The following is a 47,383-nucleotide window of genomic DNA, read 5'->3' as shown; positions in this document are numbered from 1 at the left end:
GAAGCGCGGCCGGGCCGCCTCGGCGATCGCCGCGTCCCAGGCCGCCGTCACCTCGGCGGCGAGCGCGGAGCCGTCGGTCGCCGGGCGCGGCGCGGGGGCGGGGAGCTCACCGGCCCACGCCGGCTCCGCGCCGATCGCGTACGGCTCGAGCGTCTCCACCGGCGCGTCCGCCTGGGCGGAGACGAGCCTGCCGGTGATCCACTCGGGATCCGGCGCGCCCGCGACCGGCAGGACGAGCAGGTCGCGCGCGCGGGTCGCGGCCACGTAGACGAGGCGCAGCCGCTCGGCGTCGAGGTAGCGCTTCTCGCGGCCGGCCACCTCGCCGCCCTCCGGCTCCTCCCACTCGAGCCCGTCGAGCGCGACCGCCCAGGCCTCGCCGGTCCGGTCCACCACGAACGGCGCGCGCACGTCGCGGGCGGCCAGGTTCGCGCACGCGTCCCAGAGGGCGACCACCGGGAACTCGAGCCCCTTGGCCTGGTGGACGGTGAGGATCTGCACCGCGTCGGTCCCGACCGGCCGCGGCGGATCGAGCTGGACCGCGTCGTCCACCCACGCGCGCAGCCGCGCGGTGGCCGCGTCGTAGTCGAGCCCCTCGGCGGCGACCGCCTCGAGCACGAGGCAGAGCTCGCGGAGCGCGTCGAGCCGCTGCGCGCCGTTCGGTCCGAGCGCGGCGGCCCGGCCGAACGCGGTCCGCTCCAGCAGGTCGCGGGCGGTCGCCCCCGGCGGGCGATCGAGCCGGGTCCGGCGGAGCTCGCGCACGACCTCCTGCGCCGCGCGCGCGCGGAGCACGCCCGGGTCCGTGGACGCGGGGTCGGCGGCGCGTGCGCGGGCGAGGTCGTCGTGGTCCACCGCGAAGAACGGCGGCCGCAGCAGCGCCGCCTGCGCGATCCCGTCGTCGCGATCCGCGAGCGCCCGCAGGCCGAGCAGGAACTGCTGGTGGAGCGGATCCGCGAGGAACAGCGTCCCGCCGCGCGCGGCGTACGGCACGCCCAGCCGGTCCAGCTCCGGGAACAGGAGCGGCAGGTTGACGGTGGCGGTGACGAGCACGGCGACGTCGCCGTAGCCGGCGGGCCGGGGCGCGCCCGTCGCCGGGTCCACGATGGTCCGCTGCTTCCCCTCGACCATCCACCGGAGCCACGCCGCGAGCGCCTTCGCCTCGGTGGCCCGGAGCTCGGGCTTCTTGCCGGACTCCGCCGCGAGCGGCAGGACCTGGACGGCGCAGGGCGCGCCGCCCTCGCGCCCCGCGAGCAGCGGCTCGTTCGCCACCGTCCCGGCCTCCGGGTCGAACACCGGCGCGTCCCCGGCGGCCTTCCCGAGCACGCCGTCGAACGTCCCGTTCAGCCACCGCACCAGCGCCGGCTCGCAGCGGAAGTTGGCCTTCAGCTTGGCGACCACGTGGGGCCCGCGCTCGACGATGGCCCGCACCGCCGCGTACACGCCGATGTCGGCGCGCCGGAAGCGGTAGATCGACTGCTTGGGATCGCCCACGATGGTGAGCTTGCCCGGCACGAGCCGGACGGCGCGCCAGTCCTCGGCGACGGCGCCCTGCTCGCAGAGGTACAGGACCACCTCGGCCTGGAGCGGGTCGGTGTCCTGGAACTCGTCCACCATGACGTGGTCGAACAGCGCCTGGTACTCCGAGCGCACCGCGCGATCCCGCTGCAGAAGGTCGCGCAGCTCGAGCAGCAGGTCGAGCTGGTCCACAGCGCGGTGGCGCGCCTTCACGCGCTCGTACATGGCCACCACCGCGGGCGCCGCGGCGACGAGCCGGCGCGCGAGCCAGCGGGCGAACGGGCGGAGCAGGTCGTCGCGGAGCGCGCCCTCGCGGAGCGCCTTCTTGCCGTCGTCGCCGAGGAACGCCTTGTAGAGCGCCCAGCCCGCGCGGTCGTCCGGGAAGTCCGCCTTCATCGCGAGCTTCCGGGGCGGCGTGCACCGCAGCAGCTCCTTCAGGACGAGGACCGGGTCCTCCTCGCCGCGGATCCGCTCGATCCGCCGCCGCGTGGCGGCGACCCACCGCGAGCCCGCGCCGTCGCCGCTCGAGTCCGCGGCGTACCCCAGGAGCTCGTCGGCCAGCTCGCGGAACTTCGCCAGGTCCGGCCTGCGCGCCGCCGGGACGACCGGCGGGACGTCGCGCGTGCGCACCAGCGATTCGATGAGACAGTCGAGCCCCGGGACGACGCCGTGGTCGTGCACGCGCCGCTCGGCGCGGACGCCCGCGCGCAGCGCGTCGACGAACGCCGACTGCGCCGCCGCCGCGACCTCCGGGTCGAGCCCGGGGAGCTCGTCCGCGAGCGTGCCCGCCTCGACCGCGTGCAGGAACGCCGCGAACGCCTCGTCCACCAGCGGCGCGTCGTCCTCCACGATGTCGTACGACGGGGAGAGCCGCGCCTCCACCGGCCGGAGGCGCAGGAGCCGATCGGCGAACGAGTGGATGGTGCCCACGTGCGCGGTGTCGAGCGCGGAGAGCGCGCCGGCGAGGCGCCGGCGCCGGAGCTCCGTCAGGTCGGCGCGCGCGAGCGCGCGCAGGAGCGCCTCGCGGATGCGGAGCCGCAGCTCGCCGGCCGCCTTGCGCGTGAACGTGACCGCCGCGATGCGCCCGAGCGGGAGCGCGGGCCCGTCGTCCTCGGGCGCGACCCGCTCCACCAGGCGCGCCACGAGCAGGGTGGTCTTGCCGGTCCCGGCGCCGGCGTCGGCGATGACGTTCTCGTCGCGCGCGTGGATGGCCCGGTCGCGGTCGACCTGGTCCGGGGCGGGCTTCCGCGGGCTCATTCCTCGTCCCCCTCGTCCAGCTTCAGCGCGCGGAAGCGCGCGAGCGGCCCGTCCTCGACGTCCGCGAGCGCCTCGCGGGCGCGCCGGGTCGCGCCGCTGCCGCAGACCACGTGGAACGGGCAGTAGGTGCAGTCGTCCTCGTCGGCGCTGGGCGGGAACGACCGCGCCGCGAGGAGGTGCGCCGCCGTCGCGAGCCACTCCGCCGTCGCCTGGTCGAGCGCGGCCGCGTCCGCGCGAAACGCGCGCTCCTCGACCTCGCCCCGGCCGCTCGCGTACGCGTAGGCGCCCTGGACCTTCGCGGGCGTCTTCCAGGCGTTCGCGAGCTTCCGCGCCGCGAGCTGGTACAGGCCGAGCTGCACGTCGCGGAGCGGCGTGGGGCCGGTCTCGCTCCCGGCGCGCGGGTGCGCCTTGCCGGACTTGAGGTCGCGCACCAGCGTCACCCCGTCCTCGACGTCCACGCGGTCGATGTAGCCGTGGACGTGCAGCGTCTCGCCGTCCGCGTCCACCGAGAGCGGCGCCCCGGGGGTGCCGAACGCGAGCTCGACGCCGACGAAGCGGCGCGGGCCGCCCTCCCAGTCGTATGCCAGGAACACGCGGAGCGCGTCGTGCAGCCGCTCGCGCTCCTTCAGCCGGACGCCCTCGCCGACGAGCGGGACCTCGGAGAGGAGCGCGTCGAACGCGCGATCCGCCACCGCGCGCGCACGCGCCTGCCACCCGTCGATCGTTCCCTCGCGGCGCGAGAACGCCGCCCCGTGCTCCCGGTAGAACAGCTCGACCACGCGGTGGAGCAGGCTCCCGAACGAGAGCGGGTCGAGCTCGCGGAGCGAGGGCGCGCCGGCCGGCTCGTCCCAGCCGAGGATGCGGCGCATGAGGAACAGGCGCGGGCACTGCAGGAGCTGACCGAGCGCGGAGGCGGAGATGGGACGCTCGGGGGCGATACCCGGGACCGGCGGGAACGGTCCGCCGCGGCCGAACACGCCATCGGAGGGGCCGAGCGGGCCGGTGGGCGCGCGCAGCGTGGCGAGGCGCGCGAGGTCCACCACGGGCGCGCCGGTCCACTCCGGCGGGAGCGCCGGGGCGGTGCGGGCGACGCGGTCGAGCCAGCTCGCGTCCGAGATCGGCTGCGCGTCGCGGAAGCGCGCGGCGGCGCGCGCCGCGGGACGGAATGCGTCGCGGCGGAGGGCGGCGCCGTCCGGGACCGCCTCGGCGGGCTCGCCGGTCCCGGCGTGTGGGCGCGCGAGCGCGGCCGCGGCGTCGATGAAGATGGCGCCCGGCTCGCGCTCGGTGCGGGCGAGATCGACCCGCGGGGCGGAGAGCGCGACCGCGTCGCGGGCGCCCTGCACCGCGGCCACGAGCGCGTGCACCTGGGCGGCCACCCGATCCTCGGCGCGCCGGAGGACGCGGTCGGGCGCGCCGCGCTCGAGCTGCTCGCGGAAGGCGCCCGGCACGACCGGGTCCTCGCGCGGCTGCGACGGGAGCACCCCCTCGCAGAGCCCGACGATCCGCACCGCGCCGAACGCCAGCCCCGCCGCACCGGCCACGGTGCCGACGTACACGGCGGGCTCGCCGAACCGGCCGTGCGCGACGCGCAGGCCGAGCAGGTGATCCTCGACGACCTGCAGGGCGTCGTCGCCCGAGAGCGCCTTGCCGAGGCTGCCCGCGCACGCCGGCGCGATGGCCTCCACGAGCCGCGCCGGGAGCGTCGCGCCCTCGCCCGGCGCGAGCAGCCAGCGCGCGAGGAAGCCCCCGAGCACGTCCGCGATCGCCGCGAGCGGCGCGCCGCCGACGACGGCTCGGGCGACGCCCACGAGCGCGTCGAGCGCGGGCCGGATCGCGCGCAGGCTCCGGAGCGTGCGCTCGAGCCGCCAGCGCTCCCGCTCCGCGGAGTCGTCGTCCGCGTGCACCTGCCCGAGCGCCGCCTCCAGCTCGCCGGCCCGGACCGCGGCCCGCTCCGACCAGGCGAGCGCGCCGGCAGGGTGGGCCGGGTTGCCGCCGACGATGCCCAGGCCGAACGCGAGCTCCATCCCCTCGCCGTGGGTGAGATGCGTGCGGTCGCCGTCCGCGACGCCCTCGAGCCGGAGCGCGGCCAGCACCGGCGCCAGCGTCTCGGCGGAGAGGTGCGAGCGGAGCGCGCGCACGACCGCGAGGATGCGGGCGCCCGCCGCGGTCGAGATGGCCGGCAGGCCGCCCGCGACGAACACCGGGAGCGACCCGCCGCCGAGCGGCAGCCGCGCGAGCCGGTCGGCCACGAGCCCCGCGAGCGGATCCTGGGCGGGCACGAGGACCGCGACCTCCTCGAGCGGCCGCCGCGCCTCCAGCACCTGGCGCGCGACCCACAGCGCGGTCGCCTCCAGCTCCGCCTCCACGCCCGCGTGCTCCTCGAGGTCCACCGTGCCGTCCGGCCCGCCGCTGCGCGGGCGCGCCGGATCCGCGAGCACCGCCGCGTCCGCGAGCAGGTAGGTCGCGAGGAGGTCGCGCTCGGTCAGCTCCTCCGCTCGGGGAATGCCCCGGTCCTCCGCTCGTGGTGAGCCCGTCGAACCACGAGCGGACGCGTGGTCCTGGTCTTCCCCCGCTCGTGGTGAGCCTGTCGAACCACGAGCAGCCGCGGGGTTTCGGTCTTCCTCCGCTCGTGGTGAGCCTGTCGAACCACGAGCGGCCGCGGGGTTCCGGTCTACCTCCGCTCGTGGTGAGCCTGTCGAACCACGAGCGGCGAGCGCCGCCCGCACCTCGGCTCCGTACAGCCGCTCCACTCTCTCGAGGTGCCGGGCCGAGATCGGCCGGACCGCCTGGACCGCGAGCCTGACGTCCGGGATCGCCGCCACGAACCGCGCCTCGACCGCATCCTCGTGCCCGGTCGCGAGCGCGAGCGTCGGCCCGTGGAAGAACGGCCACGTCGCCGGGTCGCGGGCGAGCAGCGCCGCGGCCTCGCAGAAGATCCGGGCGGAGGAGAAGGAGGTGCCCGCGCACTCCTCCACGCGCGCCCAGAGCCGCGCGAGGTCGCGCGCTGCGGCCGGCTCGGCCGGGACGGTCCGCCGGGCCCAGGCCCGCAGCCTCGAGGTCCCCGATGGCGCTCGCGAAGGCCTCGTCCCAGCCGCGCGTCATGCGGAGCAACTCGAGGTCGAAGTGCTCGAGCGGCAGGTCCTCCTGGAACAGCGCGAGCAGCCGCGCGCGGCGCAGGCCGTCCTCGCCCCGCGTGAACGCGACGCCCGCCGACTGGAGGACCTCCAGCGCGGCGGTGAGCGGTCCGAGGAACCGCGTCCCCCCGAGCGCCTCGCGGCGCCCCGTCCGCGCCAGCTCCCGCCGGATCGCGTGCGCGTGGCGCTCGCCCGGGACGAGGACCGTGCGCGCCGGCAGCGGGCCCGCCGCCGGGAGCGCGACGACCGCGTCCGCCCACTCGCCCAGCGTGTCGATGACGGTGACGTTCACGCGCGCCTCTGAGACCGATCGTACGTCCGGGGACCGACACGCGGGGCCGGCGGGCCCAGCGAGAAGGACACCCTAGCAGCCGGGCGGACAGGGCCGGTTGATCCCGGACGTCGCGTGAACGCGGCACGCACGCTTCGTCGCGCGCAGCAGCCGCGTGCCAGGCCAGCCGGCCGGCGCGCCCCCCGCTCGCTCGGGGGCCCGTCCACCGCCCGGCGGCGGCTCCGCCCGCGCCCCCTTAGATCCGCGGGCGTGCTCGACACGTTCCACCCCGTCGTCCGCGCCTGGTTCGCCAGCCGGTTCGGCGACCCCACCCAGCCGCAGGCGCTCGCCTGGCCCGAGATCGCCGCCGGCCGCGACGTGCTCGTCTCCGCGCCCACCGGCTCCGGCAAGACGCTCGCCGCGTTTCTCTCCGCGATCGACGGGCTCCTCCAGGACGGGCTCGCGGGCCGCCTCGAGGACGCGACCCGCGTCGTCTACGTCTCGCCGCTCCGCGCGCTCGGGAACGACATCGCCCGGAACCTCCAGGCGCCGCTCGCCGAGATCCGCGCCGCCGCGCTCGCGGCCGGCCTCGCGCCGCCGGAGCTGCGGGTCGCCGTCCGCACCGGCGACACCACCGCGTCCGCGCGCCGCAGCCTGCTCTTGCGCCCGCCGCACCTTCTCGTCACCACCCCCGAGTCGCTCTACCTCCTCCTCACCGGCGAGCGCGGCCGCGAGACGCTCGCCGGCGTCGAGACCGTGATCGTGGACGAGATCCACGCGCTCGCCGGCGACAAGCGGGGCGCGCACCTCGCGCTCTCGCTCGAGCGGCTCGAGGCCCTGGCCGGGCGACGGCCGCAGCGCCTCGGCCTCTCCGCCACCGTGGAGCCCGTCGCGGAGGTGGCGCGGTTCCTGGTCGGCGCCGCGCGCGTCTCGCGCACCGGCCGGCCGCGCTGCGCCGTCGTCGAGGTCGGCCGGCGGCGCGCCTTCGACCTCGCCATCGAGGTGCCCCGCGACGAGCTGTCGTCGGTCGCGTCGAAGGAGCTGTGGGCCGAGACCTACGACCGCGTGGCCGACATCGTCCGCGCGCACCGCTCCACGCTCGTCTTCGTCGGGACCCGCCGGCTCGCCGAGCGGGCCGCGCACGCGCTCGCCGAGCGGCTCGGCGAGGGCGAGGTGGCCGCGCACCATGGCAGCCTGTCCCGCACGCGCCGCCTCGCGACCGAGGAGCGGCTCAAGGCCGGGGCGCTGAAGGCGGTGGTCGCGACCGCCTCGCTCGAGCTCGGCATCGACGTGGGCGAGGTGGACGTGGTGGTGCAGCTCGGCTCGCCCGGCGCGCTCGCCACCGGGCTCCAGCGCATCGGCCGCGCCGCGCACGTGAAGGGCGGGACGCCAAAGGGGCGGCTGTTCCCCATGAGCCGCGACGAGCTGGTCGAGTGCGCCGCGCTCGTCCGCGGCCTGCGCCGCGCGCGCCTCGAGCCCGTCGCCGTCCGCGACGCGCCGCTCGACGTGCTCGCGCAGCAGGTCGTCGCCGAGGCCGCCTGCGGCGCCATCCACGAGGACCGGCTGTTCGAGCTGTGCCGCCGCGCCTGGCCCTACCGCGCGCTCGCGCGGGAGGCGTTCGACGACGTGGTGCGGATGCTCTCCGAGGGCATCGCCACCTCCCGCGGCCGCGCCTCGGCGCTCCTCCACCGCGACGGCGTGAACCATCGGGTGAGCGGCCGGCGCGGCGCGCGCATCGCCGCGCTCACCGGCGGCGGGACCATCCCCGACACCGCGCAGTACGCGGTGGTCGCCGAGCCCGAGGGCGCCGTGGTCGGGCAGGTGGACGAGGACTTCGCGGTCGAGAGCATCGCCGGCGACATCTTCCTGCTCGGGACCACCTCGTGGCGCATCCGCCGCGTCGAGGCCGGCGTCGTGCGCGTCGAGGACGCCCACGGGGCGCCGCCCGGCGTGCCGTTCTGGAACGGTGAGGCGCCCGGGCGCAGCGGGGCGCTGTCGGCCGAGGTCTCCGCGCTGCGCGAGGAGCTCGAGACTCGGCTCGCCGACCCCGCCGCCGCGGCCGCGTGGCTCGAGGCCGAGGCCGCGCTCCCCACCGCGGGCGCGCGGCAGGTGGTGGAGTACCTCGCCGCCGGCCGCGCCGCGCTCGGCGCCCTGCCCACGCAGCACACGCTCGTCGCCGAGCGCTTCTTCGACGAGGCCGGCGGGATGCAGCTCGTCATCCACGCGCCGTTCGGCGCCCGCACCAACCGCGCCCTCGGGCTCGCGCTCCGCAAGCGCTTCTGCCGGACCTTCGACTTCGAGCTGCAGGCCGCCGCCACCGACGAGGGCGTGCTCCTCTCGCTCGGCCCCCAGCACGCGTTCCCGCTCGAGTCGATCTTCGCGTACGTGACGCCCGGGACCGTGGACGAGGTGCTCACCCAGGCCGTCCTCCAGGCGCCCATGTTCGGCGTGCGCTGGCGCTGGAACGCCACGCGCGCGCTCGCCATCCCGCGCCTGTTCAAGGGCAAGCGCATGCCCCCGCCCATCGCGCGGATGCGCGCCGACGATCTCCTCTCCGCCGTGTTCCCCGCGCAGACCGCCTGCCAGGACAACGCGCCCGGCGGGCCGATCGAGGTGCCCGACCACCCGCTCGTCCGAGAGACGCTCCGCGACTGCCTCGGCGAGGCCATGGACGCCGGTGCCCTCCGCGCCGTCCTCGAGCGGATCGCCGCCGGCGAGCTCCGGCTCGTCGCCGTGGACACCCCCGAGCCCTCGCCGCTCGCGCACGAGCTGTTGAACGCGCGGCCCTGGGCCTACCTCGACGACGCGCCGCTCGAGGAGCGCCGGGCCCGCGCGGTCGCGGTGCGCCGCGCGCTCCCGCCCGCCGAGGCGAGCGCCATCGGCGCGCTCGACGCCGCAGCCATCGAGGAGGTCGCCTCGCAGGTCTGGCCGTCGCCGCGCGATGCGGACGAAGTGCACGACGCGCTGCTCGACCTGGTGATGGTGCCCGAAGGCGAGAGCGCCGCGTGGAGGCCGTGGCTCGAGGCGCTGGCCGCCGCCGGGCGGGCGCAGACGGTGACGGACGGTGAACGGACGTGGTGGGTCGCCACCGAGCGGACGGGATCGCTCCCGTCCTCCATGGGACCGCTCACCCTGACCTCATCCGACCCGCTCACCCTGAGCGTAGGCCGCGAAGCGGCCGGAGTCGAAGGGCGAGCGGCCGCGTTCGAACCCCCGCTCGTCCTGAGCCCCGTCGAAGGACGAGCGGTGCCGCCGCCCCCGCTCCCCACAGAGCGCATCCCCGACGATCCCATCCTCGCCCTCGTCCGCGGGTGGATCACCCACCTCGGCCCCGTCACCGCGGAGAGCCTCGCCCACCGCATCGGCCTCCCGCCCGCCGAGGCCGCCGCCGCGCTCGCCGGCCTCGAGGCCCAGGGCCAGGTGCTCCGCGGCACGTTCCTCCCCGAGGTCCCCGCGACCCCCGACGCGCCCCACTGGTGCGAGCGCGGCGTCCTCGCCCGCATCCACCGGCTCACGCTCGGCCGGCTGCGTCGCGAGATCGAGCCCGTCAGCGCCGCCGTGTTCCTGCGGTTCCTTGCGCGCTGGCAGCACGCCGCGCCCGGCACCCGGCTCCACGGCACGCGCGGCCTGCTTGAGGTGATCGGCCAGCTCCAGGGCTTCCACGCCGCCGCCGGCGCCTGGGAGCGCGACCTGTTGCCCGCGCGCGTGGAAGGCTACGAGCCCCGCCTGCTCGACGCGCTGTGCATGTCCGGCGAGGTCGCCTGGGGCCGGCTGCACGTCGCGCCGCCGCAGGACGGCCTGCCCCCGCGCCGCCGCGGCGCGCCCACCCGCTCCGCGCCCGTGACGCTCGCCGTGCGCGAGGACCTGCCCTGGCTGCTCGACGGCATCGCGGCCAGCACCGAGCCGCCACCCCTCGGGACGATCGCGACCGAAGTGGTCGAGGCGCTCGCCCGTCGAGGCGCGTCGTTCGTCGGCGAGCTCGCCCAGGTCGTCCGCACCGACGCCGGCGAGACCGAGGAGGCGCTCTGGGAGCTCGTGTCCGGCGGGCGCGTCACCTGCGACGGCTTCGCCGGCCTCCGGACCCTGATCGCGCCACCGCCCGGACACCGCCCCCGCCCCGCCGCGGCCGGCGGACGGTGGGCGCTCCTGCGCGCCGGTCCGCCCACGACCGGCCCCGACCCCGAGTCGCTTCCCGAGCCCACGCTCGAGCAGCTCGCCCGCCAGTACCTCCGCCGCTACGGCGTCGTGTTCCGCGACCTCCTCGCCCGCGAGGCGCGCCCCCCGCCCTGGCGCGACCTCGTCCGCGTGTACCGCACGCTCGAGGCCCGCGGCGAGATCCGCGGCGGGCGGTTCGTGGCGGGCTTCACCGGCGAGCAGTTCGCGGCCGCGGAGGCGGTGGAGGCCCTGCGCGCCACGCGGCGCGAGGCGGCCGACGACGGCCCGCTGGAGGTCTCCTCCGCCGACCCGCTCAACCTCGCCGGCATCCTGACGCCCGGGCCACGCGTCCCCGCCGCGGCTGGCGGGCGGGTGGTGGTCGGGGGAACCGTCACCGTGACCGGCCCCGATCCCCGGCGAGCGTCCTCGGCCTGACCTGCGCGCGCGGCGGGACAGCCACTGGCGCGTCGCACCGCCGCGTCAGGGTTTCACGTCGAGCGCGCCTCCGTTCCCGCCTTGCCGAGCAACAGGTCCTACAGGCCGGCGGGGACGCGCTTTCGCATCGCCTCTCGAGGCCAGCAGCTTCAGTCGGGTGCGGTCGCGCCGCCACGCTCGCCGGTAGGAGGCCTCGCAGCGCGACCGCGGCCCTCACATCCCTGCGACGACGTCAGAGAGCTGCATCACGGTGTCGAAGCCGACCCGCTGAGCCTTGGTCATCCGCTCCGTCATTGCAGAGACGGCAGCCTTGCTGAGCTCGGCCCACTGCGGCTCGCTCATGACGTAGAGCTCACCCCCGTAGTGCAGGTGCGGCGTCCGCATGCCGCCGCGGGTCGGATCCCACATCAGCACCCGCGCAGCGGCCCCGGCAGCCACGCCGGTCTCCGCGCCGATCGTGCGCTGCTGGGGATCGGTCTGCACCTTCGTCAGTTCCTTGAGGTGCGTCTGGACGAAGCGCTCCACGAGCGCCACGTGTGAGATCCAGAAGTCCCTTCGTCCACCGTTCTTCAACTCGAGCATGTGAAGTGAGTCCATGCGTACGCTCCGTTCGACATTACGACCGATGCGAGCACGACCGACCACCTTCCTGAACGCTCCTGGCCACCCCCTTTCCGCCCAGATGCTCCGTGAACGTCGGCCCGAGCTCGGACTCCAGCTTCTCGACGACGTCGGCCGCGATTGCGAGGAGCGTCCGCTCCGAGGCGCAAAGGAATGGACCGACGCGGTTGTAGTGACCGGTCATGAAGTAGTTCGAACAGCCGCACCAGTTGACGCAGTAGGCCCGTACACCGCACGCTTCGCACTCGGCGTTGAGGGACGGTCCCGGCGCGTGGTGATTCCGGAGGGGGCCGAGCTGCACGAGCTCGCCCATGACGCCGATCGCGTGCTCCTCGTGCCTGCCCGACACGAGCCGCTCACAGGGGAACACGCGCCCGGATGGATCGAACGCGAACTCGCCCGTCCCCATCCTGCATCGCTCGAGCGGTTGATAGCCTCCACGCAGCATCACGGTGATCTTGCCGTCGATCAGGCTGATGAAGTGCGGCCTGCCCTCGCGATAGAACCGCATGTAGCGATCCGCGAGCGCTCGATAGACCGCCGGAACGCGCTCGACGTCCCGCTCGGTCCATCTCGCAGAGAAGTCCGGGTTCAGATACATCTGCCGGACGCCGAGGGACGAGAGGTGGTCGACGACCTCGGGAAGGCTCGCGAGCGTCGCCGGTCCGTACACCGCGTTCACGGGAACGCGCTCGAGCTCGGCCAGGGCCGCCCGGATGCCTCGCTCCACGGCCGCCGAGCTCCCGTGACCATCGGGAAAGCGGCGAAACAGGTCGTGGACCGCGGGCGGTCCGTCGCAGCTCACCGTGATTCCGACGTGGTGCTCCCGGAGGAAGCGGGCGACCGCGCGCGTGAGCAGGGTGCCATTCGTCACGACGGACAGCTTCACCCGCCTGGCGTCGTAGCTCGGGTGACTCTCCACGTAGCGAGTGATCGCCTCGAGCGATCGGAACTCGAGGAGGGGCTCCCCGCCGAAGAAGCCGATGTCGATGTCCTCGGACCCCGGCGTGTTCCGGAACGCGAGATCGACGATCCGAGTGGCCACGTCGAACGGCATCGCCTCGTCGGTCTTGCCCACGTAGCAGTACTCGCAGGCGAGGTTGCATCGCCGCGTGACGAAGAGCGTGTATTTCGTGGCCGCCTCCAGGAGGCTGGTACTGAACGCAGAGTACAGAGCACGATTCGTGATGTGACCGGGGCTCCTGGAGTTCACTCCAAGGAATTAGGACGGGGCGGTGCGTTTGCCGTCGCGTCGCCCGGGCGGCAGGTTCCCGATCCGGCTCCGCCGCGGCCCTGAACAAGCGGCCCGCCTGTCGAGCGGCTGGTCCGACCCCCACGACGAAGGCGGGAAGCCGCGCGGAGGTCAATCTCCGCTTGAACCCCACGCTGGCGACCCGCGCCGGCATTGCGCCGCTCCACGCCCCCCAGCACGGGGAGGTCGGCGCCAGCTCGTCGGCGCCAGTCACGGAGGAGAACCATGGAATCGACGCATGCGGTCGGGACGCCGGAGTCGAGGGTGGAGCCGTCGCTCGAGGCCTCACTCCGCAAGTTCAACGATGCGTTCAACCGGTTCGACGCGAAGGAGGTCGCGTCCTGCTGGGTCGAGGGCGGGACGGTGATCTCGCCCATGGGCGAGATCGGGCGCGGGCGGTCCGGGGTCGAGACGACGTACCGCCACGACTGCGAGTCCCTGCTCCAGGGCACGACCTCGAGGTTCTCGATCCAGTCGGTGAGGCAGCTGGGAGGCGACCTCGCGTTCCTGGACCTCGATCACGAGATCCAGAACGCCAGGCTGCCGAGCGGAGGGAAGGGCACCTTGAAGGTGCACGTCGCGATCCTCGCGCAGCGGAGCGGGAGCGGCTGGCAGTGGGTGGACGCGCGCCCGTACCTGTTCGCTTCGCCGCCGCCCTCGGTTCACTGAGCCGGTCGCTCGAGGCGCCGCCGTCGCCCCCGTCCGACGGGCGGCGGCGGCCGGGCCGGGGCAGCTAAGCCACGCCCAAGCGGACCTTCAGTCGCTCGATGGTGTGCTTCCACTTCTCCGAGGTCGGCCGCGCAACGGTGTTCTGATTGCCGAAGAACCCAGGCTCACGGATCGCCTCTGACTCCGGGACCGTCTTCAGCCAGTTCACTCGAACGACATACTCAGCGTTATCGGGCTCCTCCTTGGAGCTCTTCATCTGCACGGACGCACCAGTCACCGTCAGCAGCGGGACACGGCGGCCAGCGTCGTCCTTCACCATGAACTCTTCGCAGGGGACCACGGTCTCCTCGACCTTGCCGACCCCCACGTAGCCGGTCCCAGGGATGTTCACCCAGAGGCGCGCGCCCGGCTGAAGCATGTGAAGGGTATTGCTGTACCAGCGGCCGCCGCCGCCGGAGAAGTAGCCGTATTTCACGGCGTCAGCCCAGTTCCGATAGCCGAAGGAGCCGTAGTACTCGCCGTTCCATTCCTCGGGCTCAGGCGAATCAGCGGCGGACTCCGCTTCCACCGTGAACGGATCCTGGAGCCAGGCGCGAGCCATGTATTCGCGGTCCCGATCCCTGAAAACTCGGAAGAACACCGCGTTGATGTTCACCCGATGATGCTGAAGCAGATACGAAACCACTCGTTCGGTGGTCGGATCGAGCGACGACGCCACGATGACGAGTTGATGGGACTCGTTGAGCTCCTCGGGCATCTCCCTGACGCGGAACTTCTCTCGAAAGGCCTGATCCAGCGAAATGCGCGCCGAGGCTCGAGCGGGATTTGCCTTCTGGAATTCGTCGAAGATGTGAGCGATGTCATCCGGCTTGAGGGTCTTGGCCCACGCGCCGTATTCGAGCACCTGGGCCACGATGTCACGGGGTGTCTTGTCGCGCTTCAACTCGAGGACCACCAGGTTGCCCTGACTGTCGAGCGCGAGGAGATCAATCCTGGTTCCGAACGCGGTTCGAACCTGCCGCCCGACCAGGAGCCAGTCCGGGTTCGCGATCGAGATGTCGTCAGCCAGGATGTCTTCTAGCCGAGACTCGAAATCCAGTTGGTGCAGCGCAAGCTGGGCGGTTCCACCGTCGATTCTCCACACCCCGAGTTCCAGCGGCATTGATCCTCCCTGTCATGTGAGGATGCCACAGCGACGCCGTCAGTGAAAACGCGAGACGGCGGTATTCGTCGTCGCAGGGTCATGAGGTTACGCACCGAGCAGACACATTCGCCGCGTCCGTACTCCGGTCCACCTGCACGGTTCGTGCTAGCCTCGAGGGGCGATGCCAAAGCGCCTCCCCGCCGGCCTCTACGACCTGCTCCTCAGCACCGCAGGCACCGAGGCGCTCTCGAGCATCCCCGGCTCCGAGCGCTCCATCCGCCAGCCGCTGGACGCCGCCGCCGCCCACGAGCGCCTCGCCCGCTACTTTGCGGCCGAGCTCGAGCGGACGCTGAGGGCGCTCCCGAAGGACGGTGGGCCGGCGAAGCAGGCCGAGGTCGTCAACGCGCTCCTCGACGTCCTCCGCACGAAGGTGGATCCGGGCGCGCTCGAGGGGACCTCGCTCGTCGTCCCGCCCGAGCTCCTCCTAGCTATCCACCCACCCCCCGCGCCGCCCCCGCGGCCCACGGTCCCGCTCGCCGTCTCGACGCTCCTCACCCACGCCCGGAACGAGCCCCGCCTCGGCGCCGAGATCGCGGCCGAGATCGAGAGCGCGGACTCGGTCGACATGCTCGTCTCCTTCATCAAGTGGCACGGCTGGCGCCGGCTCCGGCCCGCGTTCGAGGGGTTCGCGCGGGCGGGGAAGAAGCTGCGGGTCCTCACGACCACGTACATGGGCGCAACGGACCGGGAGGCGCTCGACGCGATCGCACGCCTGCCCGGCGCGGAGGTCCGCGTCTCGTTCGACGCGCGCCGAACGCGGCTGCACGCGAAGGCGTGGCTGTTCCAGCGGGCGACCGGGTTCAGCTCGGTGTACGTCGGGTCGGCGAACGTCTCGTCCGCAGCGCTCTCCGACGGGATCGAGTGGAACCTGAAGGCGAGCGAGGTCGAGTCCCGCGCCATCGTCGAGAAGTTCCGCGGCGCGTTCGCGTCGCTGTGGGAGGACGGCGAGTTCGAGCCGTACCACCCGGACCACGCCGACGCGGTGCGCCGGCTGACGGCGGCGCTGTCGTCGGAGCGAGGGGAGCGCGGGGAGCGGCGAGCCGACACGTCCTTCTACTTCGACCTGCGCCCGTACGAATACCAGCGGGCCATCCTGGAGAAGCTGCGGGTCGAGCGGGAGGAGCACGGCCGCTGGAAGAACCTGGTCGTCGCCGCGACCGGCACCGGCAAGACCATGATCGCCGCGTTCGACTACGCGGCCCAGGTGAAGGACGGCGTCCGGCCGAGGCTCCTCTTCGTCGCGCACCGCGAGGAGATCCTTGAGCAGGCGCTGCACGCGTTCCGCAACGTCCTGCGCGACCACAGCTTCGGGGAGCTGCTCAAGGGCGGCTCGACCCCGGCCTCGTACGAGCACGTCTTCGCCACCATCCAGAGCCTCGATCGCAAGGACCTCCCCGCGGCGCTCGGACGCGACTACTGGCACACCGTCATCGTGGACGAGTTCCACCACGCGGCGGCGAAGACGTACGGGCGGCTGCTCGAGGCGGTGGCGCCGAAGATCCTGCTCGGCCTGACCGCGACCCCGGAGCGCGCCGACGGCCTCGACGTCCTCGGCTGGTTCGACCACCACGTCGCCGCGGACATCCGGCTGTGGCACGCGCTGGAGAAGCAGCTCCTCGCGCCGTTCGAGTACTACGGCATCGCCGACGGCGTCTCGCTCGAGGGGGTGGAGTGGCGGCGGGGCGGCTACGACCTCGGCGGCCTCGACAAGGTCTACACCGGCAACGACGAGCGCGCCCGCCTCGTAATCTCCAAGCTGAGGGAGCTCCACGGTCGCCCCGAGCAGGCGCGCGGCCTCGGATTCTGCGTCTCGGTCGCGCACGCCGAGTTCATGGCCCGGCGGTTCACCGAGGCCGGGATCCCGTCGCTCGTGATCCACGGCGCGACCGACGCCGGTGAGCGCGACGAGGCGCCGCGCAAGCTCGAGCGCGGCAAGGTCGCGTTCCTGTTCACCTGCGACCTCTACAACGAGGGCGTCGACCTGCCGTTCGTCGACACGCTGCTCCTCTTGCGGCCCACCGAGAGCGCGACGCTCTTCCTGCAGCAGCTCGGGCGCGGCCTGCGCCTCCACCCCGGGAAGGCGCAGGCCCTAGTCCTCGACTTCATCGGCCAGCAGCGCGCGGAGTACCGGTTCGACCGCAAGCTCACCGCGATGACCGGGATCCCCCGCGGCCACCTCCCGCGCGCCGTCCAGGGAGGGTTCCCGACGTTGCCCTCCGGATGTCACCTGCAGCTCGAGCGCGTCGCGCGGGGGATCGTGCTCGACAATTTGAAGCAGGCGATCCGGGGCGGCCGGACCCGGCTCGCGCAGGAGCTGAAGGCGCTCGCGCGGGAGCGGCCCCGGATCACGCTGTCCGAGTTCCTGGAGGCGACCGGCCGAGAGGTGGAGGACGTCTACTCGAGCAGCGTCCAGGGCTGGACGTCCCTGCGCTGCGCCGCCGGGCTCTTGCCCGCCGAGGGATCGGAGCTGGAGGAGCGCACCTCCAGGCGGATGGGGAACCTCGTCCACGTCGACGAGCCGGAGCGGCTGCGGCTGTACCGGCGACTCGCGCTCGAGCCAACCGCGACCGGCGAGCTCGACGAGCGGGCTCGAAGGCGCCTCCTGATGCTCGCGCTCCGGCTCTTCGACGGTCCGGCTTCGTCGACCGAGGCGCTGCTCGCGCCCTTGCTCGCGAGCGCGCCCCTCCGCGAGGAGCTGGCCCAGCTCTGCGACGTGCTCGACGAGCGGGTCGCGGTCGGCTCCCGCGTGGCGGATGTCCCTCCCGAGTGGCCGCTCGCCGTGCACCGCACGTACGCAAGGGACGAGGTGTTCGCGGCGGTCGGGAAGTCCACCGTCGAGAAGCGCGTCTTCTCGATGGAGGGCGTGCACCGGATGACCGACCGAAAGGTGCAGCTCTTCTTCGTCACCATCGACAAGTCCACGAGCGGCCGGTTCTCGCCCACGACCTCGTACGAGGACTACGCCATCTCGCCGACGCTGTTTCACTGGCAATCGCAGAGCACGACCAGCGAGACCTCGCCGACCGGCCAGGCCTACATCGACGGGCATCGGCAGGGCTGGCGCTTCTATTTGTTCGCGCGGCCCACCGTGCACGACCAGTTCACGTTCCTCGGGCCCGTTCGCTACCGCTCACACCAGGGGAGCCGGCCTATGAGCATCACCTGGGAGCTCGAGGTGCCGATCCCGCCGGCGTTCCTGGAGGCGTATGCGACGTTGCGGGCGGGATAGGAGGGGGGCACGGGCGGGTCTTCGCGGTGCGGGACACCTTCCGCCGGACGGGAATCCTCGACCTGCGCGGCTTCGAGTTCTACAGAAGCGGTGAGCTGTGCCCGATGTGCGTCCGCCGAAGGGCCGCACTACCTCTCGGGCTACGCTCGTAAAGTGCGCGCGGCATCCCCGCATGGACGTTGTGGCCGGACCAGCAGCGGTGATCGAGAGCGCCGCGTGAACGGCCGCCTGAAGCACAACAACTTAGCCGGCGAGGGCACGGATGACTGCCTCGAACAACTCGACCGGAGTCGTTGCGACGGCTGCTGCCCCCGCACGCCGTGCGTCTTGCGCCGCATCCGACTTCGCGCTCAGCGTGTATAGGATGTAGGGTCGCTCGAAGCCGATCTTGCGTAGTTCCTCGAGCAGCACCACGCCAGCGCGCTCGCTTTCTGGGCGACCGAGGTCCGAGATAACCGCGTCGAAGGAACGTTCTCGCACCCGGTGGACAGCGTCGCCGGTGGACTTGCTGATTACGAAGGACAGCCCAATCGCCTGGAGTGCCTTCCGCTCGTACGCGTTGTTCTCCGGGCGATCGTCGACCCAGAGAATCTGCGCGCCAGAGAGGCGTCCGAGGCGTGCGTTCGAGAATGTGCGATTCACGATGCCGGCGATCTGGCCGACCTCGCTCCCCTCTTTCGCTCCGGCGGCTCCCAGATAACCGGCCGCCTCAAGTTTGGACTTCAGTTCGAGCTCAAGGCCGCCGCCCTTGACCGTGACGTTACGGGTGCTAAGCACCTCCGCGATAACGTCGCGAAGGCGCCAGAAGATTACGAGCACCACCGTCGGCCAGACGAGCTTCTCGAACAGACCTAGTGCGAGCTTCACGCATTCAAGGACCGTTGACGACATCGCTCTGGGTGCGTAACCCCTGGTGTACGCAGCGTCAATAAAGATGGAACGTGTACCTCACTTCAGGTACGTGGGCGCTGCGAAGCAAGTCCGAACCGGCGAACTCCACGACGGTGCTGTACTCTGAAGCGGTGCGCGGCTACATCGCCACCACCGACCATGACTGGTTCACGTTCCTGCGAGCGCGTCAGCCGCTCGAGGAGGTGAACTTCTGGCAGCCATCCGCCCACGGCTTCAATGCGCCCCCTGGGACGCCATTCTTCTTCAAGCTGAAGGCGCCGCACAACGCGATCGGTGGCTTCGGGATCTTCGCCCGGTACGAGGCGGCGACTCCGCGTCTTGCCTGGGACGCCTTCGGGGAGAAGAACGGGGCGGCGACGTTCGATGCGATGGCGAGGCGGGTCGGTCGGTACGCCCGCGATACAGGCGGCCCGGCGCACCGGATCGGCTGCATCATGGTCGCGACCCCGTGGTTCTTCGCCGACGGCGACTGGGTCGAACAGCCTCGCGACTGGCGGCCGAACATCGTCTCAGGCGCCGGATACGACCTCCAGCTAGGCGAGGGCCGCCGCATCTGGGAGGCCTGCCGCGAGCGCGCCGCTCGGATGGCTCCGGTGCCGGCGGTCGTGTACGCGAGCGAGCCCGTTGCCGAACGCTTCGGTCAGCCGCAGCTGGTTCGACCACGACTCGGCCAGGGAACGTTCCGGGTGGCCGTGACCGGTGCCTACGGCGGCGCGTGCGCCGTGAGCGGCGAGCACTCGCTGCCCGTCCTCGAGGCTGCCCACATCCGGCCGTACGGGGCCGAGGGGTCGCACGACGTCCGCAACGGACTGCTGCTTCGCGCCGATATCCACCGGCTGTTCGACACCGGCTACGTAACCGTGACGCCGGACCATCGGTTCGTGGTGAGCCGCCGACTCGCCGAGGAGTGGGAGAACGGCAAGGCGTACTACTCGATGGAGGGGCGCACCATCAAGCTGCCGCCGCGTGTGGCCGATCGACCGGATCCGGAGCTGCTCCGCTGGCACAACGATAACGTGTTCGAGCAGGGCGCCGCGTGATCGCGGCTCCGAGGCAGCGGTGGGCATGAACGTCGAGACGGTGACCACGAGCGACCGGTCGCTACTCCATGCGGTCCGGGCGACGCTGGACGGCGCGGAGGAAGCGTTCCTCTGCGTCGCATTCGTCCAGGAGAAGGGACTGCACCTCCTCCAGAAGGAGCTGGAGGGGCTGCGCGCTCGTGGCGCACGCTCGCGGCTTCTCGTCACGACCACCTTCCAGACGACGAGTCCATCGGCGCTCTCGATGGCGAGCGGGCTCGGACTCGACGTTCGCGTGTTGAATCCAGGCTCAGGCCGGACGTTCCACCCGAAGCTGTACCTCGGGTCGAACCGCGTCGATGCACGGGCGGTCGTGGGCTCCGCGAACCTGACCGGCGGCCTCGCCACGAACCTCGAGGCCGCCGTGGCGCTGCGTGGGGTGCGCGAGGACGTCCCGCTCGCGCGGGCGTGGGACTGGGCGGAGGCGCTCTGGTGGGACGACCGCGTCGAGCGGTGGACGCTGCAGGCCGCTGAGCGCGTCGAGGAGCCGTTCGAGCCGGAGCTCTACCGGGCGCTCCGCGTCGAGGTGCAGCGGTCACCCGTGTTCCTGACGCTCGGCCCCCGTCCTCGCAAGAATCGGGTCGTGGAGCTCACGCCGGTCGAGGTCCACGTCGAGACGGAGCGGTCTCGCAGCCGCACCGGCGGCGCCGAGCCCATCCCGGCATGGATGCTCAACCTCGCCTGGGATCGCCTTCGCACCCACGGCACGTTGTTCGAGCGCGCTGAGTGCGTCGGTTCTTCAGCGGCCGCGCCGAGCAGGCGCAGTGGGCGCTCACAATGCCGCTATGCTGTGGCAGCCCGTGAGTTGTTCGCAGTCTCGATTTGTTCTTGGACCACGCGCCGAAACTCCATCGGACCTGCGATCCGTTTGAATGGCGTTCTAGTGCTGCCGGTACCGATGACAGTGATCGTCCCGTATCCGAACAGGCGCCCCAAGAGGCCCTGCTCCACCGTTACGCCCTCGACCTTCGCGAGCAGGGTTTCAAGTGATACTCGTCGAATAAAACCCACCTTGATCATCACGCGCTTGTTGGTCACCCCGAATTCAGAGGTCTTGACGGCAATCAGCGCGGAGACTCCGCTCAAAATGGCAAGCGGGAGGAAGAACACGCTCGCGGGGTTCTCCGCACCCATGGTCGTCGCGAAGAGACACAGCCATGCGATCGGCCATCCAAATATGATCGGATGGAGTTTGGCGCGGTAGATCACGACCTCGCCAGCCATGAGGTTCTGGTCTTCGATGTATGCCATGCCCCCCCCGAGACCGCGCTGGCATTAAAATCAAAGAGCAGCGCGGCGATAGACCGCAGGTTCGTTTCGAATACCACGCACGCAGGCCACACGGATAGTCCCGCCATCGTGGTGCGCGTGCGCTCGGTCGTCACGGCCGTCAACCCTTCCGCCTCCGCCTCCGCCTCTGCCGCGGCTGCGCTCTTCGAGCGCATCACCTCCCCGCGATCGTCCTTCATCGCGAGGAGAGTCAAGCACAAGTCGTGAAGTGCTCGATGCCGAACGACGTCGCCGGAAAGTCCGGGGCCCGTACACGTTGTCACGCACCAGGATCAGTGGCGCTAGAAGCCAGTGGTGGAAGCCCTACGTCGAGAGGCGTCCTGATACCGAGAGGATCTGAACCTCTGACCTTCGGATTCGTAGATGTCCCAGGTGGGATCGGTAGGCGGGCGGATCAACAGGCGTTTTCAGGAAATCCAGGACGTTGCGGGCGCGGTCGAGGTCACGGGGGGTACGCGAGTGAACGCCGGTGCACGCAATCATGGAGGAGATCTGGAGGAGATGTGCTCTCGGTGAACGCGCGCTCTACCGCTTAACCGGTCATTGCGGCAGGCTGATCCCAGCCCTAAACGCGCGGCGTGGCCCGCTCACCCTTCGCCGGCGCGAGCGGTCCGGGATGGCTGCCGAACCGTAGCTACGCGGCACGACGCGTCCGGCGCGAGCGTTCAATGCAACTGTTCCACCGTGTCCAGAGCGCCACCAGTGCGGGGTTTGTGCACTCAGACATTGCAGCACGCCAGGTACCGGCAGGCCCCCGCCTGCGAGCAAGCTCCGCGCAGAGCACGGCCCCGATGTTCTTGAACGCCAGTGGAACGCGAGCGAAGCCGAGGGCGCGCAGCATCTGCTCTGGCGACGAGCGCCCTGCGATTACATCGTCCGCCAGCCCTGTGACGAGACGCACGGCAGCCTGCGTCGTGCGGTACGGAACAGCGAGCGTGTCAGAATTCACGGGCGCAGACGCCGTGCGCTGCGGCGTGACGGCGACTCGGAAGTCGCTTTCGTAAACGTGGAGGCTGTCACTCAATTGGGCGTACCCCCCGACATCTAGATCGAGCCACCCTGCGAGAACCTCCTGGATGCTCGTAAACTGGACGAGGTTGTACGGCAACCCGCGGAACACGTCGTTGCTCCTAACCACCTGCGTGAATTCCACGCGGTGATTCCGGACCTTCACCATCGACAGAAGGTTGCAGGGCACGTCATGGCTGCGAGCGCCACCCGTCCGCGTCGGCATATCAGACCGAGGGTCCCAAATTTGAAGGACCACCTGCCTGCTTTCTGGTCGCCGCCGAAGCGCCTGATAGGCGCGATGAAGCTGATCAAATCGGAAATGGGAGCGAAGTCGGAGTCCGTAGGCTCCGTCGTAGGTCCTGCCCGCCCCTGCAAACTTCGGAAGCTGCGAATTGAACGCGTTCAAGAACGCCGAGTCATTTCTCCCGGCAAGCATCCACAGCACTTCAGCTAGCGCGAATGCCACGTTGAGTGGTGGAGTTCTCGAGAAGACCCATCGCTCGGTTGGGTGCGCGATCCCGATGGCGGCCCGAAGTAGTTCCCGCGTCTGACCAGCGCGGCTAGGCTGCACCGCCGTGCGGCCGTTGCGGAACGCACCGCTGATCTTGAGCCACACCTCGTCGGCCGTGCGACCCTCGAACGTCTGGAACATCTGAGCCTCTAACGGATCACTTGCCGGTGTTCGGATTAGGGGGATTCGCTTGTTGCGGATCGGGTAGACGTTTAGCGGGTGGGGCGGACGTCGGCTCGCCAGTCGGCGCCGGCGCGGCAGCAGGCTGAGTGGGCGATGCCGGTACAATGCACGTTACAGGCTGCGGGTCGGCCTTCTTCGATTTGATAAAGTCGATAAAGACTGGGATGAAAGCTAGATAAATCGGGACTAGAGCTGTGGCGACGACTACACCGATGGCTCGATGAGTCGAAACGGTGTTCCGGAGCTTGTCGAGTTCGACCTTCAGGGAGCCGGGCGACGCGATGTGCCCCTGCAGGTTCATCACGTCAGCCGACGAAATCTGTGCCTGTAGAGCATGTCGGCCCCTGGGTGGATATCCGAAATCGTCCGCCTGTCTCTTGCCTGTGTCGTCCACGAGGTCCGAAAACCAGATCGGAAAGAGTCGGTCTCCGCGCGCCAGGCATATCGGTTCGCTCCCCGCGTTGAAGACCGAGAACATCAACCGGCCCTCAAACCCTGGGTCAACGTGGAATCCAGAGACGTTTACGAGACCTCGGAACTTGATACCCGCCTTAATCGAAATGAAGGCCAGTGCATCTCGGGGGACACGCACGACTTCCTCAGTCAACAGCATCGCGAACTGCCCAGGCGGGATCGCGACCTGTTCACCAGCACCGAGCAAGCGCTTCTCTCGCGACGCAGAAGACGTTACGTACACCTCCGGCCCAAGGCGAAGAGTGTACGCCGCCTCCTTGACTGCGTCGGGAGCAGCCAGGTCGAGCGCGTTATGGTTCGCGTCAGCGATAAGCCACTCGGCTTGGTGGCGCGCCAGTATTCTCTGCGTCGGCCAGAATCCCATCGGTACCCCCTCGGCGCACACCCTACCTGAAGCGTCTGACGCGTCCCGCCTGCTCAGGGCGGAGCTCCTCGCTGGCGGGTTCGCGAGCAGCGGACGGTGAACGTGGACCGCTCGTTTCCCCGCCAACGTGGCCCTTCAGCGACTGCTCGACTCGCTCGTTGAGCCCCCATTTCGGCGGGTACCAGAGTTGCAGTCGGGACTGAGTCGGGGTGAACCGCTGCTTGATGCGCGTTCTGCCGGTACGGCCACTTACCTCTGGGTGGCGGACGCGCGCGTACTTGTCGACCTCGCAAAAGAGATTCTGGCAGTCGATCAGTTGAAGAGGACGTCCCCACAGGTCGCGAAACGCGATGTCGCGCCTTGCGAACTCGCGGTCCTGCTCTTCTGCGACCCTGCGGATCACGTCGGATTCAGACAGGCCGCCTAGATCACTGAAACACTTCCGAATGCCGTCCTTTGCGCCCGGGCCAGGGCACACGAACTCCATTTCGGAGAACGTCAAGAACGAGCTGTATGTGAGGTCCGTAATATACTGGTAGGCCAAAAAATCGCCGATCGTGGGGTATCCGCGCAATACCCGAAACGCAGCTTCCATCGAAGCGCAATCCGCAATGCGGTCGGCGACGTCGTCGTGCATCATCCGCTCAAGAAGGCGGAGATGCATTCGGTGCTTCTTGGGCTCACCGCCGCGGCCGCCGCTTGGCATGATATACGCGGCCGAGTAGAGCGTTCTGCCTGATTCAGCGGCGCTACTCAAGACCCGATCATATCTCGCGAATGAGTATTCAGACCAACAGAGCGTCCCTAGCTCTCGTTCGAGAAGCTCCCAGGTGTCGATCTTGTTGAAAAGCTTGAAGAGAAGTACGCGGAAGAAGACATCGGCAGGCGCTTGGTCGCCATCGTAGATAACGTTCCGGATGAGATACTGGGATGTACGGTCAGATGCCCGGTACGCGTTGGTGAACTTGAATTGTTGCACAATAGGATCGCCGGACCAAGGCAGTGGGTGCCCCTCAACGCGGTTGAAGAACACCCGCTGCCGCTCGGAAGCAAAAGCCCAGTATGTGTCGAATACAATAGTGGGAGTAGCAGGCCCAAACTTGCCGGGCCTCGTCGAGGCGCGGGGGCGAGTTGATGGTGGCGGCGCGGCGAGCGGTAACTCGACCTGCGCCCGGGCAGAGCGATGCGGGCGAACCCCGGCGATGTCGGCGATCTTTGACACAGTCTCGGCTGCCGAATGCTCGTTCTTGACCACGGACACGTTCACGCGACGGCTCTCTCGAATCGCGAGGCGCTCGTATTCCTCAGCGAGGTGTCGCCGCTCGATCGAAGCGTCATCAGGGTGTGGACGCGATAACAAGAACACGCGCGCCGGAGCGATGCCGCGCCAGTGTGCCCTCTCGACCCGAATCATGGCCCATAGCGACCGAGCATCTGCACCGGAAGCGCGCCCGTACGCCCACGTCGACCACCAGAACCTGTCCAGCACCACGTCGCGTCCCTGGTGAAGGGCGGGGAGGATGCGACGTTCTATCGCATCAATATGAGCGGCAATGTGCAGCACCTGAATGCTCGTCGGATTCGAGTTACCAGCCGTGCGGCCAAGCAACCGGTGATGCAGAGCGTACACCTCGCCACCTAGAGTGCCCTCGTCGCTGCCAGGGAAGGACATCCACTCGCACGGGCGTCCTAACGCACGGAGGAGGTTCGCGAAAGCTTGCGATAGCGTCGTCTTGCCTGCGCCATCTGCGCCCTCAAACACGTACAGCGAGCCCAGGTCAGCACTGGGCGGGAGCGACTGGATCGGCGTATTGCGAGAATTCACGTGTCCGCCGGTGCGAGGGAATGTGGAGGTGCATCCGCTGCGCTCGAGTACTGGGTGCGACACGAGGACAGCAGCTCCTTTACGTCCCGCATGCTCCAGTGTTGGTCTCGCGAGTGTTCAACTTCCAGGCGACCGAGCGTCGAATGGCAGACGAGGGGGCCGACCCTTAGCCCAGCTTCGATCGCGACGAACTGTTGTAGCCGTGCAAGACCCAGAAGGTTACCGAACGTCTTCGCGATGTAATAATGGTGCCTGTACAAAGCCGTGAGCTGGAGCCGATGCTCCGGCATGATCTTGAAGCTGACCAGGCTGAGGCATGGCAGGCCCATTCGCTTCTTGCCGTCAACGGTGTCGTCGTACGTCGGCACGTCTGTGGGTAGATCGATTTCGTAGCAGGCGTGCTTGGGCGCTGCGTCCCGCATCTTTTTTACGCACTCCTGAAGCGGAGAGTACGGCTCTCCGTCGCGCGTCCTGCGCAGCATCCGATACGCGTAGGTGCCCCAACGGAAGTCGGGGTGACGACGGATCTTAAGCGCAGGGTAAATCTCGTCAGGATAGACGTTATATACGCCGTCAGCGCCGTGATGCCGGTACGCGCTCCCCGGAAAGATCGTTTCGGCGACCGTGTGGATGGGAAATGCACCGTGTGCGACGAGAAAGCTGTTCACCAGTCGCTCCACGGCACGGTCCCCGGGCGTAACGAGTAGCGGGTCCGACACACCAAGTATGAGCGTGTATTCGCTTCCGCCTCGTTCGAGAAGGTATTCGCATCCCCGTAGCCAAGCTCGCGCGATGGTGGACTCTTGGATCAGGTTCATGTTCATTCCAGGACGCCGATCAACAGCAGCTGCTTCCTCAGGTAGGAGATGGGAATCCACGCATGTCCGCCGAGCCCCCATCCCGCTCCCCAGCTGTTGCGGATAAGGACGAAAGGGCCGCTCGTGTCGGTTCCGTGCCCGACCGCTAGCACCGCGTGTAGGGACGGGACGAGCGCGTCAGCGCGCCCAGGAATGACACGGCCCTCCGCATCTGGCTTGTAGAACGACTCGGTTAGCCGCAGTACGAGAATGCTCGGTCGCGGGACAGACAGCCGTTGGACCACGTCGTCCGGAGTGCCGCCGCCGAAGGCAAGCTTCCGACGGTGGATGGGGCCGTGGACCGTGCCCGGAGGGCATCCCTTCGCCAGCGACCCGTAGGGGCACTCGTGCTCGGGCGGCTGTCCGTCCTTCTCCAGTGCCACCGCGATTCCAGGGGCGGTTGCTCCACGCCCGAAGTCTCCAGTCGAACGAACCACCGCGAAGTGGTGGAGATACTCGACTGCGAGATAGTCATCGTTGGCGAGCGCAACCTCATGGGCCGCCGAAGTGGCAAACGAGATACACGTGGGACGCGCGCCTTGGTCGCGTGCGGCGCCTAGCATTGGGCGAAGGTCAACGGCAACGTTCATGTAGTGCTCGAAAGGAGCGTCTTTCGATAAGAGCGCGGAAGGCCGAACTCTTTGCCGTTTAGCTCGAGCTCAAATGCCAATTGACTATTCGGAGTGGCTTCGAGCCAGGGCCGCCGCTCGTCGATGTGGACGCGATAGCCCCCTGGAGTTGCAGCCCGCGCGACGATCACGCGCCCAATCGGCGCGCCGATCTCGTTATCGTTCGAGGGCATGCGTTCATCCGCCAGTATCTCAAGACCGATGTCGGCGAGCTGCGCCTTGTCCCACAAGTAGCCGCCCCCGGAGTGCTCGACGAGGCGAAATACGAAGAGATCATTAGGGCCGCCCTCAACCAACAAATTGTGGTCGCGTTCCGATACCGCCCACACGTCGGCCCACGGGTCTGCCATAGGTACCCCGTGGAGTTCAGAGGATTTCAGCTCCTTCAGTGGGACGCTCGTCAGTGAAGCGGCTACCGCGGCCGTAAGTGCGCCATGTGCGGCAAGAGCCCAGCATGCGGCCTCGTAACTGGCCCCCGTCCGGAGTGCGAGTTGGTAAACGTGGCGCGGGTCACGAAGCGCGGCCGAGTGCCATCCCTGCCGCGCAGCGTGCTGAGCCAGAATCCATTTTGGAAGGAGAAACTCGGAAGCGAACGCGTCGGCAGCCGCTTCCTGTGCGCTGACGTGACCGCCACGCCACCCCCCGACCTCCTCATCGAGACTCGGTTTGTGCTGCAGGCGAAAATGCCCGAGTTCGTGGGCCGCAGTGAAGCGCTGCACGTGGAGGGGTCTTTGGGTCGACACGAGGATGCCAGGGGCGGGCTCGTTGAGAAACGCTCCGAGCAGTCCCTTCAGCGGCCTGAACATCAGAGTGACGTTCAGAGAAACGGCTGCCGAGAATACGTCGATCCGAGTGGCGCCTTCGGCGAAACGTGCCTTCGTACCGAGGGCGCGATGAAGCCGCTGAGCCTCCTTGATGCCGCCCAGCCGTGCATCGCGCGTGGTCATTGACCCTTCCCCTGGACCGACCGCGCTCCGAGGAACTCCGCAAAGCGAATGAGCTCTTCTCGATCCTGCTCGCTGAGTTTCGCAGCAGCGCGCGCGAGATGGGCCACGCTCGCCGGAGCTCTGTCGGGAACGGTTTCGCCTGTGAAGTCGGAAACTGGACGTTGGTAGAGCACGGCGAAACGTCCAAGTTCCAGGGCGTCTACTTTGCGCTGCCCGGACTCAAGGAGTGAAATGGCTGACCTTGTGAGTCCAACCGCCTTCGAGACTTCTTCCTGAGACAGCCCGAGGTATTCGCGCGCTTCTTTCAAGCGCGTGCCTAGCGTCTTGCGGTCGTCAGCCATGGGGTCTCTCGCGTCCTACGGGGAGACGGAAACGGGCGGCGCGGCAACGCAAAGTGCCCGCGCCTTAGAGAGAAGGTCGGCTGCAAGATCCTCAACTGAGGAATATCCACCGGGGCGGACAAGATCTGCTGGTAACTGCAGACCTGTTTCTTCTTCGATCACAAGCAGAGCGCCGACCGCGTCCTTTGAATCGATCGCGGGCATCTCATCCCAGATGGTCAGAGGAGCGGCGCTGTTGCCCTTACCTTTCCCAAGGACTTCGTCGACACTGTCGTCGAACGTCTTGCACGCTTCGTCGTACCAGTCAGACAATGCACCGTTCAGTCCCGGGATCTTCGCGTCGAACTCTGTCGTGGTCATCACCCGATCCCGAGCGGCCGATGTTGTCGATTCGCACATAGGCTGTTCGAAAATCTAACAGACGTCAAGAGCGGAGAGGGGCTGTACGCGTAGCGCGCTGGAAATCCCGAATGGTGCCGGGCCGTTCGCTTCAACTACGTTCACCCACCCTCATGGGGTCGTCGCGGTTTGCTCTTACGTGGGCGGAGGCGCGGAGGCGGCTTGGCGCCGTCTCCGTGCAGCGGAGCAAGCGTTCGCTGCTCGGCTTCCGCCAAGTCGTCGTGCCGAATGGATCGGAGGCCGGATCTGCCTGCGAGCTGTTGCGGACTGCTTCGGCCGTGGTGATCACGACTTCCTGACACACCCTTCGGGAGCGCCCGTCGTGCCCGACGGAATCGCGTGCAGCGTCACGCACAAGGCAGGAGTGGCTGCCGCGATAGCAGACCGGGGTGACGGCCAACGACTCGGCATTGATCTCGAGCGGTGTCAACCGCGCGACGTGGCCCTCGCTTCCAAGGTGTTGACCGACGGCGAGCGCGCTCGGCTGCCTCGAAATGGGATCGAGCGACTCGCGGCAGTGGTGCAGGCGTTCTCGATGAAGGAGTCGTTCTACAAGGCGGCGTCAGCGCACTGGACGACCCGTTTCGGGTTCGGCGACGTTGAGGTCTGGTGCGACGAGGAGCCAATTCGCAACGGTATTCAGACCGCCACGATCAGTATGTGTAACGAAGCGAGGACGCGCGCCGTCGCGACGTTCGCTTGGAGAGGGTCTTGGGTGTTGACAACCGTTCGGTTCGATCCGTGAGACATCGCGCCGTGAGTGCAGGGCTGAGACCCGACGTAAGTGGTCGACTTCGGACCCCAAATGTGCGAGCTGGGCTTGATCCGGTCCGGCAGACAGGTTGACTACGCCGCTTGCTTCGCCTGCTGCACCGCCCGCTCGAACGCGGCCGGGCTGACGTAAGCCAATGGCCGAGTGGAGCCGCTGCTGGTTGTAGAACACCTCGATGTAGTCGAACAATTGCTCCTTCGCGGCCGCGTGCGTCTCGAACCGCTCGCCCAGCTCGGACTTGAGCGTCGAGAACCAGCTCTCCATCGCCGCGTTGTCGTAGCAGTTGCCACGGCGGCTCATGCTGCACGTGATCCCGCGCGCCGCGAGCACGTCCCGGTGGTCTTCGCTCGCGTACGTGCTGCCTGGTCCGAGTGGTGGAGCAGGTCCGCGTTCGGGCAGCGGCGCTGTAGCGCCATGTCAAGCGCCTTCAGCGTGAGGTGGCGGTTGTTCGACGCGGAGATCGCCCAGCCGACGACGTAGCGCGAGAACAGGTCCAGGACGGCGGCCAGGTACAGCCGGCCCTCGCCGGTGACGAGCTCGGTCGTGTCACCGACCACTTCTCATTCGGCCTCGTGGCCTCGAAGTTCTGAGCGAGCAGGTTCGGCGCGACGGCCTGACCCTGCTCGCTGATCGTGGTGCACCGGTAGCGCCGGCGTGGGCGAGCGACAATCTTTTCAGCCTGCATCAGGCGAATCACGCGCTTGCGGCTCACGAAGACCTTCTGTGCGACGAGGTCCTTGTAGATGCGAGGGCTGCCGTAGTATCGGCGCCCACGCTCATGCGACTCGCGGATGAGCACCGTGAGCCGCGCATCCTCGACCGCTCGCGGCGACGGCGGCCGACCGCACCAGGCGTAGAACCCGGGGCGCGAGACGCGGAGCAAGCGGCAGAGCTTCGTGATCGGGTGGTGGGCCTTCTCCGCGTCGATGAACGCGAACCTCACTTGTGCTGCTTCGCGAAGAAGGCCGCCGCCTGATGGATCCCCACGAATTCATCTCAAGAGCGCCGGCGGGACCGGGAACTCTGCCCAGGATTCCATCGCGGCGGCGAGCTCATGCAGCAGGACGAGGCGCCCGAGCGTGGTGAGGGCGAGCACGCGCCGCGTGCTGATCGTGTTCGCCTGGTACTTGCGATGGAGGCCGGCGCCTTCGGCGGAGATGCCGACCATCAGGATGAGCAGTGACGCTAGGGCTGCGAGCAGGACCATGACCTCCACCCGCCCCGGGCGCGCTGTGCAGGCGGCTTCCATCGCCCAGCCAAACCGCGAGCTCTTCGCGTCGCGGAAGGCCTCTTCGATCTGCATGCGCGAGGCGTACGTCGCGACAATACCGTCGGCGTCGATATCCTGGATCGATGTCGCGAGAACCCAAGGCTCCCGCGCAGCCTGAACTTCCTGGCGCTCGCGGGAGTCGAGTGCGAGTCGGCGCTGCGCGGCGCGCCACCGGCGCCGCTTCCGAACGACCACGACTCGGCACGAGTAGGGCTGGTACCGCGTCACGAGGCACGGGCCGAGGTCCTTGGCCTTCACTCGTGCGGCGTCGTACAGCTTGTCGAAACGAAGCCAGGCTCCACCTGCGGGCCGCACGTAGGCGCGCCCACGAACGCGTGCCACGAAGTCCCAGCCCAAATTGAGCACCTGCCGGATCCATGGCGCGCGGAATCCAGCGTCGGTCACGATGATCGGTCGACTCGCGGGAGGCAGCACCTCGGCAAGCCTTCGAAGGAATCGTGCCTCGACTCGTGGGTTGGCGTAGTGCCGCAGGGGATGGACCTCGGCGTAGATGATCACAGCGCGTCCACTGCACGGCGCCGCGGCGGCCAGCACCCGCATCCCCCCGCCCACCTCTGTCCAGTCCACGAGGACCGCCGGCCTCGGACGGTCCCGAAGAACTCCGTGAGCGATGCCCCTGTAGAAGAACTGGCGCTCGTTGAGAACGTGGCCGTTCCCGTACAAGCGGTCGATCCGCTTGATGCCGTGCTTGGCGGTTGTCCGGATCGCGATGGCCCTTCCGAGCCGGCTGAGAGCGATCTCGCCACCGCGCACGAGAGCCGCGACGGCCGCGAACACCGCCACCACCCTCGCTTTGTGAACCGTGCTGACGTGGGCGCCAAGGAACGTCGCGAGCATCCGGTCGACGCGCATGCTCACAGTCGATCAAGTCCGCGCGCCCGGCGCAACGGTCTGACCGGCACCTCCGCTAAGCCATGGGAATCATGGGAAGGTTTGCTGCCGTTCGCGGGGATACTCCAGGGCCGCCGCTTTTTTTGGATCTCCCGATCTTCGCGGAGCTCCCGGTTCTCCTTGCGGAGCCGCGCCAGCTCCTCCTTCTCGGCCGTAGTGAGCGCGCCAGGCGGTCCCTTCCCCCGATCCACCTGCGCCTGCTTCACCCAGTGCCGGACCGCCGTCTCGGTGAGGTCCAGATCGCGGGCGACCTGGCCCGACGTCTTGTGGCCGACGAGGACCTTCTTCACCACCTCGGCCTTGAACTCGTCAGTGAAGCTGCGCCGGGGCCGGCGCTGACTCCGGGGCTTCTCCGATGCCATGCTCGACACCATATCCGCCTTTCGGTTGGTGTCTGTGGAACCGGATCAAGCCCACAGCTTCACTCCGATTACGTGTTCGTCAGCCAGCGCACGGGCTCGAAGTGGGCCGAGCTCCGCCGCAAGTTCAACCGGGCGCGGGAGGTCATCGGCCGACCCGACTTGTGGTTCCACGACCTGCGGCGGTTGTTCGTCACCAACTCGCGCCGGCGGGGCATCCCCGAGTCGGTCGTCATGCGGATGTCCGGCCGCCGGACCCGGAACGTGCTCGACCGCTACAACATCGTCGAGGACGAGGACGTCAGGAACGCGGTGAAGGTCATCGAGGCGGGAGCCGCGAAGGACCTGGCCGAGAGCACACCGCGGAAGCGCGGCCGCGGTGGAGAAGATCTGGAGGAAGTGGGCCCGAAGGAGCGCTGATACACGAAGGCCCCGCAAGCTAAGTGCCTGCGGGGCCTCTCGTTTTTTTGGCGCGCCCTAGAGGATTTGAACCTCTGGCCTTCGGATTCGTAGTCCGACGCTCTATCCAACTGAGCTAAGGGCGCAAAGCCTATTCGGTTGTGCCGCCGGGGAGGGCGGGGTGCTGCGGTGCTGCGGGTCCTGCGGTGCTGCGAGATTGGCGGAAAGGGAGGGATTCGAACCCTCGATACAGGTCACCCCGTATACTGGTTTAGCAAACCAGCGCCTTCGGCCTCTCGGCCACCTTTCCAGAACCTCTTCCGCTCCTTCTGTCCTGGCGGAGGAGGAAGGATTCGAACCTTCGGAGGGCGTGAACCCTCTGCGGTTTTCAAGACCGCCGCCTTAAACCGCTCGGCCACTCCTCCGAAAACCGCGAATCCGTCCTCGTTCCATCTGCTTCCGGGCCCCGGGACATCCTGTCCGGCGCTCGGAGTCCGCCCATATACGGCACCGTCGGCCGGGGATCAAGCGGAGAACGCACGGGCGGGCGGCCCTGCCTCGGGCCCGGTGAGAACGACCTCATCCGCCTCCCATGCAGTGGCCGCTCGCTCTCTCGTACGGTCCTCCCGATGCCTGCCGTCCCCCACCTCGTCGCACCCGCCGGCTGCGCGCCCCGCAAGGCCGGCGGGCACCTCCGTGTCGTCGGGTCGTAGGCCCAGCACGAACCCCCCTCCGCTGCTGGGACTGTGACCTGCCGGCGGCGGGGTGGGGGGCGGCGGCATCTTCCCCCTCCGGCTCCCCCTGCTCCGTGAAGGGGGGAGTTGGGTGGGCGGGGGTCCTCGAGTCTGCGTGGGTGGGAGGGGCGGGGGTGCCTCGACTCCGGCCCGTACCCGTGGGCCTCGCACCTGCGAGCCCGTACCCCATGGAACGGGCCTACGCTCGGCATGAGCGGATGGGGAGGTGCCCGCGCGGATGGGTGGGGGCATGAGCGGATGGGGAGGGGGCTGCGCGGATGGGTGGGGGCATGAGCGGATGGGGAGGCGGCTGCGCGGATGGGTGAGGGTGCCTCGACTCCGGCCCGCACCTCCGGTGCGGGCCTACGCTCGGCATGAGCGGGTGGGTTGGGGCCGCGCGGTCCGGTGCGGCCATCGGCGTGAGCGGGGTGGGGAGCGGCGCGGACGCGGCGTACGGGCGTCACGGCCCGGCTTGCGACAACATGCCGCTTCTGCTCGGCCTTTTCTGAGAGCCTTCTCACGGGGAACCCATGCCGCGGCGCGCCGGCCGCGGCAGAACACGGCCCGCGATGATGCCCTCCTCGGTCCTTCTCCTCTCGCTCCTGGTCGTCGCCGATCCGGTCGCCCCGTCGAGCCCGCCGGCCGCGCCGGCGCCGGCCCCGGCACCGGCCGCGCCGCAACTGCACGCCGCGCCGCCGCACCGCATGGCGCCGCTCGCGCCGGAGCGCGTCTACGCCATCACCTTCGACGAGGCGCTGGGGCTCGCGGCGGAGGCGCCGGCGGTCTCGGGCGCGGAGCGCGCGGTCGCCGCCAAATCCGAGGGCAATTCGAAGATTGGCCTGCTCACCTCCAACCCCTCACTCGTCCTCCAGCCCGGGTTCGCGACCAGGGACGCGAACTCGCGGCTGGAGGGCGAGGTAGCACTCACGCAGTCCTTCAACCTGGCGGGCCTCTCGGGCAATCGCCGCAGGGCGGCCCGCACCGAGGAGCAGCAGCTCCGCGACGAGGCCCGCGCGGTGGCGCTCTCGCGCCGCCTCGACGCGGCGCAGGCGTGGCTGGACATGTGGGCGGCAGAGAACGCGTTCCAGCTCTCGCGCGAGGAGCTGGGCCTCGCGATGGAGCTGGCGGCCCGGACCCGTCGCGCGGCGGAGTCGGCGGCGCTGACCCGCGCGGACGCGGCGGACGCGGACGCTTACGAGGCGGAGGCGCGGCTGGCCTCGCTCTCGGTCGAGGGCGAGGTGACCGACCTGGGCTTCCGGCTCGCGGAGACGGTGGGCCGGGCGACGCCGCTGCCGATGACGACCTCGGGCGAGCTGCCGATGGCGACGGTCCCGGAGCGCGCGGCCTGGCCGGCGCTCATCGCGCGCGCGGCGGCGCTGCCGGCGGCCCGCGCGGAGAAGCTGGCGGCCGAGGCGGACCGGGCCCGCGCCTCGGAGGCGCGGTCGGCGCGCGGCCTCGACCTGCAGCTGGGCGTGCGCGGGCAGCGCGACTCGGCGGGTGACGACGTCCTCTACGGCATCGTGGGCTTCACCTTCCCGGTCTTCGAGCGGGGCCACCGCGAGGCGGCGACCTACGACGCGGCGGCGGCCCGCCGCGCGGGCGAGGCGGAGGACGCGTCGCGCCGCGCGGTGACGGAGCTGGCGCGCGCCTTCCACGAGGTGGAGCACACGGGCGAGGTCCTCGACGCGCTCGAGAAGACGCTGGTCCCGGCGGCGGCGGAGAGCGCCCGGCTCCGCGAGGCGGCGATGCGCGCGGGCGACGCGACGGTTGTCGAGGTCCTGGTGGCCCGCCGGAGCGCGGCGGCGGCGCGGGCGCGCGAGCTGCGCGCGCGGGCGGCGCACGCATGGGCGCGGGCGAAGGTCGCGATGCTGGTGGCGCTGGTGCCGACGGATGGGGGGCCGGCGGCACCCGCTCGCCCTTCGACAGGCTCAGGGCGAGCGGGAGAGGGCAGGGACTCGCTCGCGGAAGCGCCCGCTCGCCCCTCGACTTCGGCGGTGCCTTCGGCCCCGCCTACGCTCGGGGTGAGCGGATCACCGGGTGAGCGGGACGGCCAGGGAAGCCCGCTCGCGGTGACCGGAACAACGGGTGAGCGGGGGCAGGGAAATCCGCTCGGATCACCGGGTGAGCGGGCCCCCCAGGGAACCCCGCTCGTGGTGAGCCCGTCGAACCACGAGCGTGATGCGGAGCGAGCCCCGCTCCCCACCGAACCTATGCAACCCCGCAGCACCGGAGCGACGCCGTGAACCGATCCCCTCGCAAGACCCTCCTCGCGGCCGCCGCCGCCCTGGCCGCGCTCGCGGCCTGCTCGAAGGAGCCGTCCCCGGCGCAGCCGCCGCAGGCCTCGCCGGTGGAACCGGCCTCGCTGAAGCTCGCGAAGGAGCAGGCGGGCGCCGCGGACACGACCCCGGCCGCCGCGACGAGCGCGCGCACGCCCTGGGTCCGGGTCCGCGCGGCGGAGGGCGTCTCGCTGCTGGAGGCCCCGGCCACGGTGCTGCCGGCGCCGGAGGGCGTGGCGGCGGTGACGCCGCCGTTCCGCGCGCGCATCACGAAGATCTCGGTCCGCGCGGGCGAGAAGGTGGCGAAGGGCCAGGTCATCGCCGAGGTGGTGATGCCGGAGGTGGTGCAGGCGGCCGGCGCCTACGCGGCCGCGACGACGCGCCTCGAGGCCTACCAGCGCCGGAAGGACCAGCTCGACGGCCTCAAGAAGGACGGCCTGGTGAAGCTCTCCGACCTCCTCGAGGCGGAGACGAAGCTCGCCGAGGCCCGGGCGGACCAGCAGAGCGCGCTCGCCACGCTCCGTGCCGCGGACCTCGCCGCGGCGGACGCGCGGCGCATCCTGGACGGCTCGGGCCAGGTGGGCCTGCGCTCGCCGATCTCGGGCATGGTCCACGAGGTGAAGGCGTCGATCGGCGAGACGCGCGAGGCGGCGGGCGAGCCGATCGCGCGGGTCGCCGCGGACGGCGAGACGCGGGTGGAGGCGCGGCTGGCGTACGCGCCGCCGCCGACGGCGAAGTTCGAGCTGATCCTGCCGGACGGCACGCGCCACCCGGTGGATCTCCTCGGCCGGGCGCCGGTGGTCGATCCGCGCGACGGCACCACGGCGGCCTGGTTCGCGGGCCGGAACGGCGGCGCGCGGCTGCCGGCGGGCCTCTCGGCGCGCCTGGCGGTCAAGATCGGCGAGGCGGCCGCGGCGGTGCCGGCCCGCTCGGTGGCGCTCGACGGCAAGCAGGCCTACGTGGTCCGCAACGTCGCGGGGAAGCCGCAGCGCCTGCCGGTGCAGGTGCTCGCCACCTCCGGCGCGGACGCGCTCGTGAAGGGCGTCGAGCCGGGCACGGAGGTCGCGGCGGACGCGGCGCTGGCCGGCTCGGAGGAGCAGCCGTGATCGGACGCCTGGTCGCGTGGTGCGTGGACCACCGCAAGCTGGTGGTCGCGCTCACGATCCTGCTCGCCATCGTGGGCGCGATCTTCAGCGCGCGCCTGAAGTTCGACGCGATGCCCGACATCACCACCAACCAGGTGCTGGTGCTGACGCGCGCGCCGGGGCTCACGCCGGAGGAGGTGGAGCGGCTCGTCACCCGGCCCATCGAGGCGGCGCTGGGCGGCGTGCCGGGCATGGTCGAGCAGCGCAGCCTCTCGCGCTACGGCATCTCCTCGGTCACCGCGGTCTTCGAGGACGGCGCCGACACCTACCGCGCCCGCCAGGTGGTGAAGGAGCGGCTCGACACGGTCGAGCTGCCGGGCGGCGTCTCGGCGCCGGAGCTGGGCCCGGTGACGGGCGGCCTGGGCGAGATCTTCCACTTCACGATCTCCTCCAACCGCCGCACGCCAGCGGAGCTGCTGGAGATGGCGACGCTCCGCGTGTCGCCGCTGCTCCGCAGCGTGCCGGGCGTGGTGGAGGTGAACACCTGGGGCGGCGAGCAGCGCACGCTCGAGGTCCGCGCGGATCCGGTGCGGATGGCGCAGCGCGGGCTCACGCTCGCCGACCTGCGCGGCGCGCTGGAGCAGGCGACGGGCACCGCGGCGGGCGCGAGCGTGCCGGCGGGCTCGGCGCAGTCCTTGCTCCGCGCGGTGGCGCTCCCGAAGGACCCGACCGACCTCGCCCACGCGCTCGTCCGCGCGGAGGACAGCGAGCTCCCGCCGGTGCGGCTCGCCGAGGTGGCGGACATCCGCGTGGGCGCGATGCCGCGCATCGGCGCCGCCACCAAGAACGGCCACGGCGAGACGGTCTACCTGATGGCGCAGATGCTCCGGGGCGACAACGCGCTCGAGGTGATGGACCGCGTCCACGACGCGATGGCGAAGGTCCGCCGGGCGCTCCCGGACGACGTGACGGTGGACATCGTCTACGACCGCTCCAAGCTGGTCGAGGGCACGCTCCACACGGTCTTCAAGAATCTGCTGGAGGGCGGCCTGCTGGTTGTCGCGGTGCTGTTCCTCATGCTGGGCTCGTTCCGCGCGGGCCTGCTGGTGGCCTCGGCCATCCCGCTCTCCATGCTGGGCGCGACCGGCGCCATGGTGCTGCTGGGCATCCCGGGCAACCTGATGAGCCTGGGCGCCATCGACTTCGGCCTGGTGGTGGACGGCGCGGTGGTGATGGTGGAGGCCATCTTCCACGGCGTCGCGGCCGCGACGTTCGCGTCGGCCGACCGGCGCGGCGCGCGCGACAGGATGGCGGCCCACGTGCGCGAGGTGACGCGCTCGATGGCGACGCCGGTGTTCTTCTCGGTGCTCATCATCCTGCTCGTCTACGTGCCGGTGCTGTCGCTCACAGGCGTGGACGGGAAGATGTTCCGCCCGATGGCGCTGACCGTCGTCTTCGCGCTCCTCACCTCGCTCGTCCTCTCCGTCACCTTCATCCCGGCCGCGGCGGCGCTGCTGCTCCGGCCGAAGGACATCCCGGCCCGCCCGCCGCCGCTGGTCCGGCTCATCGACCGGCTCTACCTCCCGTTCCTGGAGCGGACGCTGGCGCGCCCGAAGGCGGTGGCGGCCGGCGCGGTGACGCTGCTCACCCTGGGCGTGGCGCTCTTCATGACGGCGGGCTCGGAGTTCGTGCCGCAGCTCGACGAGGGCGACCTCGTCATCCAGACCACCCGCGCGGCCGACATCTCGCTCGAGTCGGCGGTGCGCGAGGCGGGGCGGATGGAGGCGGCGGTGCTGTCGCAGGTGCCGGAGGCGACCCGCATCGTGTCGCGCGTGGGCAGCCCGGCGGTCGCGACCGACATCATGGGCCTCGAGCAGGCGGACGTGTTCGTGACGCTGAAGCCGCGCGCCGAGTGGCGCAAGGGCCTCACCCGCGACGACCTCATCCGCGAGGTGGAACTCGCCATCGGGCGCGGCGCGCCGGGCGGCGACCCGGCCTTCACGCAGCCCATCCAGATGCGCTTCAACGAGCTGCTGGGCGGCTCGGTCGCCGACGTGACCATCTCGGTCTACGGCGAGGACCTGGCCGGCCTCCGCACGCTGGCGGAGCAGGTGACGGGCGTGGTGGAGCAGGTGAAGGGCGCGGAGGACGTGCGCATCTACGCGCCGCCGGCGGTGTCGCTGCTCGAGGTCCGGCCGCGGCCGCTCGACGTGTCGGCGGCGGGGTTCACCGTCCGCGACGTGCTCGACGCGGTCACCGCGGTCCGCACCGGCGTCGAGGTGGGCGCCACCTACGACGGCCCGCTCCGCATCCCCATCGTGCTGCGCCTGGGCGACGGCGCGAGCGCGTTCACGCTGCCGTCGCTGGGCCTGCCGGCGCCGGGCGGCGCGCTGGTGCCGCTCTCGCGCGTGGCGGACGTGTCGAGCGAGGTGGCGCCGAGCCTGGTGTCGCGCCAGGACGCCGAGCGCCGCCTGGTGGTCGGCTTCAACGTGCGCAGCTCCGACCTGGGCGGCGTGGTGGGCGCGGCGGAGCGGGCGGTGGCGGCGCAGGTGCGCCCGCCGGCCGGCTACCGGATCGAGTGGGGCGGCTCCTTCGAGACGCTGAACGAGGCGAAGCGGCGCCTCGCGGTGGTCATCCCGGTGGTGCTGGTGCTCATCGTGGGCGTGCTGCTCGCCGCCTTCCGGAAGCTGAAGCCGGCGCTCGTCATCTTCATGAACGTCCCGTTCGCCTCGGTGGGCGGGATGATCGCGCTCTGGGCCCGGGGCATGCCGGTGTCCATCTCGGCGGCGGTCGGCTTCATCGCGCTCTCGGGCGTGGCGGTGCTGAACGGCGTCGTGCTCATGAACCGCCTGGTGGCGCTGGAGGGCGAGGGGCTCTCGCCGGCCGAGGCGGCCGCCACCGCCGCACGCGAGCGGGCCCGGCCGGTGCTGATGACGGCCCTCGTGGCCGCGCTGGGCTTCATCCCGATGGCGGTCGCGACCGGGGTGGGCGCCGAGGTGCAGCGCCCGCTCGCCACCGTGGTCGCCTTCGGCCTCGTCACCTCCACCATCCTCACCCTGCTCGTGCTCCCGGCGCTCTATCCTTGGCTCTCGCGCCGGGCCGAGGGATCATCGGCGCCGGAGCCCGTGCATGAAGCTCTTGCTGGTCGAGGATGAGGACCGGGTCGCGCGCGTGCTGGCGCGCGGCCTGGCCGAGGAAGGTCACCAGGTGGACGTCTGCGGCACGGGCCTCGCGGCCCGGGAGCAGGCGACCACCATCGCCTACGACGTGGTGCTGCTCGACTGGTCGCTGCCCGACCTCGACGGCATCTCGGTGCTGCGCGAGTGGCGGGCCCGCGGCCTGCGGACGCCGGTGCTGCTGCTCACCGCCCGCGGCTCGACCGGCGAGAAGGTCACCGGCCTGCGGGCCGGCGCCGACGACTACCTCGTGAAGCCGTTCGACTTCGACGAGCTCATCGCGCGCATCGAGGCGCTGCACCGCCGCGGCGGCGCGAGCGACGTGTCCGCGCTCGGCCCGGTGACGCTCGACGCCCGCCGGCGCGCGCTCATCGCGGGCGCGAAGTCCGAGACGCTCACCGCCCGCGAGTACGGCCTCATCGCCGAGCTGGCCCGCCATGCGGGCGAGGTGCTCTCGCGGAGCCGCCTCATCGAGACGGTGTGGGGCCAGGAGTTCGAGGGGAACTCGAACGTGGTGGACGTGTACGTCGGGTACCTGCGCACCAAGCTCGACCGGCTCGGCGCCGCGGGCGTCCGCATCGAGTCGGTGCGCGGGGTGGGGTACCGGCTGTCGGTGCCGCCGGGGGCCGGCGCGTGAAGCTGGCGGCGCGGCTCTGGCTGCTCGGGGCGGTGGTGCCGGCCCTGGGCATGCTCGCCGCGGCGCTCGTGGCGGCCGAGCTCTTCCGCGCCAGCCTGGAACGCGCGCTCGACGACGCGCTCATGGGCCAGGCCGCGGCGGAGGCGGTGTCGCTGTTCGACGCGCCGGGCGGCAAGCCGCACCTGCACATGGCGACCTCGCCGCTCCGCGGGGCGCTCACCCGCTTCGCGCCGGCCGCCGCGCTCTACGACGCGGCCGGCACGCGCATCCTGGTGTTCCCGGAGGACGCGCCGCCGGGCCTGGTGGACGAGCGGCTCTCGCCGCAGGGGCTCGGGCCGGAGCCCCGGCTCGCCACGCGGCGGCGCGCGGGGCACGGCGGGCAGGACCGCGTGCTCACGGTGGGGGTCACGAGCCAGGACGGCGCGCCCTGGGCGCTCGAGCTCTCCGCCTCGCTCGCGGGCGTGCACGAGACGGTGCGCACGTTCCGGCGCGCCGGGTTCGCGATGGCGCTCCTGCTCGGCGCGGCGCTGTTCCTCCTCCAGACGTTCCACGCGCGCCGGCTGGCCCGGCGCGTGAACGCGCTCACCGGCCACATGGCGGCGCTGCGCGAGGGGAACCTCGAGGCGGTCGCGCCGGCGGCGCACGGCGACGACGAGATCGCCGCGCTGGGCCGGGTGGTGGCGGACGCGACGGAGAAGCTCCGCCGCGCCCGCGAGGCGCAGGACCGCCTGGTCGCGGACGCGGCCCACGAGCTGCGGACGCCGCTCACGCTCATGCGCACCTCCATCGACCTCGCGCTGCGCCGCCGCCGCGAGGCGCCGGAGCTGGTGGAGGCGCTCGACGAGACCCGGCGCGAGGTGGACCGGCTGGCCCGGCTCGCGACGCGCCTGCTCGACCTCGCCACCGCCGGGCGCGGCGCCTGGGACCGGACCACCGGCGATCTGGTGCAGGCGGCGCACGAGGCCGCCGAGGCGGCCCGGGCCGCGGCCGAGGCGAAGGGGATCCTGGTGCAGGTGGAGGGGCCGGAGGCGCTGCCCGCCGCGTTCGACGCGGCCGGCCTTCGCCAGGCGCTCGACAACCTGCTCTCGAACGCCATCCGCCACGGTCCGCGCGGCCGGCCGGTGATCATCCGGCTCTCGCGCGCCGGCGAGGTGGCCCGCATCGCGGTGCGCGACGAGGGGCCGGGGATCGCGCCGGGCGATCGGGAGCGGGTGTTCCAGGCGTTCGAGCGCGGCAACGGCGAGGCCGCCGGCCCGGACGGCGCGGGCCTGGGGCTCGCCATCGTGGCGGAGATCGCCCGCGGGCACGGCGGGCGGGCCTACGTGGCGGACGCGGGGGCGGGGGCCGAGGTGGTGATGGAGGTGCCCCTCGACTCGGGGTCCCTCGACTCCGGGGCTGCTTCGCAGCCCCTACGCTCGGGATGAGCGAGCGATGCACGCGCCGGCGCCTGAGCCTCACCGCCGCGGCGACGCGAACCGGCTCCCGGGCTTCACCCGCCGCGCGCGCGCGGCGCGGGAGAGCACCTCCTCCACGAACGGCTCGGCCGGATCGGGCGAGAGCACGAACGTGTCGCGGTCGGTGGTCACGCGCACGAGGCCGTCGCCCCGCGTCGCGTACATCCGGAACTTCCCCAGCGAGCGCGAGCGGAACCGGCCGTAGTGGCCGAACGCGCCGCTCGTGCCCAGCAGCCGGATGGCGCCGGCGAGCGCGCCCGGCGCCAGCAGCTCCACCTCGCGCACCTCGCGGAGCGGGATCTCGATGGGCAGGAGCGGCCGCTCCACGCGGATCAGCGCGGCCTCGATCTCGAAGCCGCTCGGCGCGAGCGCCCAGACGGCCACCGCCGTGGCGACGATGAACACCGGGAGCGCCGCGAAGAGCAGCGCCGGCAGCCCGACGTCCGGCGTCTCCGGGCGCCGCGCCGCGAACGCGGTGACCGCCGCGCCGGCGGCGCTGAGGCCGACGAACAGCGCCGTGCTCACCTTGAGCGAACGCTCCCAGCGCGCGGCGTAGAGGGCCATCGACGGGGATTGTAGCGCTTCTTCGGGCCGCTCAGCCCGAGCAGAGGCCGGGCCCGCTCGACTCCCCCGCTCATCCCGAGCGTAGGCCGGGCCCCTCGGCTCCGGGCCGCTTCGCGGCCCTACGCTCGGGGTGAGCGAAACTGACGGGGCACGGCCGGAGTCGAGGGACGCTACCGCTCCACGCCGCGCGGGAACGTCTCGGCGGCGATCCGCTCGAGGCCCCCCATGTACGGGCGGAGCGGCTCGGGGATGACGACCGTCCCGTCCGCCTCCTGGCACTGCTCCAGGATCGCCACGATGGTGCGCCCCACCGCCACGCCCGAGCCGTTCAGCGTGTGCGCGAGGCGCGGCTTGCCGTTCTCGCCGCGGTACCGCACGCGGATGCGGCGGGCCTGGAAGTCCTCGCAGTTCGAGACCGAGCTGATCTCGCGGTAGGCGTCCTGGCCCGGGCACCACACCTCGATGTCGTAGGTCTTGGCCGAGGAGAAGCCCATGTCGCCGGCGCAGAGCAGCGAGACGCGGTGGTGCAGGCCGAGCCGGCGCAGCACCTCGCAGGCGTCGTCGAGCATCTTCTCGTGCTCGGCGTAGCTGTCCTCCGCCTTCGAGAGCTTCACCAGCTCGACCTTGTGGAACTGGTGCTGGCGCATGATGCCGCGGGTGTCGCGGCCGGCCGAGCCGGCCTCGGCCCGGAAGCACGGGCTGAACGCGCAGTACGACACCGGCATCGCGCTCGCCTCGAAGATCTCGTCCCGGTGCATGTTGGTGACCGGGACCTCCGCCGTGGGGATGAGGTACATCGGCGGCTCGTTCGTCGTCTTGAACAGGTCCTCCTCGAACTTCGGGAGCTGCCCGGTGCCGGTCATGGTCTCGCCGGTCACGAGGTACGGCGGGAGGATCTCGGTGTAGCCGCGCGAGGTGTGGACGTCGATGAAGAAGGAGACGATGGCGCGCTCCAGCCGCGCCGCCGCGCCCTTCAGGATGGTGAAGCGCGAGCCGGACAGCTTCGCCGCCTGCTGCCACTCCAGGACGCCGAGCGCCTCGCCGACCTCCCAGTGCGGCCTCGGCGTGAACCCGTAGGCCTTCTTCTCGCCCCAGGTCTTCACCACCACGTTGTCGTGCTCGTCCTTGCCGTCCGGCACCGAGTCGTGCGGCGGGTTGGGGACCAGCATGAGCAGGCGCGACAGCTCCGCCTCGACCTCGCCGAGCGCGGCCTCGGTCTTCTTCACCTCGTCGCCGAGCGCGCGCAGCGAGGCGCGCGCGCCCTCCACCGCGCCCTTGTCGGTACGGGCCAGTTCGCGAATGTTCGCGTTCGCGTCCGCCTGTTCCTTCTTCTGCTTCTCGAGGAGTACGTTCAGCTCACGGCGGCGGGCGGCGAGCGGCTTCACCGGCGCGAGCGCCTGCACCGCGCCCTCGCCCCGGCGGGCGAGGCGGCGCTCGAAGCTCTCGAAGTCGGCGGCGACGGCCTTGAGGTCCAGCATGCGGGAACCCCTTCGAATCGGTTGGAATCCGGGCCGCAGGATTAGTCTTTAACCTCTGGACGGGCAAGGGGTCTTGGCAGGCGTGACCCCGGGGATTCGCATGGCGGACGACGTCGAGAGAGGGCGGCCGACGCTCCGGGTGGTGCCCGGCGGTGCGCGCTCCGGCCCCCCGGCGGCCCCCGGCCCCGCGGCGACCCCGGGCGCGCCCGCCGCGATCTCCGACGAGGTGGCGGTCGCGGCGTTCCTGGCCGGCGACGACCGGGCCTTCGGCGAGGTCGTCCGCCACCACGAGCGGCTGGTGCTCGCGCTGGTGCGCCGGTACGCGCGGACCCCGGAGGACGCGCGCGACCTGGCGCAGCGCACCTTCCTTCGCGCCTTCGAGGCGGCCCGCCGCACCCTGGCGCGCGGGGGCGCCGGGGCGGTGCCGTTCCGCCGCTGGCTCGTCCGCGTGGCCGTCAACCTCGGCAAGAACCACCTGCGCGACGAGACGCGCTGGACCCGCGCGCCGCTCGAGGCGCTCGACCGCGACGCGGCCACCCCGGCGGCCGCGCACGAGGCGGCGGTCCGCGCCGAGCGCGAGGCGCGGGTGCGCCGGGCCGTGCTGGGCCTGCCGCGCCGCCAGCGCGAGGTGCTCACGCTGCGCATCGACGCCGAGCTGCCGTTCTCGGAGATCGCCGCCGCGCTCGGCACGACCGAGAACTCCGCCAAGGTGAGCTTCCACCACGCGGTGCGCCGGCTCCAGGCGCTCGCCGGGGAGGAGGAGTCGCCGTGACCGCCTGCCGGGATCAGGCCCTCGCCGTCTCGCTGCACGCCGCGGGCGCGCTGGAGGGCGCCGAGGCGGTCGCGCTGGAGCGGCACCTCGCCGCCTGCGCCGCCTGCCGGGCCGAGGCCGCGCGCGCGGCGTCGCTGCTCTCCGCGGCCCGCCTGCCGCCGCCCGGCGAGGCGGAGCTGCGGGCGCTCGACGGCCTCGCCGAGGCCACGTCGGCGGCCCTCGCGGCGCGCCGCCCGGCCGCGCGGACGCTGCGCGCGCTCGGCACCGGCCGCCGCCTGGCGCTGGGGCTCCTCGCGGTGGCCGCGGCGGCGGCGCTCGTGATCGTGCCCCTCGCCGTCCGGCAGCGGCTGCCCGGCCGCGCGGCCGCGCCGGCGGAGGTGGCCGAGGCGGAGCGCTGGCAGGAGCCGGACCTCGACACGCTCTGGCAGGACACCGAGGTGCTCTCGCTGGAGGAGACGTCCTCGGGCGGGCAGGACTCCACGGCGCTCGCCGCGTACGACGGTGGGTGAAGGGCGGTCCTTCACCCCCGGGAAATCCACGAAGAAGGAGGAAGGCGATGAGGAAGCTCCTCGCAGTGCTGGTGGTGTTGCCGCTCGCGGCCCTGGCCCAGGGTCGCGGGCCGGGCCCGGGGCCCGGCGGCGGTCAGGGCGCGCAGGCCGGGGCGCAGGCGCCCGGGCCGCGCGGTGATCCGGAGCGGATGGAGCGGCGCATGCGGCTCACCCGGACGCTCGGCCTCGCCGAGGCGCTCGATCTCGAGCCGGAGCAGGCGCTGAAGCTGGGCCAGCAGGTGGCGAAGTTCGACGACAGGCGGCTCGCGCTGCACAAGCAGATGCACGACGCGCATCAGGTGCTGCGCCGCGCCGCGCAGGGCGAGAAGGTGTTGGCGGGCGAGGTGGACCAGGCCATCAAGACGGCGCTCGACGCCCGCGCGCAGATGCAGGCGATCGACCGCGACGTGGTCGCCACCGTCACGAAGGACCTCTCCCCCGAGAAGCGCGCCCGCGCGGTCCTGTTCCTGGAGCGCTTCCAGGGCCGGTTCGGGCCGGGGATGGGCCCCGGCATGATGAAGTTCCGCCGCGGCGGCCCCGGCCCCGGCCCGGGCAAGGGCATGGGCATGGGGCCCGGCATGGGCATGATGCACGGCCCCGGCCCGGGCTGCCTCGGCCTGGCGGACGACGACGACGAGGAGTGAAGTCCGGGGTGCGCGGGCGTGCCGCGCCACCGCGTCCGGGTGACCCCGGGCCTTCGCGGCCCGGGGTTGTTACACTCGGCCGTCATGGCCCCGCCCGCCGCACCCGAGCCGCTCGCCGTCGTCACCGGCGCCTCCGCCGGCATCGGGCTGGCCCTGGCGCGGGAGCTGTCGCGCCGGGGCCGGCCGGTCCTGGCGGTGGCCCGCCGCGAGGACCGCCTCCGCTCGCTCGCGGCGGAGGCGCGCGCCGCCGGCCGCGCCGAGATCCACCCGCTCGCGCTCGACGTCTCCGCCCCGGGCGCGCCGGAGCGGCTGGTCGAGGCGGCGCGGCGGCTGGGCGGCGCCGGGCTGCTCGTCAACAACGCCGGCCTCGGCCAGTACGGCCGCTTCGAGCGCGCCAACCCGGCGCGGCTCGCGGCCATGCTGCGCGTCAACTGCGAGGCGCTGGTGCTCATCGCGCACGCGTTCCTGCCCGAGCTGCGGGCGGCGGGCGGCGGCGCGATCCTGAACGTCGCCTCGGCCGCCGCGTTCCAGCCAACCCCGTACATGGCGGTGTACGGCGCCACCAAGGCGTTCGTGCTCTCGTTCACCGAGGGGCTCGCCGAGGAGCTGCGCGGCAGCGGCGTGTGGGCAGGCGCGTTCTGCCCGGGGCCGGTGGACACCGAGTTCGGCCAGGTGGCCGGCACCGGCGGCCGGTTCGGCACGCCGCCGGGCATGCTCACCGCGGAGGCGGCCGCGCTCGAGGCGATCGAGCAGCTCCGCGACCGCGAGGTGGTGTGGGTGCCGCACCCGATCTACAAGCTCACCGCGGCCGCGTCGCGCCTGGTCCCCCGGGCGGTCCTGCGCCGCGTCTCGGGCCGGGTCCACCGGCCGACGGAGGATGCATGAGCCGCAGGCGAGGGAAGGGCGAGGACGCCACGCCGGGGATCGCGCCGGTGTACGAGGGGCCGGAGGTGCTCTCGGCGCTGCTCGAGCGCGCTGGCTCGAAGAACCGCGCCGAGGACGTGGTGGCGATGTTCACGCAGGCGCAGGCGGCGGGCGAGCCGCGCTCGGCGGTCATCCCCGGCATCTTCCAGGACGAGCCGCGCTTCGAGTCGCCGGAGGCGGCGCGGCGGCTCTACTCCAACCTGTTCGGCCTGTGGGCCCGCCTCGCCGCGGGCCTCGGCGCGCTCGACGACGCGCCCGAGGTCGTGCCGGAGCCGGCCGCGCCGCCGGAGCTGCCGGAGCGCGGCGCCGGCGAGGGCGACGTCCTCGAGCCGGAGCTGGTCGAGGCGGTGTGGAAGAACCTGGCCGCCGCCGCGCCGCGCGAGCTGCAGCGCCGGCGCGACCGCTTCCAGAACGTCCAGCCGGACCTCGCCGCCTGGCTCGACGCCGCGCCGCTCCCCGACGCGGCCGCGGTGGCCGCGCAGGACCTCGCGTTCGAGGCCTGGGCCATGTTCGACCAGGCGTTCGGCGAGCGGCTCGGCGCGGTCGAGTACCACCAGCTCCGCGCCGTCGAGAAGGAGCCGCCGCCGCTGGAGAGCGTGCAGCCCGCGCTCGCCGCGTACGTCGCCGAGCAGCTCGACGTGCTCGCCGACGACGACCCGAACGTCACCGAGGAGGTCCGCGCGCAGATCGAGCGCGCCGTGGCCGCCGCGGTGGCGGGGCTGACCGAGTCGGTGCGGGAGCTGTCGTAGCCTCGTTCTCCGCTCGTGGTTCGACGGGCTCACCACGAGCGGATGGACGGGCTCACCACGACCCTTCGA

At 71.4% G+C, this 47,383-nt stretch carries 38 protein-coding genes, 3 tRNA genes and 2 pseudogenes; 17 read left to right on the top strand and 26 right to left on the bottom strand.

Annotated features, from left to right (window positions below):
- Both PSR1_RS04935 and PSR1_RS04930 read right to left on the bottom strand, forming a co-directional pair.
- On the bottom strand, window positions 1-2,769 hold a 2,769-nt coding region (locus PSR1_RS04935), incomplete at its 3' end, for an exodeoxyribonuclease V subunit beta (RefSeq protein WP_059436515.1).
- Window positions 2,766-5,744, bottom strand: coding sequence for a PD-(D/E)XK nuclease family protein (locus PSR1_RS04930; RefSeq protein WP_237757818.1), 2,979 nt, complete (start codon window positions 5,742-5,744; stop codon window positions 2,766-2,768). The genes PSR1_RS04935 and PSR1_RS04930, both read right to left, overlap by 4 nt.
- Between PSR1_RS04930 and PSR1_RS24405 the strand changes: the two genes are divergently transcribed.
- Together PSR1_RS24405 and PSR1_RS04925 are read left to right on the top strand one after the other, a co-directional pair.
- Window positions 5,725-6,207 (top strand): hypothetical protein, encoded by a 483-nt coding sequence (locus PSR1_RS24405; protein ID WP_082100150.1) that lies wholly within the window; start codon window positions 5,725-5,727, stop codon window positions 6,205-6,207. The genes PSR1_RS04930 and PSR1_RS24405 overlap by 20 nt on opposite strands.
- A 237-nt stretch (window positions 6,208-6,444) precedes the next feature.
- Entirely contained in the window at window positions 6,445-10,764 is a 4,320-nt protein-coding gene (locus PSR1_RS04925; protein ID WP_059436514.1) for a DEAD/DEAH box helicase, read from the top strand.
- Between the two features lie 213 nt (window positions 10,765-10,977).
- Here the strand turns inward: PSR1_RS04925 and PSR1_RS04920 are convergent, their stop codons facing one another.
- Together PSR1_RS04920 and PSR1_RS04915 are read right to left on the bottom strand one after the other, a co-directional pair.
- Window positions 10,978-11,346, bottom strand: a complete 369-nt coding sequence (locus PSR1_RS04920) for a hypothetical protein (RefSeq protein WP_152643307.1) — start codon at window positions 11,344-11,346, stop codon at window positions 10,978-10,980.
- Between the two features lie 34 nt (window positions 11,347-11,380).
- Window positions 11,381-12,598 carry a radical SAM/SPASM domain-containing protein gene (locus PSR1_RS04915; RefSeq protein WP_059436512.1) on the bottom strand — a complete coding sequence of 406 codons (1,218 nt, stop codon included), beginning with the start codon at window positions 12,596-12,598 and terminating at the stop codon, window positions 11,381-11,383.
- 264 nt (window positions 12,599-12,862) lie between these two features.
- Between PSR1_RS04915 and PSR1_RS04910 the strand changes: the two genes are divergently transcribed.
- Window positions 12,863-13,306, top strand: coding sequence for a DUF4440 domain-containing protein (locus PSR1_RS04910; protein WP_059436511.1), 444 nt, complete (start codon window positions 12,863-12,865; stop codon window positions 13,304-13,306).
- Window positions 13,307-13,370: 64 nt separating this feature from the next.
- On the opposite strand, the gene PSR1_RS04905 is transcribed toward PSR1_RS04910, so the two are convergent.
- Window positions 13,371-14,468: an endonuclease NucS domain-containing protein gene (locus PSR1_RS04905; protein WP_059436510.1), complete on the bottom strand. Its 1,098-nt coding sequence runs from the start codon at window positions 14,466-14,468 to the stop codon at window positions 13,371-13,373.
- Window positions 14,469-14,631: 163 nt separating this feature from the next.
- Here PSR1_RS04905 and PSR1_RS04900 point away from each other — a divergent pair, with 163 nt between their 5' ends.
- The gene (locus tag PSR1_RS04900; protein WP_059436509.1) at window positions 14,632-17,739 is read left to right on the top strand and encodes a DUF3427 domain-containing protein; all 3,108 of its coding nucleotides are present in this window, start codon (window positions 14,632-14,634) and stop codon (window positions 17,737-17,739) included.
- A 243-nt stretch (window positions 17,740-17,982) separates the two neighbouring features.
- Here PSR1_RS04900 and PSR1_RS04895 read toward each other — a convergent pair whose 3' ends face one another.
- On the bottom strand, window positions 17,983-18,606 hold the full coding sequence (locus PSR1_RS04895) for a response regulator (RefSeq protein ID WP_160309011.1): 624 nt from the start codon (window positions 18,604-18,606) through the stop codon (window positions 17,983-17,985).
- 74 nt (window positions 18,607-18,680) lie between these two features.
- Between PSR1_RS04895 and PSR1_RS04890 the strand changes: the two genes are divergently transcribed.
- The gene (locus PSR1_RS04890; RefSeq protein ID WP_237757817.1) at window positions 18,681-19,691 is read left to right on the top strand and encodes an HNH endonuclease; all 1,011 of its coding nucleotides are present in this window, start codon (window positions 18,681-18,683) and stop codon (window positions 19,689-19,691) included.
- An 822-nt stretch (window positions 19,692-20,513) separates the two neighbouring features.
- Here the strand turns inward: PSR1_RS04890 and PSR1_RS24985 are convergent.
- The 10 genes from PSR1_RS24985 to PSR1_RS23745 form a co-directional block, all read right to left on the bottom strand.
- Entirely contained in the window at window positions 20,514-20,750 is a 237-nt protein-coding gene (locus PSR1_RS24985; RefSeq protein ID WP_370539085.1) for a PH domain-containing protein, read from the bottom strand.
- 185 nt (window positions 20,751-20,935) lie between these two features.
- Window positions 20,936-21,199, bottom strand: a complete 264-nt coding sequence (locus PSR1_RS24065) for a hypothetical protein (RefSeq protein ID WP_160309010.1) — start codon at window positions 21,197-21,199, stop codon at window positions 20,936-20,938.
- 455 nt (window positions 21,200-21,654) lie between these two features.
- Window positions 21,655-22,683 carry a thymidylate synthase gene (locus PSR1_RS23420; RefSeq protein ID WP_082100148.1) on the bottom strand — a complete coding sequence of 343 codons (1,029 nt, stop codon included), beginning with the start codon at window positions 22,681-22,683 and terminating at the stop codon, window positions 21,655-21,657.
- Window positions 22,684-22,699: 16 nt separating this feature from the next.
- Window positions 22,700-23,563: a hypothetical protein gene (locus PSR1_RS23415; RefSeq protein WP_152643306.1), complete on the bottom strand. Its 864-nt coding sequence runs from the start codon at window positions 23,561-23,563 to the stop codon at window positions 22,700-22,702.
- A 22-nt stretch (window positions 23,564-23,585) separates the two neighbouring features.
- Complete coding sequence (locus tag PSR1_RS23410; RefSeq protein WP_237757819.1) at window positions 23,586-25,325, bottom strand: nucleotide kinase domain-containing protein; 1,740 nt, start codon at window positions 25,323-25,325, stop codon at window positions 23,586-23,588.
- A gap of 59 nt (window positions 25,326-25,384) precedes the next feature.
- Entirely contained in the window at window positions 25,385-26,212 is an 828-nt protein-coding gene (locus tag PSR1_RS04865; RefSeq protein ID WP_152643304.1) for a hypothetical protein, read from the bottom strand.
- Window positions 26,209-26,808, bottom strand: coding sequence for a C1 family peptidase (locus tag PSR1_RS24980; RefSeq protein WP_370539084.1), 600 nt, complete (start codon window positions 26,806-26,808; stop codon window positions 26,209-26,211). The genes PSR1_RS04865 and PSR1_RS24980 overlap by 4 nt, the downstream gene beginning before the upstream one ends.
- A gap of 23 nt (window positions 26,809-26,831) precedes the next feature.
- Window positions 26,832-27,821 carry an ImmA/IrrE family metallo-endopeptidase gene (locus tag PSR1_RS23405; RefSeq protein WP_082100144.1) on the bottom strand — a complete coding sequence of 330 codons (990 nt, stop codon included), beginning with the start codon at window positions 27,819-27,821 and terminating at the stop codon, window positions 26,832-26,834.
- Entirely contained in the window at window positions 27,818-28,162 is a 345-nt protein-coding gene (locus tag PSR1_RS23400; protein ID WP_082100143.1) for a helix-turn-helix domain-containing protein, read from the bottom strand. The genes PSR1_RS23405 and PSR1_RS23400 overlap by 4 nt, the downstream gene beginning before the upstream one ends.
- Window positions 28,163-28,177: 15 nt before the next feature.
- Complete coding sequence (locus tag PSR1_RS23745) at window positions 28,178-28,522, bottom strand: hypothetical protein (protein WP_152643303.1); 345 nt, start codon at window positions 28,520-28,522, stop codon at window positions 28,178-28,180.
- Between the two features lie 178 nt (window positions 28,523-28,700).
- On the opposite strand from PSR1_RS23745, the pseudogene PSR1_RS24975 reads away from it, so the two are divergent.
- Window positions 28,701-29,114 (top strand): annotated as a pseudogene (locus PSR1_RS24975) (4'-phosphopantetheinyl transferase superfamily protein); the annotation flags it as partial.
- A gap of 9 nt (window positions 29,115-29,123) precedes the next feature.
- Here PSR1_RS24975 and PSR1_RS24395 read toward each other — a convergent pair.
- From PSR1_RS24395 to PSR1_RS04830, 5 genes and pseudogenes are all read right to left on the bottom strand, one after another.
- On the bottom strand, window positions 29,124-29,633 hold the full coding sequence (locus PSR1_RS24395) for an integrase core domain-containing protein (RefSeq protein WP_160309008.1): 510 nt from the start codon (window positions 29,631-29,633) through the stop codon (window positions 29,124-29,126).
- Window positions 29,630-29,890 carry a DDE-type integrase/transposase/recombinase gene (locus PSR1_RS24390; protein WP_082100140.1) on the bottom strand — a complete coding sequence of 87 codons (261 nt, stop codon included), beginning with the start codon at window positions 29,888-29,890 and terminating at the stop codon, window positions 29,630-29,632. Before PSR1_RS24390 ends, PSR1_RS24395 begins: the two co-directional genes overlap by 4 nt.
- A gap of 98 nt (window positions 29,891-29,988) precedes the next feature.
- Window positions 29,989-30,276 (bottom strand): annotated as a pseudogene (locus PSR1_RS24970) (IS3 family transposase); the annotation flags it as partial.
- Window positions 30,277-30,324: 48 nt separating this feature from the next.
- Window positions 30,325-31,476 (bottom strand): IS4 family transposase, encoded by a 1,152-nt coding sequence (locus PSR1_RS04835; protein WP_059436499.1) that lies wholly within the window; start codon window positions 31,474-31,476, stop codon window positions 30,325-30,327.
- A gap of 2 nt (window positions 31,477-31,478) precedes the next feature.
- Entirely contained in the window at window positions 31,479-31,877 is a 399-nt protein-coding gene (locus tag PSR1_RS04830; RefSeq protein ID WP_160309006.1) for a transposase, read from the bottom strand.
- Window positions 31,878-31,949: 72 nt separating this feature from the next.
- Here PSR1_RS04830 and PSR1_RS04825 point away from each other — a divergent pair, with 72 nt between their 5' ends.
- Complete coding sequence (locus PSR1_RS04825) at window positions 31,950-32,294, top strand: hypothetical protein (protein WP_059436498.1); 345 nt, start codon at window positions 31,950-31,952, stop codon at window positions 32,292-32,294.
- Window positions 32,295-32,342: 48 nt separating this feature from the next.
- On the opposite strand, the gene PSR1_RS04820 is transcribed toward PSR1_RS04825, so the two are convergent.
- The 3 genes from PSR1_RS04820 to PSR1_RS04810 all read right to left on the bottom strand — a co-directional run bounded on the left by PSR1_RS04820 (window position 32,343) and on the right by PSR1_RS04810 (window position 32,698).
- Window positions 32,343-32,419: transfer RNA gene (locus PSR1_RS04820), tRNA-Arg, on the bottom strand.
- Between the two features lie 72 nt (window positions 32,420-32,491).
- Window positions 32,492-32,583, bottom strand: a tRNA-Ser gene (locus PSR1_RS04815).
- A 25-nt stretch (window positions 32,584-32,608) separates the two neighbouring features.
- A tRNA-Ser gene (locus PSR1_RS04810) sits at window positions 32,609-32,698 on the bottom strand.
- Window positions 32,699-33,576: 878 nt separating this feature from the next.
- Between PSR1_RS04810 and PSR1_RS04805 the strand changes: the two genes are divergently transcribed.
- The 5 genes from PSR1_RS04805 to PSR1_RS04785 are packed head-to-tail and all read left to right on the top strand — an operon-like array spanning window position 33,577 to window position 41,605.
- On the top strand, window positions 33,577-35,250 hold the full coding sequence (locus PSR1_RS04805) for a TolC family protein (protein WP_059436497.1): 1,674 nt from the start codon (window positions 33,577-33,579) through the stop codon (window positions 35,248-35,250).
- Window positions 35,247-36,389, top strand: coding sequence for an efflux RND transporter periplasmic adaptor subunit (locus PSR1_RS04800; RefSeq protein ID WP_059436496.1), 1,143 nt, complete (start codon window positions 35,247-35,249; stop codon window positions 36,387-36,389). Before PSR1_RS04805 ends, PSR1_RS04800 begins: the two co-directional genes overlap by 4 nt.
- The gene (locus PSR1_RS04795) at window positions 36,386-39,523 is read left to right on the top strand and encodes an efflux RND transporter permease subunit (protein ID WP_059436495.1); all 3,138 of its coding nucleotides are present in this window, start codon (window positions 36,386-36,388) and stop codon (window positions 39,521-39,523) included. The genes PSR1_RS04800 and PSR1_RS04795 overlap by 4 nt, the downstream gene beginning before the upstream one ends.
- Window positions 39,498-40,181 carry a response regulator transcription factor gene (locus PSR1_RS04790; RefSeq protein WP_059436494.1) on the top strand — a complete coding sequence of 228 codons (684 nt, stop codon included), beginning with the start codon at window positions 39,498-39,500 and terminating at the stop codon, window positions 40,179-40,181. Before PSR1_RS04795 ends, PSR1_RS04790 begins: the two co-directional genes overlap by 26 nt.
- Window positions 40,178-41,605, top strand: coding sequence for a sensor histidine kinase KdpD (locus PSR1_RS04785; RefSeq protein WP_059436493.1), 1,428 nt, complete (start codon window positions 40,178-40,180; stop codon window positions 41,603-41,605). The genes PSR1_RS04790 and PSR1_RS04785 overlap by 4 nt, the downstream gene beginning before the upstream one ends.
- Before the next feature lie 30 nt (window positions 41,606-41,635).
- Here the strand turns inward: PSR1_RS04785 and PSR1_RS04780 are convergent, their stop codons facing one another.
- Together PSR1_RS04780 and serS are read right to left on the bottom strand one after the other, a co-directional pair.
- The gene (locus PSR1_RS04780; RefSeq protein ID WP_059436492.1) at window positions 41,636-42,199 is read right to left on the bottom strand and encodes a PH domain-containing protein; all 564 of its coding nucleotides are present in this window, start codon (window positions 42,197-42,199) and stop codon (window positions 41,636-41,638) included.
- 170 nt (window positions 42,200-42,369) lie between these two features.
- Window positions 42,370-43,677, bottom strand: coding sequence for a serine--tRNA ligase (serS, locus tag PSR1_RS04775; protein ID WP_059436491.1), 1,308 nt, complete (start codon window positions 43,675-43,677; stop codon window positions 42,370-42,372).
- A gap of 100 nt (window positions 43,678-43,777) precedes the next feature.
- Between serS and PSR1_RS04770 the strand changes: the two genes are divergently transcribed.
- The 5 genes from PSR1_RS04770 (at window position 43,778) to PSR1_RS04750 (ending at window position 47,314) form a co-directional block, all read left to right on the top strand.
- Entirely contained in the window at window positions 43,778-44,449 is a 672-nt protein-coding gene (locus tag PSR1_RS04770; RefSeq protein WP_059436490.1) for an RNA polymerase sigma factor, read from the top strand.
- Window positions 44,446-44,958: a zf-HC2 domain-containing protein gene (locus PSR1_RS04765; protein WP_059436489.1), complete on the top strand. Its 513-nt coding sequence runs from the start codon at window positions 44,446-44,448 to the stop codon at window positions 44,956-44,958. Before PSR1_RS04770 ends, PSR1_RS04765 begins: the two co-directional genes overlap by 4 nt.
- Before the next feature lie 47 nt (window positions 44,959-45,005).
- On the top strand, window positions 45,006-45,641 hold the full coding sequence (locus PSR1_RS04760) for a periplasmic heavy metal sensor (RefSeq protein WP_059436488.1): 636 nt from the start codon (window positions 45,006-45,008) through the stop codon (window positions 45,639-45,641).
- 84 nt (window positions 45,642-45,725) lie between these two features.
- A complete protein-coding gene (locus PSR1_RS04755; protein ID WP_059436487.1) occupies window positions 45,726-46,526 on the top strand; it encodes an SDR family oxidoreductase in 801 nt (266 codons plus the stop codon).
- Window positions 46,523-47,314, top strand: a complete 792-nt coding sequence (locus PSR1_RS04750) for a hypothetical protein (RefSeq protein WP_059436486.1) — start codon at window positions 46,523-46,525, stop codon at window positions 47,312-47,314. The genes PSR1_RS04755 and PSR1_RS04750 overlap by 4 nt, the downstream gene beginning before the upstream one ends.
- Window positions 47,315-47,383: the final 69 nt, after the last annotated feature.

It is taken from the genome of Anaeromyxobacter sp. PSR-1 (assembly GCF_000964525.1).
GTDB lineage: Bacteria > Myxococcota > Myxococcia > Myxococcales > Anaeromyxobacteraceae > Anaeromyxobacter.
This window is presented reverse-complemented; position numbering and strand designations above follow the sequence as displayed.

Excerpts from the sequence above, each read along its gene's own strand:
- PSR1_RS24065 (WP_160309010.1), bottom strand. The coding sequence starts at position 21,199 with ATGAAGGACGATCGCGGGGAGGTGATGCGCTCGAAGAGCGCAGCCGCG.
- PSR1_RS04755 (WP_059436487.1), top strand. The coding sequence starts at position 45,726 with ATGGCCCCGCCCGCCGCACCCGAGCCGCTCGCCGTCGTCACCGGCGCC.
- PSR1_RS04865 (WP_152643304.1), bottom strand. The coding sequence starts at position 26,212 with ATGAACATGAACCTGATCCAAGAGTCCACCATCGCGCGAGCTTGGCTA.
- PSR1_RS24395 (WP_160309008.1), bottom strand. The coding sequence starts at position 29,633 with ATGAGCCGCCGTGGCAACTGCTACGACAACGCGGCGATGGAGAGCTGG.
- PSR1_RS04905 (WP_059436510.1), bottom strand. The coding sequence starts at position 14,468 with ATGCCGCTGGAACTCGGGGTGTGGAGAATCGACGGTGGAACCGCCCAG.
- PSR1_RS04900 (WP_059436509.1), top strand. The coding sequence starts at position 14,632 with ATGCCAAAGCGCCTCCCCGCCGGCCTCTACGACCTGCTCCTCAGCACC.
- PSR1_RS24985 (WP_370539085.1), bottom strand. The coding sequence starts at position 20,750 with ATGATCAAGGTGGGTTTTATTCGACGAGTATCACTTGAAACCCTGCTC.
- PSR1_RS23400 (WP_082100143.1), bottom strand. The coding sequence starts at position 28,162 with ATGGCTGACGACCGCAAGACGCTAGGCACGCGCTTGAAAGAAGCGCGC.
- PSR1_RS04760 (WP_059436488.1), top strand. The coding sequence starts at position 45,006 with ATGAGGAAGCTCCTCGCAGTGCTGGTGGTGTTGCCGCTCGCGGCCCTG.
- PSR1_RS23415 (WP_152643306.1), bottom strand. The coding sequence starts at position 23,563 with ATGGGATTCTGGCCGACGCAGAGAATACTGGCGCGCCACCAAGCCGAG.
- PSR1_RS04920 (WP_152643307.1), bottom strand. The coding sequence starts at position 11,346 with ATGCTCGAGTTGAAGAACGGTGGACGAAGGGACTTCTGGATCTCACAC.
- PSR1_RS04780 (WP_059436492.1), bottom strand. The coding sequence starts at position 42,199 with ATGGCCCTCTACGCCGCGCGCTGGGAGCGTTCGCTCAAGGTGAGCACG.
- PSR1_RS04750 (WP_059436486.1), top strand. The coding sequence starts at position 46,523 with ATGAGCCGCAGGCGAGGGAAGGGCGAGGACGCCACGCCGGGGATCGCG.
- PSR1_RS24980 (WP_370539084.1), bottom strand. The coding sequence starts at position 26,808 with ATGCTAGGCGCCGCACGCGACCAAGGCGCGCGTCCCACGTGTATCTCG.
- PSR1_RS04805 (WP_059436497.1), top strand. The coding sequence starts at position 33,577 with ATGATGCCCTCCTCGGTCCTTCTCCTCTCGCTCCTGGTCGTCGCCGAT.
- serS (WP_059436491.1), bottom strand. The coding sequence starts at position 43,677 with ATGCTGGACCTCAAGGCCGTCGCCGCCGACTTCGAGAGCTTCGAGCGC.
- PSR1_RS23405 (WP_082100144.1), bottom strand. The coding sequence starts at position 27,821 with ATGACCACGCGCGATGCACGGCTGGGCGGCATCAAGGAGGCTCAGCGG.
- PSR1_RS04910 (WP_059436511.1), top strand. The coding sequence starts at position 12,863 with ATGGAATCGACGCATGCGGTCGGGACGCCGGAGTCGAGGGTGGAGCCG.
- PSR1_RS23745 (WP_152643303.1), bottom strand. The coding sequence starts at position 28,522 with ATGACCACGACAGAGTTCGACGCGAAGATCCCGGGACTGAACGGTGCA.
- PSR1_RS23420 (WP_082100148.1), bottom strand. The coding sequence starts at position 22,683 with ATGTTCCAGACGTTCGAGGGTCGCACGGCCGACGAGGTGTGGCTCAAG.
- PSR1_RS04835 (WP_059436499.1), bottom strand. The coding sequence starts at position 31,476 with ATGCGCGTCGACCGGATGCTCGCGACGTTCCTTGGCGCCCACGTCAGC.
- PSR1_RS04790 (WP_059436494.1), top strand. The coding sequence starts at position 39,498 with ATGAAGCTCTTGCTGGTCGAGGATGAGGACCGGGTCGCGCGCGTGCTG.
- PSR1_RS04770 (WP_059436490.1), top strand. The coding sequence starts at position 43,778 with ATGGCGGACGACGTCGAGAGAGGGCGGCCGACGCTCCGGGTGGTGCCC.
- PSR1_RS04830 (WP_160309006.1), bottom strand. The coding sequence starts at position 31,877 with ATGGCATCGGAGAAGCCCCGGAGTCAGCGCCGGCCCCGGCGCAGCTTC.